At 47.5% G+C, this 56602-nt stretch carries 55 protein-coding genes, 4 tRNA genes and 1 pseudogene (1 of these 60 cut by a window edge); 30 read left to right on the forward strand and 30 right to left on the reverse strand.

The features are described 5' to 3' along the window. Positions 1–535: 535 nt before the first annotated feature. Positions 536–1291 (reverse strand): hypothetical protein, encoded by a 756-nt coding sequence (locus HYX48_00860; GenBank protein ID MBI2742454.1) that lies wholly within the window; start codon positions 1289–1291, stop codon positions 536–538. Positions 1292–1495: 204 nt separating this feature from the next. Then, a complete protein-coding gene (locus HYX48_00865) occupies positions 1496–1840 on the reverse strand; it encodes a DNA topoisomerase III (GenBank protein MBI2742455.1) in 345 nt (114 codons plus the stop codon). 192 nt (positions 1841–2032) lie between these two features. Between HYX48_00865 and HYX48_00870 the strand changes: the two genes are divergently transcribed. After that, on the forward strand, positions 2033–2350 hold the full coding sequence (locus tag HYX48_00870) for a hypothetical protein (protein MBI2742456.1): 318 nt from the start codon (positions 2033–2035) through the stop codon (positions 2348–2350). On the opposite strand, the gene HYX48_00875 is transcribed toward HYX48_00870, so the two are convergent. Next, complete coding sequence (locus HYX48_00875; protein MBI2742457.1) at positions 2347–3330, reverse strand: hypothetical protein; 984 nt, start codon at positions 3328–3330, stop codon at positions 2347–2349. The genes HYX48_00870 and HYX48_00875 overlap by 4 nt on opposite strands. A gap of 224 nt (positions 3331–3554) precedes the next feature. Here HYX48_00875 and HYX48_00880 point away from each other — a divergent pair, with 224 nt between their 5' ends. Beyond that, positions 3555–4988: a DUF1254 domain-containing protein gene (locus tag HYX48_00880; protein MBI2742458.1), complete on the forward strand. Its 1434-nt coding sequence runs from the start codon at positions 3555–3557 to the stop codon at positions 4986–4988. A 55-nt stretch (positions 4989–5043) separates the two neighbouring features. On the opposite strand, the gene HYX48_00885 is transcribed toward HYX48_00880, so the two are convergent. Together HYX48_00885 and HYX48_00890 are read right to left on the reverse strand one after the other, a co-directional pair. Then, positions 5044–5925 carry a hypothetical protein gene (locus HYX48_00885; protein ID MBI2742459.1) on the reverse strand — a complete coding sequence of 294 codons (882 nt, stop codon included), beginning with the start codon at positions 5923–5925 and terminating at the stop codon, positions 5044–5046. Between the two features lie 135 nt (positions 5926–6060). After that, on the reverse strand, positions 6061–6792 hold the full coding sequence (locus tag HYX48_00890) for a hypothetical protein (protein MBI2742460.1): 732 nt from the start codon (positions 6790–6792) through the stop codon (positions 6061–6063). 66 nt (positions 6793–6858) lie between these two features. On the opposite strand from HYX48_00890, the gene HYX48_00895 reads away from it, so the two are divergent. Beyond that, positions 6859–8241, forward strand: coding sequence for an MFS transporter (locus HYX48_00895; GenBank protein MBI2742461.1), 1383 nt, complete (start codon positions 6859–6861; stop codon positions 8239–8241). Between the two features lie 197 nt (positions 8242–8438). On the opposite strand, the gene HYX48_00900 is transcribed toward HYX48_00895, so the two are convergent. Beyond that, positions 8439–9044 carry a hypothetical protein gene (locus HYX48_00900; protein MBI2742462.1) on the reverse strand — a complete coding sequence of 202 codons (606 nt, stop codon included), beginning with the start codon at positions 9042–9044 and terminating at the stop codon, positions 8439–8441. 169 nt (positions 9045–9213) lie between these two features. On the opposite strand from HYX48_00900, the gene HYX48_00905 reads away from it, so the two are divergent. The 4 genes from HYX48_00905 (at position 9214) to HYX48_00920 (ending at position 12035) form a co-directional block, all read left to right on the forward strand. Beyond that, a complete protein-coding gene (locus HYX48_00905) occupies positions 9214–9360 on the forward strand; it encodes a hypothetical protein (protein ID MBI2742463.1) in 147 nt (48 codons plus the stop codon). Positions 9361–9427: 67 nt separating this feature from the next. Next, positions 9428–10345, forward strand: coding sequence for a hypothetical protein (locus tag HYX48_00910; protein ID MBI2742464.1), 918 nt, complete (start codon positions 9428–9430; stop codon positions 10343–10345). 20 nt (positions 10346–10365) lie between these two features. Next, positions 10366–11142, forward strand: a complete 777-nt coding sequence (locus tag HYX48_00915; protein MBI2742465.1) for a hypothetical protein — start codon at positions 10366–10368, stop codon at positions 11140–11142. Then, positions 11142–12035 (forward strand): alpha-1,2-fucosyltransferase, encoded by an 894-nt coding sequence (locus HYX48_00920; GenBank protein ID MBI2742466.1) that lies wholly within the window; start codon positions 11142–11144, stop codon positions 12033–12035. Before HYX48_00915 ends, HYX48_00920 begins: the two co-directional genes overlap by 1 nt. Before the next feature lie 12 nt (positions 12036–12047). Here HYX48_00920 and HYX48_00925 read toward each other — a convergent pair whose 3' ends face one another. The 3 genes from HYX48_00925 to HYX48_00935 form a co-directional block, all read right to left on the reverse strand. Beyond that, positions 12048–13277, reverse strand: coding sequence for a hypothetical protein (locus HYX48_00925; protein ID MBI2742467.1), 1230 nt, complete (start codon positions 13275–13277; stop codon positions 12048–12050). 87 nt (positions 13278–13364) lie between these two features. Continuing rightward, the gene (locus tag HYX48_00930) at positions 13365–14426 is read right to left on the reverse strand and encodes a hypothetical protein (protein ID MBI2742468.1); all 1062 of its coding nucleotides are present in this window, start codon (positions 14424–14426) and stop codon (positions 13365–13367) included. Positions 14427–14439: 13 nt separating this feature from the next. Beyond that, positions 14440–15867, reverse strand: a complete 1428-nt coding sequence (locus tag HYX48_00935) for a hypothetical protein (protein ID MBI2742469.1) — start codon at positions 15865–15867, stop codon at positions 14440–14442. A gap of 176 nt (positions 15868–16043) precedes the next feature. Here HYX48_00935 and HYX48_00940 point away from each other — a divergent pair, with 176 nt between their 5' ends. After that, entirely contained in the window at positions 16044–16982 is a 939-nt protein-coding gene (locus HYX48_00940) for a hypothetical protein (protein MBI2742470.1), read from the forward strand. A 7-nt stretch (positions 16983–16989) separates the two neighbouring features. On the opposite strand, the gene HYX48_00945 is transcribed toward HYX48_00940, so the two are convergent. From HYX48_00945 to HYX48_00955, 3 genes are read right to left on the reverse strand one after another with little or no spacing between them, the layout of a single operon-like run. Next, on the reverse strand, positions 16990–17967 hold the full coding sequence (locus HYX48_00945; GenBank protein MBI2742471.1) for a PD40 domain-containing protein: 978 nt from the start codon (positions 17965–17967) through the stop codon (positions 16990–16992). A 31-nt stretch (positions 17968–17998) separates the two neighbouring features. After that, complete coding sequence (locus tag HYX48_00950) at positions 17999–19072, reverse strand: hypothetical protein (protein ID MBI2742472.1); 1074 nt, start codon at positions 19070–19072, stop codon at positions 17999–18001. 3 nt (positions 19073–19075) lie between these two features. Beyond that, positions 19076–19954: an alpha/beta hydrolase gene (locus HYX48_00955; protein MBI2742473.1), complete on the reverse strand. Its 879-nt coding sequence runs from the start codon at positions 19952–19954 to the stop codon at positions 19076–19078. A 269-nt stretch (positions 19955–20223) separates the two neighbouring features. On the opposite strand from HYX48_00955, the gene HYX48_00960 reads away from it, so the two are divergent. Continuing rightward, positions 20224–20760 carry an NAD(P)H-dependent oxidoreductase gene (locus HYX48_00960; protein MBI2742474.1) on the forward strand — a complete coding sequence of 179 codons (537 nt, stop codon included), beginning with the start codon at positions 20224–20226 and terminating at the stop codon, positions 20758–20760. A 90-nt stretch (positions 20761–20850) separates the two neighbouring features. On the opposite strand, the gene HYX48_00965 is transcribed toward HYX48_00960, so the two are convergent. Next, a complete protein-coding gene (locus HYX48_00965; GenBank protein MBI2742475.1) occupies positions 20851–21636 on the reverse strand; it encodes a hypothetical protein in 786 nt (261 codons plus the stop codon). Positions 21637–21935: 299 nt separating this feature from the next. Between HYX48_00965 and HYX48_00970 the strand changes: the two genes are divergently transcribed. The 7 genes from HYX48_00970 (at position 21936) to HYX48_01000 (ending at position 28642) form a co-directional block, all read left to right on the forward strand. Continuing rightward, the gene (locus HYX48_00970; protein ID MBI2742476.1) at positions 21936–22439 is read left to right on the forward strand and encodes a hypothetical protein; all 504 of its coding nucleotides are present in this window, start codon (positions 21936–21938) and stop codon (positions 22437–22439) included. A 321-nt stretch (positions 22440–22760) separates the two neighbouring features. Continuing rightward, positions 22761–23978 (forward strand): BBP7 family outer membrane beta-barrel protein, encoded by a 1218-nt coding sequence (locus HYX48_00975; protein ID MBI2742477.1) that lies wholly within the window; start codon positions 22761–22763, stop codon positions 23976–23978. A 186-nt stretch (positions 23979–24164) separates the two neighbouring features. Next, the gene (locus HYX48_00980) at positions 24165–24989 is read left to right on the forward strand and encodes a hypothetical protein (GenBank protein MBI2742478.1); all 825 of its coding nucleotides are present in this window, start codon (positions 24165–24167) and stop codon (positions 24987–24989) included. A gap of 321 nt (positions 24990–25310) precedes the next feature. Next, positions 25311–26573, forward strand: coding sequence for a hypothetical protein (locus HYX48_00985; GenBank protein ID MBI2742479.1), 1263 nt, complete (start codon positions 25311–25313; stop codon positions 26571–26573). A 52-nt stretch (positions 26574–26625) separates the two neighbouring features. Next, a complete protein-coding gene (locus HYX48_00990; GenBank protein ID MBI2742480.1) occupies positions 26626–26784 on the forward strand; it encodes a hypothetical protein in 159 nt (52 codons plus the stop codon). Positions 26785–27200: 416 nt separating this feature from the next. Then, positions 27201–27509, forward strand: coding sequence for a helix-turn-helix domain-containing protein (locus HYX48_00995; GenBank protein MBI2742481.1), 309 nt, complete (start codon positions 27201–27203; stop codon positions 27507–27509). 227 nt (positions 27510–27736) lie between these two features. Next, positions 27737–28642, forward strand: a complete 906-nt coding sequence (locus HYX48_01000) for a hypothetical protein (GenBank protein ID MBI2742482.1) — start codon at positions 27737–27739, stop codon at positions 28640–28642. A gap of 22 nt (positions 28643–28664) precedes the next feature. On the opposite strand, the gene HYX48_01005 is transcribed toward HYX48_01000, so the two are convergent. From HYX48_01005 to HYX48_01020, 4 genes and pseudogenes are all read right to left on the reverse strand, one after another. Further along, on the reverse strand, positions 28665–29201 hold the full coding sequence (locus tag HYX48_01005; protein MBI2742483.1) for a hypothetical protein: 537 nt from the start codon (positions 29199–29201) through the stop codon (positions 28665–28667). 319 nt (positions 29202–29520) lie between these two features. Then, positions 29521–29602 (reverse strand) — tRNA-Tyr (locus HYX48_01010). A gap of 16 nt (positions 29603–29618) precedes the next feature. Beyond that, positions 29619–29691 (reverse strand) — tRNA-Thr (locus HYX48_01015). Between the two features lie 223 nt (positions 29692–29914). Beyond that, positions 29915–29983: pseudogene (locus tag HYX48_01020) on the reverse strand (SEC-C domain-containing protein). Positions 29984–30071: 88 nt separating this feature from the next. Between HYX48_01020 and HYX48_01025 the strand changes: the two are divergent. From HYX48_01025 to surE, 3 genes are all read left to right on the forward strand, one after another. Continuing rightward, on the forward strand, positions 30072–30845 hold the full coding sequence (locus tag HYX48_01025; protein ID MBI2742484.1) for a tRNA 2-thiocytidine biosynthesis protein TtcA: 774 nt from the start codon (positions 30072–30074) through the stop codon (positions 30843–30845). Between the two features lie 62 nt (positions 30846–30907). Beyond that, the gene (locus HYX48_01030; protein MBI2742485.1) at positions 30908–32323 is read left to right on the forward strand and encodes a sodium/proline symporter; all 1416 of its coding nucleotides are present in this window, start codon (positions 30908–30910) and stop codon (positions 32321–32323) included. 61 nt (positions 32324–32384) lie between these two features. Continuing rightward, complete coding sequence (surE, locus tag HYX48_01035) at positions 32385–33158, forward strand: 5'/3'-nucleotidase SurE (GenBank protein ID MBI2742486.1); 774 nt, start codon at positions 32385–32387, stop codon at positions 33156–33158. A 170-nt stretch (positions 33159–33328) separates the two neighbouring features. Here surE and HYX48_01040 read toward each other — a convergent pair whose 3' ends face one another. Then, positions 33329–33730 carry a hypothetical protein gene (locus tag HYX48_01040; protein MBI2742487.1) on the reverse strand — a complete coding sequence of 134 codons (402 nt, stop codon included), beginning with the start codon at positions 33728–33730 and terminating at the stop codon, positions 33329–33331. Positions 33731–33834: 104 nt separating this feature from the next. On the opposite strand from HYX48_01040, the gene HYX48_01045 reads away from it, so the two are divergent. From HYX48_01045 to HYX48_01060, 4 genes are all read left to right on the forward strand, one after another. Next, a tRNA-Val gene (locus HYX48_01045) sits at positions 33835–33907 on the forward strand. Positions 33908–33917: 10 nt separating this feature from the next. Further along, a tRNA-Asp gene (locus HYX48_01050) sits at positions 33918–33991 on the forward strand. A 112-nt stretch (positions 33992–34103) separates the two neighbouring features. Next, positions 34104–35009 carry a YitT family protein gene (locus tag HYX48_01055; protein MBI2742488.1) on the forward strand — a complete coding sequence of 302 codons (906 nt, stop codon included), beginning with the start codon at positions 34104–34106 and terminating at the stop codon, positions 35007–35009. A 60-nt stretch (positions 35010–35069) separates the two neighbouring features. Next, complete coding sequence (locus HYX48_01060; GenBank protein MBI2742489.1) at positions 35070–35762, forward strand: TIGR00730 family Rossman fold protein; 693 nt, start codon at positions 35070–35072, stop codon at positions 35760–35762. 145 nt (positions 35763–35907) lie between these two features. On the opposite strand, the gene HYX48_01065 is transcribed toward HYX48_01060, so the two are convergent. From HYX48_01065 to rpe, 11 genes are all read right to left on the reverse strand, one after another. Continuing rightward, the gene (locus HYX48_01065) at positions 35908–36288 is read right to left on the reverse strand and encodes a hypothetical protein (protein ID MBI2742490.1); all 381 of its coding nucleotides are present in this window, start codon (positions 36286–36288) and stop codon (positions 35908–35910) included. A 48-nt stretch (positions 36289–36336) separates the two neighbouring features. Beyond that, on the reverse strand, positions 36337–38367 hold the full coding sequence (locus HYX48_01070) for a hypothetical protein (protein MBI2742491.1): 2031 nt from the start codon (positions 38365–38367) through the stop codon (positions 36337–36339). A gap of 80 nt (positions 38368–38447) precedes the next feature. After that, entirely contained in the window at positions 38448–39329 is an 882-nt protein-coding gene (rfbA, locus tag HYX48_01075) for a glucose-1-phosphate thymidylyltransferase RfbA (protein MBI2742492.1), read from the reverse strand. Between the two features lie 2 nt (positions 39330–39331). Beyond that, positions 39332–39907, reverse strand: a complete 576-nt coding sequence (gene hpt, locus HYX48_01080) for a hypoxanthine phosphoribosyltransferase (protein MBI2742493.1) — start codon at positions 39905–39907, stop codon at positions 39332–39334. Further along, complete coding sequence (gene accC, locus HYX48_01085) at positions 39876–41243, reverse strand: acetyl-CoA carboxylase biotin carboxylase subunit (protein ID MBI2742494.1); 1368 nt, start codon at positions 41241–41243, stop codon at positions 39876–39878. The genes hpt and accC overlap by 32 nt, the downstream gene beginning before the upstream one ends. A gap of 15 nt (positions 41244–41258) precedes the next feature. Continuing rightward, positions 41259–41765, reverse strand: coding sequence for an acetyl-CoA carboxylase biotin carboxyl carrier protein (accB, locus tag HYX48_01090; GenBank protein MBI2742495.1), 507 nt, complete (start codon positions 41763–41765; stop codon positions 41259–41261). 3 nt (positions 41766–41768) lie between these two features. Continuing rightward, on the reverse strand, positions 41769–42326 hold the full coding sequence (locus tag HYX48_01095; protein MBI2742496.1) for an elongation factor P: 558 nt from the start codon (positions 42324–42326) through the stop codon (positions 41769–41771). 19 nt (positions 42327–42345) lie between these two features. Then, positions 42346–43023 carry an HAD family hydrolase gene (locus HYX48_01100; GenBank protein ID MBI2742497.1) on the reverse strand — a complete coding sequence of 226 codons (678 nt, stop codon included), beginning with the start codon at positions 43021–43023 and terminating at the stop codon, positions 42346–42348. After that, positions 43007–43969, reverse strand: coding sequence for a YvcK family protein (locus HYX48_01105; protein ID MBI2742498.1), 963 nt, complete (start codon positions 43967–43969; stop codon positions 43007–43009). Before HYX48_01105 ends, HYX48_01100 begins: the two co-directional genes overlap by 17 nt. Beyond that, positions 43966–44694 (reverse strand): hypothetical protein, encoded by a 729-nt coding sequence (locus HYX48_01110; protein MBI2742499.1) that lies wholly within the window; start codon positions 44692–44694, stop codon positions 43966–43968. Before HYX48_01110 ends, HYX48_01105 begins: the two co-directional genes overlap by 4 nt. A gap of 128 nt (positions 44695–44822) precedes the next feature. Beyond that, positions 44823–45524 (reverse strand): ribulose-phosphate 3-epimerase, encoded by a 702-nt coding sequence (gene rpe / locus HYX48_01115; protein ID MBI2742500.1) that lies wholly within the window; start codon positions 45522–45524, stop codon positions 44823–44825. A gap of 284 nt (positions 45525–45808) precedes the next feature. Between rpe and HYX48_01120 the strand changes: the two genes are divergently transcribed. The 4 genes from HYX48_01120 (at position 45809) to HYX48_01135 (ending at position 49620) form a co-directional block, all read left to right on the forward strand. After that, a complete protein-coding gene (locus tag HYX48_01120; protein MBI2742501.1) occupies positions 45809–46582 on the forward strand; it encodes a hypothetical protein in 774 nt (257 codons plus the stop codon). Positions 46583–46954: 372 nt separating this feature from the next. Further along, positions 46955–47770, forward strand: coding sequence for a hypothetical protein (locus HYX48_01125; protein ID MBI2742502.1), 816 nt, complete (start codon positions 46955–46957; stop codon positions 47768–47770). A gap of 31 nt (positions 47771–47801) precedes the next feature. After that, the gene (locus HYX48_01130) at positions 47802–48569 is read left to right on the forward strand and encodes a hypothetical protein (GenBank protein ID MBI2742503.1); all 768 of its coding nucleotides are present in this window, start codon (positions 47802–47804) and stop codon (positions 48567–48569) included. Positions 48570–48828: 259 nt separating this feature from the next. Beyond that, a complete protein-coding gene (locus HYX48_01135) occupies positions 48829–49620 on the forward strand; it encodes a hypothetical protein (GenBank protein MBI2742504.1) in 792 nt (263 codons plus the stop codon). Positions 49621–49642: 22 nt separating this feature from the next. Here the strand turns inward: HYX48_01135 and HYX48_01140 are convergent, their stop codons facing one another. Beyond that, complete coding sequence (locus HYX48_01140) at positions 49643–50395, reverse strand: aspartate kinase (protein MBI2742505.1); 753 nt, start codon at positions 50393–50395, stop codon at positions 49643–49645. A 338-nt stretch (positions 50396–50733) separates the two neighbouring features. On the opposite strand from HYX48_01140, the gene rpsA reads away from it, so the two are divergent. The 3 genes from rpsA to infB all read left to right on the forward strand — a co-directional run. After that, positions 50734–52476, forward strand: coding sequence for a 30S ribosomal protein S1 (gene rpsA, locus HYX48_01145; protein MBI2742506.1), 1743 nt, complete (start codon positions 50734–50736; stop codon positions 52474–52476). A gap of 134 nt (positions 52477–52610) precedes the next feature. Then, complete coding sequence (gene nusA, locus HYX48_01150; protein MBI2742507.1) at positions 52611–53888, forward strand: transcription termination/antitermination protein NusA; 1278 nt, start codon at positions 52611–52613, stop codon at positions 53886–53888. A gap of 41 nt (positions 53889–53929) precedes the next feature. Then, positions 53930–56602 carry the 5' portion of a translation initiation factor IF-2 gene (gene infB / locus HYX48_01155; GenBank protein ID MBI2742508.1) on the forward strand. 27 nt of this gene lie beyond the right edge of the window, so the window shows 2673 of its 2700 coding nt (coding positions 1–2673); its start codon is at positions 53930–53932; its stop codon lies off the right edge, out of view.

Here is a 56602-nt window from a genome sequence, read left to right on the forward strand (position 1 = left end):
CGGGGCCTCCCTGCGACCCTCTTGCGCTGCATCTCGCTTTGCCAAATCGCGTCCTCGGAGAAGGGGTGTACAGAGTACTACCCCGTTGGCGCGCTCGCCGCGCTCTCCTGCGGGTGCAATTTTGCTGTGCGATATGCATCGGTCGGCTGCTCGAGGCGCTCATCCCACCCCTGTCGGTGCGGGTCCCTTTCGCGTCCAGTCGCAGTGGTAGATAGAGAGACTGAAGACCTTTCTCTTCAAACCCTTTGCCTAGCCCTGCGACTGGACGCGAAAGGGACCCACGACGAAGGAAGTGGGATAAGCGCCTTGAGCAGCCAATCGCTCAGATCGCACAGCAAAACCGTAGCACAGAAAAGCCGGTCAGGCGTACAGGGTAGGGCAATGGCCCACTCTGTTTTCGAGCACACGGTTTGGCAAAGCGAGGTGAAGCGCAAGGTGGTCGCGGGAGGTGTGGCAGAGCGCACACCATCCGACATGTCTATTCTGGGCCTTTTACAAAGCTCAATCAAAAATTGTAAATTATTAGGAGAAGATATTAAGAGGTTTTGGACTCTTCTTTTTTAAAGAGGAGGGTGTGGTGTAGGAGCCGTGCTGCTTTGTCGAGGTGCATGTGACCGCAGAATTTCCCTGTATCGGGAGCGCGTCTCTCTCGTTTGGCGAGTGCAACTTCTGCATCGATCTTGCTATCAATCTTCTTGCTTCCCCGCGTAAAGCCGAGCTTTCTGTAGAATCCCTGTGATTGAAGGCCAGAATAGAGCATCACAAAGCCAGAGTAGTTACGCTCCCAACTCACCCGAGATGCGATCATCATTAAACTCGAGCCAGCCCCCCGAAATCCAGTCCCGCCTTCAACTGCACCATCGCCACTTAGATCGTCGACAAAAACAAGACCGTTAGAATTCTTTCCATAATCATCAATATAAGAGCCTGGGCAGACTCCCTGATTTGTACCAAGAGAAGGAGCCCAGAGCTCTCCATCTGCGCGCTTCCAATAGAAGTTGATCTTCATCGTTCCAAGCACTTTAGGTGCAGGCGAAGAATCGAGCCAGACTGTGTAGGTGTGCTTGCCCCACATCTCAATAAACCGAGTCACCCTTGCACGGCACTCTTTTGAACTCTCTTTTTCTATCAGAGTGCAGACTCCGGCATCCTCTTCTAAAAAGACCCTTCGTATGAGCCTCTTCAGCTCATCGTGTTTACCGCTCAAAAGTCTATAAAGATCGATATCAGTGGGCATGTTATAGCGCGCCCTCAACTCATATCTCAGAGAGGTCTTATCCAGATCAGGCATCACATAATCGCCTGCATATTCAGCAATTATATTTGAAATATCAACTGAAGAATGAACAAAATAAATAGACATATAAAATAATGTTTTTCATTAAATTATATCATATTTTCGAATTAATTTAACAAATCTTCTTATTAAAACAGATAGAGCCAAGGTGTCGCCACCTTGGCTCTATTTTTATAACAAGACTAGGGTCAGCTAAGACTACTTGATGTGCTTGCTGAGTAGGCCTGCCAACTTTAGCATGTCCACTGGTCTGCTGCCGATGACTTCAGCGAGCTTGCTATCAGGACAGATCATGCGTCTGTTCTTTGCGTCTTGTAGTTTTTTTGCTTTGATGTAAACCCAAAGCTTTTTTACTACTTGTGGACGAGTCATGCTCTTTCCACCAACAATTGATGCTAGTTCTGGTGATAGAGAATAAGTTGTCTGTGTTAAGCCAGACTTTCTCTTTCCACTCGATTTCTTCTTTGGTGCAGCTCTCTTTCTAGCAACTGTCTTTCTCTTAGCAGGTGCTCTCTTCTTTGCTGCTTTCTTCTTTTTTGCCATACATCCTCTTTCTACTTTAGGTTCCTAAAAAATTGACAACTGACTTTCAGATATTTTCCGTATCTACTAACAGTGGTGTAAGAACTTTGTCGAATTCATGCAAGAATATTTTTCATTTTTGTGAAAAAAGATTTTTGGTGGTATGCGTCCAGATTAGAAACTCTCTTTGAGAGAGTCAACAAAGGTAACTTTATGAAAACTAGAAATTTTTCGAAAATAGCGCTCCTCTGCATGGCAGGAAGCCTGCCTCTCTTATGCGCATGGCAGAGCAAGCCTGTGGATTATAAAAAATGTAGAGCCGATGGAAAGACCGACCAGCGCTGCCAGAAAGAAAATACCGAAGATAACATCTACACATTCGGCGCAGAGCTCAGCACAGCTGTTTATAAAGTCTTCAACGACTTTACTCAAGATCAGAAGCTGAAAGCAATGAGCTACGCTGACAATAACAAGATGAGCCCAGATAAGGCTGTCGGTAAAGTCGCTGCAGAAGTGGGTGCTGGTTATTAAAAAAAGGCATTAAGGGCCGCAACGCCCGAGATGAACTCAGCGGAATTTCTCCCTGCGAAAGAGAACCAGGGACCTACGATAATTCCCAGATTTTGGCTCCAGTTATATTCGATAGCTGGAGCTAAACTCCACTGCTCATTAGATGGAGCACGCATTTGCGCTGGGACTCCATGAGAGCTACCTACCCTTCCTGAGAAGCGATTCTTGTTAGTGTGTGCATAGAAGAGATCACACGCAAAGGCCCATCTCTGGGTGAAATTATACTGAACCGAGTAGTCGGCTGTGAAGATATTGCCCGGATAGACAAATCCTCGAGTGTTTCGCGCACCCCCGTAAGTATTTATCCCCTTCACATGAACCGCAGTGCCGATTAGGTAGTTAAGTGAAAGACGCGATTCGAGGAAGTGGATGCCAGAGGTATTCCAGATCTTTGCAAAGGTGAGTCCAACCCCCGGAAACCAAGAGCCCGCTCCATTTGCATCTGTCTTTTTTAGATGAGGATTAAGGTGCTGATACTTTCCAAAAGGGACGCTCGCTCTTAAAGCGAGCTTAGCAGACGGCCAGAGGCTGCCTTCCGGAGGGCGATAGAGCTGAAAGTTAAGCGCAATCGGCAGATCCCCTACATTCGTATCATGCCTTCCCTCTGTCTCATTATGAAAGGCCTGGGGATAGATCTGAAAACTAATATTTTTTGCCACACCCACAGCGATCTGCACCTGCAGCGTGGTCGAGTAGAAGTTGGGCAGCGATCTCGCTTTCCAGTGGTTGTCATACCTGCCTGGATAGACCGTGTAGTAGAGGTAGGGCTCTACGTTAACGTGGCCCGCTGGTGTTGTATATCCCGACGTCGAGATAAGCGGCCCTGTGAACCAAGGAGCTACCTTCTCAGGAAATGTGACATATTTTGTCGCTTCCTCATCTGCATGCAGAGAAAGAGATCCTGCAGCGAGCGTACATACAAACAGAAACTTTCGATTCATGCACTTCTGGAATAAAAATGGTTTTGTGCTATACACAAACAACTTGAAAAATTGGGAGTTTGACAAGGAGGCGTCTCAGATTTTTTGTTCGGAGTGAGTGACCATTGCCTAGAGGCAAGGCGCGAGTGAGAACGAAAAATATGAGGCATAGCCGACGCGGTCAAAAACCGATTCTTCATGTTGTTTGTGTATATCTGTTAGCAAAAAGAGGCATTGAAAAAAAGATGAAACTGCTCACAGTCGCTGCTTTATGTTGTCTGCTGCCCTTACATGCGGATATAAAATCTCCATCACCGCAAATCGAATCCATTGAAGAGTGGAGCTACTCTCTTGCGCTCCAAGCTGCAAGCTGGGGCTCTCCTCTTGTCACGATGTATGCGCTTCGCCACAACGATGCAGTAGGCCCCCATGCTAAGGCGGAGCCAAATTCGATCTGGCGTATGCAGGACATTTCGACTCCGACTCTCTCAAAAGAGGCTGGTTATGTCACTCCCAATGTGAATGTGATCTACGGGTTTGGGTTCATGGATCTGAGCCGCGAGCCAATCGTGCTCGAAGTGCCCAACTCGAATAACCGCTACTACATGGTGGAGATCGTCGACATGTGGACGAACGCCTTCGCCTACGTAGGAGGCAGAGCCACCGGTTACAAGGGTGGTAAATTCGTTCTTGTTGGCCCCAATTGGAAGGGACTCCTCCCCACAGGGTTAAAACGCATCGACTGCCCAACGCCGTGGGTACTGCTTCAGCCTCGCGTACACATCTACACAGATGGAAAGGTCGATCTTCCCGGTGCAAAAAGGACCCTCTTGGCGATAAAAACCATGGGCCTCGCCCAGTTTAAAGGGAGCTCTCCACCGCCTCCATTTAAACACAACTACCTAGCTCCGGAGCCAATCAATCCCGACCTTCCTGTGAGCGCTCTCGCGTACAAAGACCCCCTCCAATTCTGGGAGATTCTTAGTGATGCGATGAATGAGAACCCGCCGCCAAAAGATCAGATCACAGCTCTTCTACCCATGTTTGAGCCACTTGGAATTCAACTTGGAAGACGCTGGGACCGCACGAAAGTGGGACCCAAGGTTCTTGAAGCTATGAAAGAGGCCGCTGCAAAGATAGGCTCCATTCTAGAGACCCTTCCCGTTGGAGTGTCATATCAAGGCGCGCTTATCCCCGCTCCCACCATCGGCAACCCGGGCACCGACTACAAGACAAGGGCCATCATCGCGCGCATCGGCCTTACTGCCAATACCCCCTACGAGTCGGTCTACTGGATCTACACGATGGATAAGAACGAGAGCCCTCTAACGGGCGCTAAACAGTACACGATGACCTTCAAAGAGGGGCTCCCCTACTACGAGCCCGGATTCTGGTCGCTTACGATGTATGATGCAGCAAGCAACTACACCACTCCCAACCCCATTAACCGCTATATGCTGGGAAGCGACACCCACGATCTCAAAAAGAATGCAGACGGCTCTTTCACTATCTACATCCAGAATACAAGCCCCGGGAAGGAGAAGGAGTCCAACTGGCTCCCCTCGCCCCCAGGGCCCTTCTATCTCATTCCCCGTGCCTACGCGCCCAAACCCGAGACGATCGACATCTTAACGGATGTGACCTCTTGGCCCATCCCTGCAGTCGTGCCTGTGGAATAAAAAAGCCCATGCTTTAGGGCATGGGCTTTAGCGCTACCTAACCTTAGATAGATAACTACTGCTGTTGCATTGAGAGAGCAAGAACCTTAGCAAGCTCTTCATCTGAGCTCAAGCGAGAGAGTTGCGCTGGCATCATCGCTGCTGCCCGACTGTTATCAAACTCTGCATCAACATCTACTGGAAAATTAAAAGTTGGATCAGCATCCACTCCATCGCCATCTAAAGATAAATAACCCATCTCTTGCGCAAGAGAAACAGGAGCTGGAACAGGCTTTCCTGTACCGGCTGCAGCTGCTTTTGGAGCTTCTTTCGTCTCCTTGAACTCCTTAAATTCTGAAAGATCGAATTTAAAGGTGGTCTCGCTTCGTTTTGGTGCAATCGGCGCGAATGTCACCTTAGCTGGAGCTTTTGGAGCTGCATCAACTGTTGTAACCTTCACTCTTCGCGGCTCAAGACCAAGACCCGACTCGACTTTAGGAGCAACTTTTGCCGGAGCTTGCGTAGGAGCTTGTGCAGGAGCTTTAGGAGCTGCTCTCTTTGGAGCCGCAACTGGCGGCCTTGCATTTAGATCAACTATGCACTTAAAACCAGGAAAGAATCGGAAACAAAGATCGCGGATCACCTTCGCTTTAGTCAGCATGTTCATGGTTTTTGAGGTGAGGGTGTCGTGAAGAACCTTGTTGACCTCCTCCTTTTCCAAATATGCAACAAAAGAGCCATTGAAATAGGAGTCTGTGATCTCTGGTTTAATATATGGAGAGATCGTCTTATTAAATAGATTAAGCGCTTCTTCACTTCTACCGAGCCAGAGTGCTTTTAGCACCTCATTGGATTGAACACATACGTGTTCTATAGCAATAGTGCCCCTTGTGTAGTTATCAATTGCAACACCATCATTAGTAACATCTGAACCAATATATCGAGCTATGCCTGCCATAATTACCTCTTCTCCTTTTTATTATTAAAAAAAATTAGTTACAAGAGCAATTGTACAATAACATTATATTAAAATTCAATTTTTAATTTACATTATGTTAAAATCGTAAGTATATGATAATTAGATCGTTATAAATCAGAGAGATTTGAGGGCTAAAGCCTTGATCTCAGCCTTCCCTTTGCCGCCCGTAAAATGGTAGATAAGGGCCTCAGAATTGGGCCCAAAAATCCTCAGCCAGTTGTAGACTTGAGGCAGCTCAATTAGGGCGGGTTGGCTTAGGTAAATAACTCTAGAGAGCGCATGCTGATCGGTGGGATACTCTCCACCCCTCTCTATCGCCTCTTTTGCCCACTCTTGAAGAATCCTTGCCCCCTGCTTGAAAAGAACCACCCCTGCGTTGTAGCTAACTTCTTCTGGAAGGAGTATCCCCTTCACCTCTTCGTAGCTTTGCAAGAGATACGGCTCCCTCGCAAGGCCAATCTCCGCATCGTCCGTCAAAGCATGAAAAATCGGATCTACTGAGCCGTTAATCTGACAGTCGAGATCGATCCAGAGGCCTCTGGAAAACGGAGAGCTCAGAAGGGCAAGAGGCTTCTTAAACCAGGCGCCCCTGCACTTCCAGATCCAGGTCCCGTAGCAGCTCTCCCAAACCTCTCTCTTCGACTGCTCAACCCTCTCACTTCTAGCATGAGCCGGCAACACCAGACACTCTCCCCTCTCCCGGCACCAAGCTAGCGCCTCCTCCGACATCCCAAAATCCGCAAATGCAACAGGATACTTATTGTGCGCCGAGTAGTGCTCCCACCACCAGGGCAGCATCCACTCCTGCTCTTTGTCGCACCCAACAACTACTCCCCATCTATCCATATGCAAAAACCCGGTTTCCTTGACACGAATGGGTTCTTATCCTATCCCTAAAATAAAAGAGGGTCAATGATGATCAAGCAAGATCAGTTTCGTTATAAATGGTGGGCTCTTCTTGGAGTCTCCCTGCTCGCATTTACGGCTTTCCTCGATGCCACAATCGTCAATACTGCACTGCCATTCATTCAAACAGCATTGGGCGCGAATATATTACAGCTGCAGTGGATAGCAAATATCTTCACAATCATCTTAAGCATGACGATGATCACCATAGGAAAATTTGCCGATCTATGGGGCCGAAAAAGAGTGTTTTATTTTGGCGTTGTGATTTTTGGCATAGCAGCCTTGGGTGCAGGCTTAAGCACGACCGTGGAAACGCTGGTCTTTTTTCGTGGATTGCAGGCTCTAGGTGCTTCAACGGTTTTTATCGCATCTGCAGCTCTACTTTCAAGTGTATTTCCCGAAAGAGAGCGAGTAAGAGCAATTAGCATTTACGGTGGAGTTACAGGCTTTGGGCTTATGATCGGCCCCTTTCTCGGAGGAATTTTGATCGGTCTTCTGGGGTGGAGATGGGTATTCTGGATTAACCTTCCATTAATCGCAGCCGGGCTCATCGCCTGCTCTTTCAGTTTAAAAGATCATTCTCATGAGAAGCTTTCAGTAAAGATCGACTGGTGGGGCACAATTTCTCTAGTTTTTGGCCTTGGTGCCCTGATGTTCGGTATTATTGAAGGAGCGGAAACAAAATGGACTTCGATCTCTGCATGGGTCTTTCTTGTAACAGGAATAGGCGCTCTCATCGCCCTAATCATCCTCGATGAGTTTCGCAAGTACCCCCTTCTCGATCTACATATCTTCAAAGAGAATCTCATCACTCTTGCAGCTCTTAGTTGCGCGCTAGCTGGGGTAGTTTCTACTGTGTTTATGTTTTTCGATCCTCTCTATTTGCGCACCCTGCGTGGACTATCTCCCTTCTTCATAGGCGTTCTCATCGCTGTTATTCCCGCAGCTCAAGCTCTTATTTCTTTTATCTTTGATCGATTGCTCAAGCGTTTAGGTGTTGCCAACCTGCTTTTTATTTCAGTAGTAGCGGCTTTTTTAGCAGTGGCTCTGCATCGAGTGATCCAGCTCGACACTCCTATTCCCTTCTTGATTCTTCCCTTTTTTCTACTGGGAGTTAACTGGGGTTTAAGCAACGCCGCAATGATTACATCGGTTAATCAAGTCATTGCAACGCATAAAATCGGCGCAGCTCTGGGCACAATTGCAACTATTTGGAATATTGTGGGCTCCATCCTTCTTGCAACAAGCACCGCTGTCTTTCATTCTGTAGAGACACAAACATCCTTTCTATCTGCTTTTCATAGCATGATCGACTTCAATATCGCCTTTGCAGCCACTATCCTCGCAGGAACTATCTGGGTTCGCATAAAACTCAAAAAAACATTCTGAAAACAGATTTTGGACAACGCAAAGACGCCAAGTCGCGAAGACGCGGAGGATTTTTCAGAAAATATAAATCTTTTGCGTCTTCGCGACTTGGCGTCTTTGCGTTACGCTTTCTGACCGCAGAATTTTTAAGTATTAATGGACGACATCCTTTAGAAGGGGCTTCTAGCGCAAGGCTGCGCTAGAAGCAGGGAAGTAGTTTAGTTAGCGTTAACTGTGAAAGTTTTCGCGTCGCCAGACTTCAGATCGATTAGTACCAGATCGAAGGTCGACTTGTACTCATTTGCAGGGATGAAGAGGACCTTGTTAAAATGAGCATGCGGCTGGATCGTCTGATCCATCGCGGTCTTTGCAGAGAAGTCGCGGTCGAGCGCTTCGTTGGCTTGAGAGGACTTGATCCCGTCAACCACTGCAGGGATCGCCATTGGCCATAAGAATAGTGCGGCAGCACCATATCCAGCTGCTCTTCCCAAAGTCGAAGTGTGTACCTTTCTAGCTACCTCTTCAGATCTTGCACATGTAAGACCGACTCTGTCTGGCGAAAATGAGAAGCTCTTATCCGAGTCGTTCTGGATATAGAGTTGAACCGGCTGGTATCCCTTCTTAATCACATCTCTATCGAAATACTGCTTGCACTCCGCTTTTGTAAGCGTTTTAGCCGTGATAAGCAGGTCGCTACTCGCTTCAGGCGCCTGCGTACGGATGATCTGCGAAGAGAGACTGCTCAGCGGCGCTGCCTCATAACTTGCGCACCCACATAGAAGCACCAAAGGTAGGATTGTAAAAGCTAAAAAACTCCGTCTCATAAACATCTCCGTTGTAATTAAAAGAGACATTCTCATTTTCGAGCAAAATTAATGCAATTAAACTAAATTCTTTGATCAACAATCACGACCCTATCTTCTGATCTCTATTTGTTGCGAAAATTAATCTTTCTGGTATACGGAGATACTGATATTTTTCAGGAGTCATCCAATGGAAATTAAGAAGCGCAAAGGACCTGCTCTAAAAGCAAAAAAAAAGCCAAAAGAAGCCGAGATCTCTGATAAAGAATTCAACTCACTTGCAAAAAAAGTTATTGAGAACAATAAAAAAGCGTTAAAGAGGCTCGCCAACAAGTGACTAAGCTCCATTTTTCAATGGAAAATTTTGCATAGTTAACACACAATCCTGGCTTTTTTGAGATGTTATGAAAGCTAGGATCGTTCTTCTTCTGCTCGCTTCTCTCTGTTTCTCATTCCACTCATCCGATGAAGTCTATAAACAGATTAAGGATATTCGCCGTCCCACTCTTCAAGACTACTATCTGATTCAAGAGTATCTCTCTCACGGAGAAAGAGAGGGGCTCGAAAGACTGAAAGATACTGAACAGAGGCAGAGGAGCTTCAAGATTATTGGAGAGGCACTGCATGAGAAGCCTCTATCAGGACTCATTGCTGTTAATTCGAAGATTGAAGAGCGAGAGAACTGCCTGGTTCTCTACGCGTCATTTAATATGCACTACCCAGATGGATTAAGACGCTTGATCCAAATTGTAGAGAGGTCCGATTTCAAGGGTCATATTCTCTATCATTTCGGCGGCTGGCCCGATCTTGCCGGCGGCTCTCTTGTTCTAGCGCACGTGCCGCATGCATTCAAGGCCTGCTGTTTCAAAGAGGCGCAGCGGTTGGGATATAAACGAGTGTTGTGGTTAGACTCCTCTATCTTTCCTGTCGTAAGCTTGAATCTCATCTTCAAGATGATCCAAGAGAAAGGGTACTTTACAATTGGAAACTTCCACCAGGTGGGTCCCTATTGCAACGCGGACACGGCCGCTCATTTTGGATTCACACTCGAGGAGACCTACCACCTCCTCTCGTGTCAATCGGGATTTATTGGGGTTGATCTCACAACACCGCAGGGAAGAGAAGTTGTCGATCTATTCTATCGTGCAGCTCAAGACAAACACGGCTTCTTTTCGGCTAGATCCGATCAGACAGCTCTTTCGCTCATCCTGCATAAATTAAAACTTACAGATATTCCAGATCTGACTAAAGTTGTTCCGTTAAAAAGTTATGCAAGACGCGACACACTTTTCGTCGTCGATCGAGCTTTTGTACAGTACTAACCCGTGTAAGAGAAAAAACTATGCGTGCGATTTTATTTCTTCTAACCCTTCTTGCTCTTCCTTTGAATGCTCTTGAAATCAAGAGGGTCATCCTAGCCACAAATAATAACCCCGACTATATCGAATTCTGGCCGGTTGTGGCCCCGATGTGGAAGAAGATGGGCTTTACGCCAACCCTTGCGCTCATCGCATATGAAGGCTGCCCGATCGACACCTCAATTGGCGATGTCATCCGCTTCGATCCCATTCCTGGAGTATCAGAGGCGCTTCAGGCGCAAGTGGTGCGTCTGCTTCTTCCCGCCCTCTTTCCCGATGATGGCTGTATCATCTCCGATATCGACATGCTTCCCCTTTCTAAGACCTATTTTGTCGAAGGGGCTGCCTCATGCCCTGATGATACCTTCCTGGTCTACAGAAACAAGGCCCCAGGCTATGCGCACGGAGGTAAATACCCCATGTGCTATCTCGCAGGAAAAGGCCGCGTCTTTGGTTCTATCTTTGGAATTTCAACTTACGACCAGATTGGCGATATGATTCGTCTTTTGGCGCGAGCAAAACTAGGCTGGTACACCGATGAGCTCATGATCTACGCCCAAGCAAGAAAATGGGAAACAACCGGAGGAAAGATCCTCTGCTTAAATCATGGAGTTGGTCCAAGGCTCGATCGCATACACTGGAATATGGATTTCAAGAACCTCGATATCTCCAAATATATCGATTGCCACTGTCCAAGGCCCTACTCAGCCCACCGAGAGTCGATCGATCGCGTCGTTGAAGCTTTTTATAAAATGAAGTGATGTTTGGAAGGCTTTTTGTTCTATTTCTTGCAGGATACCTAGCTTCAGCAGAAGCTAAGCCCTTCGTGGAGGCCGAACTCAGAGGACAGCTTGGAAACAACATGTTTATCGTGGCCACCGCCTGCGCCGTGGCCTGGGATAATGGCGCCGACGCCTATTTTCCAGAGCTCAAGCTCAAATACGCCTACCAGTGGGAGAACCTCCCCTTAAATCTGGCTCACATCTTCTTTAGATGTAACCTTAATCCTCCACCCAGACGCGCCACCGCCTCGTGGCATCAGCGCACATTTGGCTACGAGCCGATCTTATTTCAACCCAACATGAAGATTCACGGGTATTTTCAAACAGAGAAGTACTTCGCTCACCAGCGCGCGCGCCTGCTAGACCTCTTCGCACCCCATCCCGATGACTTAAACTACATTGAGGCAAAGTACAAGTGGCTCTTAGAACACCCTCACACCGTTGGTGTCCAGCTCCGCGTGTATTACGAAGATCGTCATGGTGGAATGTTCATCCAATACGGAAAGGACTATCTCACAAAAGCGATGAGTCTCTTCCCAGAAGAGGCGCTATTTATTATCTTTAGTAACAACAAAGAGTTCGCAAAAGAGAACACGCCAGAAGAGCTAAAGGCGCGCGTTGTGTACATCGAAAACGAGCCCCACTACATCGACCTCTTCCTGCTCAGCTTATGTAAGCACAACATCATCACAAACTCCACCTTCGGCTGGTGGGGTGCCTGGCTCAACCAGAATCCCGACAAGATCGTCATCGCCCCCGCCCAGTGGCTCAGACCAGGCAGCCACCTCTCCACCAAAGACCTCATCCCCGATAGCTGGATCAAAGTAGACGCTAAGTGGGGTCCTCTGCAGGACCCCACTAGCTATCAGTAGTAAGAATTGATATTACACGCGGATTGTGGTGAATAGGCCTTCATGGTCGGAAAGGACTCCCTTTTTGAAGACCTCTGGATCGTAGCCAGTTTCAACAAGTGAGGCATTGAAGAGAAGTACTCCGGAACGCGCAGCATCCTGCGCCCACTCATTGTCACAGATAATCGTATGATCCAAGTTCAAAGGACCTGAGACCTGTTTTCCCATTAGCTCAGCGCAGAACTTGTCTCCTCCCCATGTTTTTTTGTCAGAGACACGAACAGGTTTTACGAAGTCGCTAGCCCAAGAAGAACGGGCATACTCTTCATCATTTAAATTTAGATCTCCAGTCGCAACTACGCACCTATCGCGCACAGCCTCCGCTTTAGCTTTAACAATGAGCATCTGCGCTAGGCGGCCTTTAACTTCTTCATCTGTGGGAAATGAGGGCGCTTCGGAGTGTTGAAGATGGGTCGCATGGATTTTTGCAAAACTCTTCCCTTGGCTTTCGACATCGAAAGAGAAGACCCCTTTTGCGGCGTTCTTCGTTCTCCCCACCAGAGTCTCTTGAGGAAATTGAGTGAATTCAGGGCTGCTGAGGCGGTACTTGCTAGCGATAAGAATCCCCGATGAGACGCCAACAGCCTTAGGTCCAATATTGAAGTAGAAGTGGTTGTATCCTCTCTCCTTCAGCTTTTCGGTGATGTAAGTTGCAGAGCTAAAATCAAACGTCTCATACAGACAATTCACGTCCGCATCTCTCGCGACAATTTTATCGATAATCTCATCTATTCTGAAAGACCAGTGCTCTACACCTCCATCTGAGATCGAGTAGCCCCCACCTACACAGCAGATGTTCCATGAGAGAAGAGAAAAGATGCGATCTTGAGGAAGGATCTTAGAATCTAGCTCCCCCTGAACATAGATAAAGGGACTTTTTTGAATCCAGGATCCAAAAAGCCTAAGACCAATTCCAGGTAGAGTAGTGAATACCGCCAGAGAAGCGCAGAGGAGCACCCCCACAAAAAGAACAACTTTTCTTGCGAGATTAACTAGCGCATCTGCCGCGGGATTGAGAGCATCTACTACGTCGATTCGACGATAGAGCTCATGGCTTCTGCACGCAGGATCTGTGAAGTAGGATGCGAGCTGAAAGCAGAAAGCTGCTGTGTCCTCAACAAAATCATCCACCGAATAGGCACGTGGCAGCAGGTTCGGCAGCTCAGCAGGTCTATCTGCAGTTCGGACTCCAGAAGCACTCATACCCTTCTCCTTTTAGAAGGGTCAATTATACATCCGAACGAAATTTATCTTGGGGTATTAAAAATTTTAATTATGTTGAATTCTAGCTCATTCCATTTCCACTGGGTAGATTGCCATCACACCCACAGGATATGGCAGGCGTAGAGAATCCTGGCATAGATTCTGCGTGATTGCCAGGCTCCTTCCATCCGGCGTAAAGGTGATCCCCTTCACACCCCCTTCTTGTGATAGCTGCTCTAGCAGAGCTATCGTCGACTCATCGTACATCTCGATAATTTCCAAACTTAGCTCTGGAGCGTTTGCATAAGGGAGCATCGAGCCCTCTGGCTCTCTCGTAAAGATGTGCACGTTCTTTCGGCCTTGCGAGCAGGATACTGCTAGAGAGTCATCCAGCGGGTTAAAAGAGAGCGAGTGGGGATAGCAAAAGCGCGTCTCTTTTCCATGCAAAATTTGTATTGGCCTATCTGAATACACTCCATGTGAACTGCTCTTCCTCTGATAAATGACCACGCAGTGCGCATCGTGAGAGGTCACTGCAAGCAGTTTGCCATCTCTTGAAAAGTCCAAACCATCCGGAATTTTTAAAATCGAGTTCCGAATCATCTGGTAAGGCTGTCTCTCATATCGATCCCCTTGATAGGAGTAGAAGGTCAGCGTATTCGAATGCATATTTGCTACTGCAATGATCTTCTCAACAGGAGAATACCGAACCGCGTCGGGATGGCCAATTCTGGAGCGCTTTCCTCCAATTGCTGCAATAGGAACTGAATCATAGCGATTTGTAGCGAGGTCTCTTTTATGGATCGTAATTGCATTGCCGTGCCTATTTGCTACAGCAAGGTGAGTTCCATCAGGAGAGAAGCTGAGATCATGAGGATAATTCAGCTGAGACTCTGGCCCTTCAATAGTAAAGGCGGGAGTTGTTTCATAAACTGCTCCCTCCTCACCAATACGCCTATAAAAAGTAATTGTGTCTGCGAGTGCGTTGGCAACCGCGACGTAGTCTCCTGAAGGTGTAAATGCCACCGCTTCTGGTCGATCTAGCCTCGAGGGGCCATCCGCTCGAATTACACTAGTTGGCGTGCTACCCACACTTAAACCAAAACAGTTTGACGCAACCAAAATGAGCGCAATGATCAGCCTGAACATAGGATCCTTCTATTTATTTTTGGGGAATAAGGGTCACAGAGAAAATATAGTTAGAGGGCTGAGTATCGACGTTCCCTGTTTCGCTGCATGTTTCTGCAGCGGAACTCGCGATCCCTCCAACAATGTATCCCAAAAGGATCGGTTTCGATCCCAATTTATCCAGCGCAATTACAGAATTTGGATAGAAAGGTAGGCCGGGAAGAGGAAGGAAAAAAGCTGAAGCGCCGAATAGAAGCACAGGGGAGCTTTGCGTCACTACATTTGAGCAGGTGATGGGAAAAGTAGGAGCTGGGCAGCTTCCAAATGTCGTTGGAATAGATGGATAGGTGGCGCTCATTAAATACTGCTGATAATTCCCTGATTTATCAATTTTTATTGCCGTTACGTCGTTTGTGAACCCCAAGCCGCTATCTTGGCATAAAGTGCCTCCGGGAGAGTAGAGACCTCCATTGATAGAATAGAGGAAGCTAATTCCTCCAAAGAACAGAGTGTACATATCCTTCGTCTTTTCAGAATACAACCCCACAGTTGGACACTCGTAATTGTTCATCCCTTGAGCAAAAGTGTTGGGATTGTTCGGATTGAGTGATCGTGAAGAGCCATCCCCTTGAATTTCGACAGGGATCGTCCACGCCCCAAAGTCATCCCCCGGGGTAAAGACTCCCCCAAAAGCCACGAGATACTGCTCAAGAGAGTTTCCAGCTTTTCTCAGCGCTGGAACAATATTCAAATCTCTTCGTCTGTAAATAGGATTTGGAATCGGCTGAGGATAGGGATATACCGCGAGATTTTTGCCCGTATCGATGATCTGGAAGGGACGAACCTGGTGAGTATAACTACCATTTGAAGTTGTGTTTACATAATTGCCATCAAAATTCTGTCCGAAGCCAAGAAGCAGAGGTTGATGGGGATTGGCTTGCCACATTACTCCACCTGTCACTTGCAATACGGGATGGGACACTTGACGCAGGCACTTGGCAGCACTTTTCGCCTTGGATTTTCTCTTAACCCACTTGATTAATTTAGGCAGATCGATAGCTGTTAGAACCGACTTGGTCTCTCTCTTTCCTGTTGCAGTATTGATACCATAACCCCCGACCATGTAGAGCGTATTTGATCCATCGCCTTGAAAAAACAGGGCATTGGTTACCGACAACTGATCGATCTGCTCCTGAGATAAGTGAGAGCCGGGGTCGTTAAGAGATCTAGAAACGGTTTGCCCTGTAGTCAGGTTCAGAACAAAAACTGTTGTGTTTTGAGACACAACAGGAAAAGTATCTCCTAAAAAGCCGTGCAGTCCATACGTCCTACCTCCCAAAAGAACATACTCATCTTCATACAGACCCGACACGTATGCTTGCAGTCCAACAGGCAGGGAAAAAGGAGCGCGCTCTATCTGAATTCGAAAAGGAAGAGAGTCTTCGGGAAGAGGATTTGTCACATATGAAGTTTGGTTCCCTCCAAAAAGGTTGCAGCACATTGCGACAAAAAAACAGAACGTCTTCCTCATCACCCCTCCGAAATCTGTAAAAAAAGATCCAAAAAGCAATGTAATTTGTACCAAAAAAAATGTTTGCAACCTATATTTTTTATTTCGCAAAACTCGTGTGGAGACTCATGCTAACGAAAATTCGCCTGCCATCTTACTGTCTACTTGCTTACCTCTTCACCTTCGATTGTTATGCTGATTCCGCTTCCGACCATCCCAAACCCGCTTCTTGTGAGACCCCGCTTTTTTATGAGTCGAGCTGCCCTCTCGAAGTCGACCTCTCTTTGGCGCTAGACGATTTCCGCAGCCTTCCTGAGGGAAGTTGGAATGGGAATTGGGGAGGCTATACTGCTGTTAATTTCAAAGCATTTCTCCCTAAGAACTTCTCGACACAGCTAGCTGGTAGCTTTGGTCTTTATGACTGGGCAGGAAGAGCCTATGCCCCATTCACTAATCCCAGCTCTCTACAACAGCAGGGATTCATTACCGTTGCTGCCTCGCGGCAGGTCGCTTGTTCAGGGATCAATGCCGGCATAGCTTACGACTGGTCGTTAAACAAGAACTTCGGCGTTTTTGCAGTCAACCCTCGTTTCGATCAGATCCGTGGACAGTTAGGCTATCTGATCCCAGGCGGCAATGAGATCGGGGTCTGGGCTACATATGGAATTCGGACCTCCCACAGAGAGTCGCAAGAGCTTCCCCTCAAGTTTAGAGGAATCAGCCAAGTGTACCTCTTCTGGTGCCACTATTTCAAAAGCAATGGGTATGGAATGATTTGGGCAGGGACGCCTTATAGACGAGGACTCATGTACGAATCTGGCCGCCCTGGCAACTTTACTGTCGGAGCTCAATTCTCCGTGCCGGTAACAAAACATCTCAGCATCGAAGGACACGGCGCCTACATGGGACCAAGAGGGTCTTCTGGTCTTATTCCTGCAAAAAATTACGCATCGAACATCAGCTTTGCCCTCACCTACTCGTTTGGTAAGCGGAGGACTCAGCAGTCGCCTTATATGACTCTTGCCAACAATAGTAATTTCCTTGTCGATACGAATCAGAATCTCTAAGAGGATGTTAGTCAAGTTCTGGAGGCAGTGAAAAGTCGGCTACAAATACCTGAGGGGCTCCCCCGCCTCGTTTTGAAGTCCAAGCGATTCGTTTTCCATCCGAACTAAAACTAGGCAACCCTTCAAAGGTGCTGGTATAGGTCAACCGATATTGACGCAGCGTGTCGATATCAATCAGATAGATCTGATACGCGTGATGCCCATGTTTAGAAGTTGTGTAAGCAATGATCTTGCCATTTGGATGCCAAAAAGGAGCCCAATTGACGTATGAATCCGATGTCAACTGCCTCTCTTCAGATCCATCGGGCCGAATGAGATAGAGCTGCAGCTTGTCTTTTTCCTGCCGATCTGCCCGAAATACAACCCAGTCGCCTTTCGGAGAGAAGAACGGACCTCCATTGTAGCACTCTCTTGTCTGCGTCAAATGGCGCACATTTGCCCCATCAGCATCGCAGATATAGAGATTCATGCTCCCGCTCTCGTTGCTCGCATAAACAATCTGCTTCTCATCTGGCGAATAGGCGCACTCTGCATGATATGCTGGGCCTCTTGTCAATGCCTTTAAAGAAGAGCCATCTAAATCGGCCTCGTAAATGTTCATGTAAGGAGTTAAATCCCAGGTATACTTGCCTGGCGATTTCTCAGGCTCCACCACTTCCAGGGCCTCATGGCTAGATGCAAATAGAATCTTCTTTCCATCCGGTCTGTAGAAACCGCACGTGCATGCTCCCTTTCCTGTGCTAACTCTCAAAGGAGTCTGAGATTCCAAATCCATCGTGTAGATCTGGTACTGCTTCTCCCCGGTTGGAACCGCTTGAAAAATGATCGATCTTCCATCAGGAGAAAAATAGGCCTCGCCCGCCTTTTCAAAACCCATCGAAGCAAACGTGACCTGCCGAATATTGCGAAGAGAGACCTCCTCTCCCGTGCAAGTCCCACAAAAGACCAGACTCGCAAAAATAAGAAGCAGCATTCTGAATTTCACAAACAATCTCTTATCTCCAAAAAACATCTCTTTAATTTCCCTGTATGTCATCATCCCACAATGGTCTGTAAAGCATAGCCCCATCAGCTATATTGACATCGATGATGCTCATTTCATGAATATTGAGACGTTCCATGAAACCAAGAACCAGAATGACATTCGAAACCTCTACAAAAGCAAAATTGCCGCCGCCAAGATCTTCATCACTTTTGTCAGTAAGATCTTTTATAACAGCGGCAAGATCTTCAACCGTAAATGGATTTTTACCATTTAGTCTCTGAATGATGCTTGTTCCAAAAACGCTACCGACGCCAATAATTTTTGTTGAAGCCTTGCTCGCTTTGTCTTTGAAAAATGGATTGATTTTGTCAGACAGATCTCCAGCGCATCTCTTCGCCGTAATGATCTCTTCTGCAGACATGGGGTTAGGGCTTTTGCGCTTATCAACACTTTGATGGTGAACGTCTTGTATTATGAGGTTCTTAAAAGCCCAAGATCCATCCTTGCTACAATCAATATGATAAGTTCCATCGGGATTCACTGTGATAAACTGTGTGCTTCCTCCTCCAATGTCCCAAACGATAAGATCTTCGGCCTTGGCATCCACCCTAGCAGCCGCTGCTTGAAAGGCCAGTTTCCCTTCATCATTTTGATCTGCAATATGGACTTTCACACCAGTGCTTTTTTGGATATCATCGGCCACCTGATGCCCATTTGCCGCATTGCGAAATGCTGATGTGGCAACTGCTACAACTCTATCCGCGCCAAACGATCTTGCTTTTGCAATAGCTTGCTCAAAAGCTCTATTACTCTCTTTGATAATTTCAGAACTTAGTATTCTATCCGAGCTTTGAGCTAAGCTCGCTTGATAAAAGACAGGATATTGTTCCGCATGCAATAGGTTGACAATCTTGTTATTTGCAAGATCGACTTGTGCAACTCTTAGCTTCGGCCCTGCCGAACCAACATCGATTGCGGCGCGGATAACACTTTCTGTCTCTACTTCAGGAAGATAAGCAGGATCTGGCAACCCTGCATGAATAGTACAGCTACAAAAAACCAAACTCAAAACTAAATGTTTCTGCCAATTGCTAGACAAGGACATCCCTCACTCCCCCTGCACTTTGCTTAAGAATTTTTCGATAGCAGAAGCGAGAAAAATGGGAGTCTCTTGCGTAGGAAAATGCCCCGACCCTTCGCAGCACTCCATCGTTGCGTTCGGGTACCACTTGAGAAAGGTCTGCTTCAGCATCTCTTCTACCCCCTCGAAATCCTTGTCGCAAAAAATCACGAGCATCGGAGTTTTTAGCCCTTTGACAGACTCGGAAAAGTCTGTCTCCGCAAACATGCGTAAATATCCCAGCCGCGCCTCTGGCTTAGAGCAGCTCCACCAGGAGCGGGCCATGTTGCGCGCCACCCAATCCGAATAGCGGCGTCCTGTTGAGAGATGACAGCCCTCCATTGCAAATGCCTCATTCGTAGAAGCAGCTGCAGATAAAAATCCCATCACCTCAGTTGGAGGATGGCTGCCGCAAGCAGGCACCGGAGTAATCGCAACAACACTCTTGATGCGCGAGGAAGCTTTCACCACGATCTTTTGTGCGATCATCCCCGACATCGAGTGGCCCACCACATGAAACTCCTGCCACCCGAGCGCATCAGCAAGCTCGAGAACATCAGAAGCAGCTTCTTCAGCAGAGAAGGAGCCCGCTCTCTCTTTCGAGAGCCCATAGCCGCGCAAGTCGACCATCGCATAGGTAAACTTTTCCGTATTCAGATAGGGAGTCATCGGATCAAAACTGCTCGAGTCGCAAAACCAGTTGTGAAGAAGAACGACCCTCTCCTTTCCAGATCCAATCAGACGATGGCCCAGTAGCTGCATATCACTCTTCTCCTTAGTTTTAATCGGATGTAAACCAGCAGTTAAAACATAGCATCCAGCTAGTGCAATAACACTCAGAAATCCTATCCATTTTGCTCGACGCATCTCCATCCACCTACTTTAAAGAGGTGCAGAATAGGAAAAAGGACAATTTTTTTCAGTCTTTTAAATCCATTTTGAGCAGCGCTCTGATCTGTACTGCATATTGCGGTAATATTACCTAAAATAACGGTAGAAAAATTCACAACGTCTTCCTTTGACCGCACGAAGAGAGGTCCATGGAACGCGCGTGCTTTGCTTCATCCCAATAAAAAATAGGCCAAAATAGAGCGACATGTTATGTGCATTAGTGGAACGTGTAACAAGACAATAAAATGATTAAACTTCTCGCGATCTCAGGAAGCCTTCGGCGATTTTCTTCCAACACAGCTCTTCTACGAGCCGCGTCTACTTTAGCTCCAGCAAACGTCAAAATATCAATGTATGAAGATCTTGGAAGCCTACTTCTTTTTAATCCTGATCTCGAAGGGTTTGAACCACCATCAGTTATAGATTTTCGTTCTAAGCTGCGGATGGCTGATGGTGTATTGATTGCAAGTCCTGAATATGCACATGGAATAACTGGCGCGCTGAAAAATGCTTTAGACTGGGTGGTTGGCAGCGGAGAATTTGCACAGAAACCTGTTGCGCTTCTAAATGCATCATTTCGAGCAGTACATGCACAGGAGTCGTTAAGAGAAATACTAAAAACAATGGATGCAGACATCGTGCCTGAAGCATCAAAAACTATTCCTCTTCCCAACAATAAATTTGGTGAAAAGGATATTATTGGACATACAGCACTTTCAAGTGCGCTGCGCCTGGCGGTTGAGGCGTTAGTTTGCTCTATCAAAAAAAACAACTCATTCTAAATCAGACTGCTCCCTGCTCCGCCCTCAATAAAAAAAACCCACCAGCGGTGGGTTTTTAGTAGCAGTCTTGGATTGTTTGTAGATGCACTTTTAAAAAAAGCTGCAGATCCAAGCGATAAGATCAGAAAAAGCTGAACACACTGAAGACCAGAGCCAAGAGAGCGTAGACTGGTCGTCGCTCGCGTTACTCTCTGGAGGACGTGGGTCGGGTTTAACTACTAGAGGGGGCAGCGGCTGCCGATTATCGACCATTGCGATTTCACTGGTAAGTTCAAAGACCGCGTCTGTACCAGAAACAATGCGTACAACGAAATCTCTGATCTCAGGTGGGTTGTCGGGGGTAATTGGACAAGTGGGACATGTTAGAGCGTAAGGGCCGACATGATGAGGCGCATGCGCAGCTGCGTAAGCATCCACCATTGGTTTTACAAAAGGACCGCTTAAACGCAAACTGTTCTCACCAACATAACGCTGAAAGACGGAAATGAGCCCAGAGATGTCTCGAATCGGACAGCTTCCTCCCCCCATAGTTTCTACTTCTCCATCAGCATGTCCTCTTAAGCGAAGAGCGAGACCTACACGTCCTCGGATGTCTTTGAACCTTGCAGCAGAGCAGCGCTCTCCGCCTTCACCTGGACGCTCTGGCATGTGAGGAGTGCGTAGAAAGTCGATGTAATCGTTATCGGGCTTATCAAGCAGACTGATTTCAGGTAGACGCCAAAGCGAGATATTTTTTTGACGGAAGGCCTGAACAATCTCCTGAGGGAACCCCTCTTGGATACAAACCGCATCTTCTGCTGCAGCATCTTGCTCAAGAGTGCGTCCAACGAAAGCAGGAACCTGGCTGCCGCGTTCTAGATCAACTATCATCGCCATAAAAAAACCTATTTTATCTATAAAAAGTCCTATGATTATACAAGCTTTATTAATTCCAAACAATCGTATATTTATAATTTTAATTTTACAAACAGATGCAAGAGACAAAATAACACGGAGAGTTCGAAAAAAAGCCGTTGGCCTCATTTCACAACTATTGATTGGAAGAAATAAAAAAAATATTCTAAAAGATTATCATGTAGATTATCAGCTTATTTAAATAAATAACTATATTGATTTTATTAAAATCATAATATATAATTATTACAATCTTTAAACTTTAAAAAACAAAGGTTGTTATGACAAGCACAGCTGTTTCTTCTATTTCTAAATTTTCTCCCACTCTTCCAATAGATGCGGAAATTGAAATTGCCTCTTATTTAGCCGATAAAGAGCAAGCCGTATACGCCCGTGTATGCAAACGCACAAAAGAAGCTGTATATGTACGGTTTCTGCCTCTTCATCTTGCAGCTCGGTCTCTTATTAATGCCATATCCCAATCCACTTCTGTCACTGTTACCATATCTATGCGCCCTCAACCTCCATTTCCATTCTATTTACAAGATGCCTCCCCGGCAATAAATCAAGAAAGACTTCACAATTACTACCTATGGAGCGAAGAAGCCAAAAGGAACAAAAGAGCCTGTGTGAAAATCGTATTGAAGGCGCTTCAACCTGAAAACGTCCAAACCACTCCAGCATACGTGGGTTATTCATCAGAGACATACGAGTTTGGGAATGTTGAGATTATGCTTGGAACTGCTCAGAGGATTTCATTAGGAATCAAGAAACTGACTTCATAGACGAACCTATCCCACTATTTCAAACTGATGATTTTTTAGAACGGCCCCTCGCCGCAATCTCGGTCCTGAAGAGCCGAGATTGCGGCGAGGGGCCGTTCAAATCCCTAACGGGACTTCCATCCTTCACAATTCAGATTTCATCCTTTAAAAACGAGGCTCGGCGCCCCTCATGCGTGCGATTTCGTATCCCGTCATTCAGCCCGGTTCGCGCGCGTTGTAGGCCTCATTTCATAACTATTGATTGGGAGAAATCAAAAAATTATTTAAGCTGCTGCTTTGGATATGAAAACAATTCGCTCCTTATTGCCTCTAGCGCTTTCTATGTTCGCTCCTCTTGCGGGGGTAGATAAATCTCTGCCAGTGTGGATCGAAGGCGAATATCTCTTGTGGGCGATTAAAAAGAATCCCCTGCCAGTGCCACTTGTCACACAAGGATCGCTTTCCGATCCCATCGATGGAGCCTTGGGACAGCCAGGCACAAAAATAAAGCTCGGCAGACAGCGCATCGATATGGGTTGGATGAGTGGCTTTCAAGTGACAGCAGGCTCGTGGTTAAACACTTCGCAGCAGATCGGCATCGAAACGAGTTATTTTCTTTTGCCCCGCACGACCCAAGAAAAATCCTTGCGCACCTCTGGCGAATTAGGATCTCCCTCCTATGCAGTTCCGATCTTTGATGTCACAGGATTATGGGGCCTAAACGGCGTGCCAGGCGAAAGCGTTTATCTGCTGCCAGGTCCGTTTGAGGATACGCCAGGTTTTTTCGGAGATTTTAACTTGAAAATTTCAAGTCAACTCCAAGGTGCGCAGCTCAATGGCATCTACACGATTGTCAAGAGACCCTCGTTCCAATTAAACACCATCACAGGATTCCGCTGGCTACAGCTGAAAGAGCAGCTCAAGTTTCAGGCGTCAACACACGCTGCTGCTGACGCCCCCTTTGGATTTTCATTTGCAAACACCAAAGATAGATTCAAAACAGAAAATAACTTTTACGGTGGCCAGCTCGGAATAAGCACAGGATATGCCACCCGCTATTTAGACCTGAAAGGAGCTTTGCAAGTAGGGCTCGGAGCAGTCTGCGAGGCCATCCATATCCAGGGCTCTTCGCGCACATCGGACGGCAATTTGTTTTATAAAACAAAAAATACAGCTAATGAAACACTCACGGGCGGGATTTTTGCGCAAAAGACCAACATCGGCACTCACCACAGACAAGCCTTTGCCGCTGTTGTCGATGCAAGCATACAAGCGAATTTAAAAGTCTCGCGGCATCTTGAGTTTGGCGCAGGCTACTCATTTCTTTGGATCAGCGCCTTAGCACGTCCTGGTAAACAGATCGACCGCAAGATCAACCCCACCCTGACAGCCCTTGCTGAAGCCTCCAGAGAAACCGTAGGCACCCAACAAGCTCCCACTCCCTTTGGAATGCCAGGCCCCGCCCAGCCACCACAAGGGCCAAAAAGACCCAAGTTCTCAGTAAAAAATTCCGATTTCTGGGCTCAAGGCCTCACCGTGGGCGTAACCGCCAGATTCTAACAAGCTCCGCTTGATAATCCGACCGACTGAATCTACTCCCCCATTGATCGCGTTCAATGGCATGGATCACAGTCTAAAAAATAATTTTATTAACCATCCACAAAAAAACCAAGACAAACCCGGAAGCTCTCGACTTCCGGGTAGCTTCCGGGTTATCTTCCAGGTACTTATTTAGAATAACATGCCATGAACAAAACTCATAACTCAGCAAACACCAGCTCTATCCGGCCCACTTATCTCGCAATCCTCGAAGCTGAAAATTCAGTCCTATTGCTAACACATGAGAAATACGGAAAAGGCTTCAACATTTTCGCAGAAGCGATCGATGTCCTCTTATCTCTCTCTTACGTTCAATGTACAGTTCCAAAAGATCAGCAATCTAATGAATACCAGTTCCACGTACACATTCGCCATTTCTATTACGGGATTCCCAATTCACTGAGGAGCTGTATTGTTCTTGCCGAGCGCGGTCACTACGACGACGCCTTCAATTGTTTAAGATCGGTCTTAGAGGGTTTAGTTAAATATAAATACCTGCTCAAAAACAAAGATAAAATTATTGCTTATGAAACAGACGGAAAAGATGCTGCTGGGAAAAAGGTGAGAATCAGCAGGGCTTTTGAGGAATCCTGCGGACCTGGCGTTCAGGAAAAAGCTTACCGACTAGGTTCACAATTTGAACATAAGAACTTTGCCGCAGGTCTACCCCTTCTTCGAGCGCTTCTCAACAAAGAGCAAAAATACTCTCTTGTTCCCGTTTTCCAACAACAATTGTGCGAAGGCGCAATCAACTATCTTACCTATTTATTTTTTGGTTTTTTAAATTTAGCCGAGCATTTTTTCTCGTTTCAATGGCCAGCAGAAAATGAAAAGCTGCTTTTTGAGAATATGAAAAAGCGATTTGCCAAAATCATTTTAGCTCGACGTGCACAATTCCCTGCTTCGCTCGAATGGAGTTCTGCAATGGATAAAGTAGTTTGCGTCAATGCATCAGAGCTCGAAATCGTGTAGCTGCATTTGATAAGGTTTGTACCTGCATTTCTTCATTTGAGCGCAAGCTTCGTTAAATATAAGACCCTCGCGCAGTGACTCTCCCTTCGGTGTCTGTACTCGAGCATTAAGGCAGATGCTATCAATAAAATAATTATCTAAGTTGATCCCAACGATAGATGGAAGCACGACTTTCGTTCAAAGAATCTCTTATAGAACGAGATAGAGAAAATATTAAAAAAGACTAATTTTAATTTATTTTTATTTAATTTAAATTAACTGTATAATTCTTTTATTTATCCTATTTGATTATAATACGCGCAATTAAATCGGAGAAATTATATGTCATCTCAAGCAAATGAATTAAGGATTTCAGAACCAGTATATTATCACCGCGAGTACACGAATGACCTTGGAGCAGCTTCTGGTGCAGATTCCTGGCTGGACTCGGGCAAGCGTGCTGGTGCAATAGCTCTTCCTTTTCTCGGTCTTTACAAGCCCCTTGGCCTTCCTATTTCGCTTACCATGGGCGGTCTCCGCACTTGGAGTTGTGCTACTCACTTAATTGATAGGATCACAGAAGGTGATACAGGTGGAATTGCGTATGGGCTACTTCAAACAATGATAGCTGTGGTTGCTTTAGCTGGAACGATGTTTGCTCATCCTATGGGCATGTTTATATCCACAGGTCATGATGTCGTCATCGATGGCATCCAGCTGATTCAATATCTGTACCAAGCTGAGCTACAAAAGGCTCTCGAAAGCTGGCTTAGTGTTACTAACAACGTCCTTTATCTTGTTCTCTTTCTTGATGGAGGGTTAGAGATCGCCGTTGCCTCTTTTGCTATGCAAACTCTAGTAGGACTGTATCGTTCGCTAGACGAATTTATTAAAGGAAATTGGCAAGAAGGTACAGGCCACTTAGTTATGGGGCTGATCCGAGGTAATCAGTTGGCTGGACAAGTTAAAGTATTGCAGATGAAATGGGAACTGCAAGATTTAGTCAAAAAAATGAACACATCTGAGTCCAACAACTATAAAGCCTACGGGTTTTCTGCTTCATTATCTAAGAATATGGCTCTATCAAAAAATACGTCTGCTCAAGATCTGATTGCTGTAACAGAAAAATATCAAAAATATAAATTTCCAAAAGGATTTGAAGATTGGAATAAGATATCTCCTCCGGTAAAAGCCTGTGTAGTTGGGGACAAGGAAGCAATATTAATCTTCCTTAAACATGGATACGATCTGAACCTTACTATTCCTACGTGTAACGCTCCAATACTAGAATTTGCCTGTTACGCTTGGGGCAACAAGTACATGGGATTGGAAAATGTAAACAAAATAGACATGTTCAATTTTCTAATTTCTTATGGAGCTGATATCAACAAATGTCATGAAGGGTTAAAATTTGCAATTCTTGAATTTCGTTATGAAACAAATGCGATTGGGGCACTGAAACTGGCCATTCAAAAAGGTGCTTGTCTCAAGGGAAAACTAAGTTATACGTTATACGCATTATCTCTCCCTCACTTTTATGATTCAGCCGCCTATTTCAGGCAAGTAGCGGAATTACTTGTGGAGTCTGGAGCAAAACTAGATTGATTCTCACAATGAATGAAGCGGCACATATTATATCACTTCTTCTTTGCCGAACATGCGCTTGTTCATCTTTGCCACAACATCGGACCGCTTCTTCCTTCGCAATCCACACAAAGAGTTTATCCAGCATCTTCAGAAAGCTGCAATCTCCATGAAAAACCCACAAGGTAAGTCGAGGCCGAAAGCCAAAAAAGGCATCACCCAGGAAAGATGAGTTTTCCAGTAGCATTTGCGCCTATAACTCCACCACATAAGATAGATACTGGTAGGTAGTGATATAAGTATGCTGCTGTTAATCAAGATCATGCAGCCAGTTAACCAAGGAGATGCTTCGTCAAATCTACCTGCGGTAACACAAATGGTTGCGAATAACATGGGATATAGCAGAGCAAGATAAGTTAGCGTCCAAAAAACTGCGCACCATTTAGCTAAAGTCCTACTAAGATCTAGCGACATGAGTCCTCCGTCGAGCCATCGCTTGGTATTTTTTAATTATTGAGAGAATGACCTATTATTCTGCTCGCACCTCTATTGAGCCAGTTTAATTTGACCGAGTGCGTAAAAATTGCGAATTTTATAGCTTGAAAACGTACCACTATAATGGTACTCTTGAGCAAAAGAGAACTTATTATGAAGAAGAAAACTAAGTCCACCTATGAGAAAATCATAGAGAATAAAAAACAAAAACGGCTTCTCAACAGAGAATACAGAGAACTTCTTATATCAGAGCTGCTCCTTGCAGCTATGAAGGAAGATCACCTCTCCGTTAGAAAACTAGCTGCGGAAGCTGAAGTATCCCCCACGATTATTCAAAGCTTAAAATCGGGAAAAAAAACAAATATCACCATCGAGACCTTATCCAGAATCCTAGAAGTGATCGACTACCAGATTATTTTAGCTCCGAAAAGCGGCTCAGGAAAACAGCTTAGAATGGCTTAAAAACACGCTGCATCCCTATGGAAAATCTAAAAACCTATCTAAAATGCAGCTTCCGCAGAACAAAACGCTTTTTTTCAGTTTTTTAAATTGTGATCTATGAGTGTGAGGAAAGCATGAAAGATGAATTGTAAAGGATGTATGGTTGCTTCAAGATCTTATTTCCGATATAAAACATGAATCCAATAACACTTAGCGTATGTTGCACACAAAATAAATTGATATAAAGAATGATTAAACAGCCGGCTTTAAACACAACCGTTGTCTCAGCCTACAATTACGAATGGCAACCCGTTGATTTTAAGAGCTTCCTGACCGAGTGCCACCACATCCAAAGCACTCTAAACGAAGCCTGCCTCTTCAGAGGACATCGCAAAGCCGATCGGATCCTAGACTCAACGTTTGCAAGAAGCCTTAAACTCAAATTAGGCCTACCTGAAACTCATCGATATCCTGAAGAAACATTGAGCGACATCAAGATGCAACACGCCCTTGCAAAACTATGGTTACAAAAAGTAGACGGAATTCAGCTAAATCCTGATCTTGTAAAAATGGAGTCTCAAGGGATTGATCCCTACTTTGAATATCACAGGCACCATCAACACAATCGCGATGATCCTAATATCATGGATATCGACCCAAAAGGGACCAATTTTCTTGACTTCTCTTATGACTGGAAAGTTGGCCTCTATTTTGCTAACGAGAAACGAGAAGACATCGATGAGGGCGCACTTTTTATCGTTCGTCAGACAATGCTTAAGAAGGCACTATTAACAAATCCGTTCTATCACATCATCGAGGCTTTGCGCAATGCACTTAATCAATATCCGCAGTATCCCTATGACGGATGGCCACTCTTAGTGTGCCCAGAAGAACAATTGAGGAATCCTCTAGATCCAAAACCCACAAGACAGAACGCCGTCTACATCGCTCAGATGGACTTCAGATTTGATGTCGGCTTGTCTTGGATGGATCGACATTTTCTCACCGGTGACCAGATCTTCATGAAGTTGATTTTACCTGCAGGTACGCAGCAAGAAGTTACCGATTATCTATCGGCTCATGGCATTACCCGCAACTATCTTTTTCCATCAACTATCTTCGACAAACTACCTGCGCCTGCGATGATCAGTTAAATAACCAGCTTCTGCCTCTCTGTTATACATTGGCTATTATCATTTGAAGGAAGCTTCGATAAATGGTATCAATCTGCGCTTCATCATAGAAAGTCTCTCCATCTTCTGTATCCGACGGAGTGATGCCTAAAAAGAGAGGGTCCTGTTCAACTAATCGAACGGGTATTGCAGTATCGTGTTCACCAACGTAGGAAATTTCATATTGCTGTCGAATGCTGAAGCACTCAAAACAGCCCAAAAAGGCTGCAAAATAATGTCTGCATGCAATGAAAAATTGAGTGATTAAGTTGGCCGCTTCTATTTGGCCATCTGCAAGCTCATACAACTCGCGAACTCTTCCTGCTAAGAAATTTGCAACAACGTAGTCCATCGCAAGATTTTTGTTCTTATCTTGATAATTTCTATAGACTGCATCAGCCAACTCATTGAGATCAGTCTCCAGCGCGCCTCTTGGCCCAGATACTGCAACGCATGGACTCCCCCAAAAGCTGTAAGACACTTGAATATTGGCTTGGCTTAGAACTCTTGCCAAGTCCGCTGCTGTCATTGCATTAGCCATTCTTATCTCTTTGATTCATTTGATCATTTATCAATTTAAGACCAAGCCTTACACGGATCGAGACATGGGCAGTTCAAGCGGAACCGTCAGCGAAGTCTTAAAAATTAGGGCGGCGCAAAGCGCACGCACTCCAGGGATTTCGCTTCGCTCAATCAAAGACAGATTGGGATTGGTCAGACCCCCTCGCGGCGCATACGCGTCCCGCCGGGTCGGCGGTCTCGAGCCTGTAGGCCCTTCAACTCGAGTCTGAACGCAAGGCAAACTGTTGCCTTGCTCCGCCCCAATAAAAAAACCCACCAGGGGTGGGTTTAATTTTTATTGGGGGCGGTCAGACTCGAACTGACGGACTCCGAAGAGGAGGGATTTACAGTCCCTTGCAATTGCCACTATGCGACACCCCCAGACGAGAGAAAGAGATGCTGGCGAAAGGAATTGAACCCTCAACCATCCGATTACAAATCGGGCGCTCTGCCAATTGAGCTACGCCAGCAAAAAGAGAGTCAGTTTATAACAAAGGAAATCTTTCCGCTCAACAAATTTTAAAGAGGAGTGTCTGTTGTGTCGGGGTGATCTTTGGGAGGCGCTGGGGGTTTGGGTGGAACCATGCGCTGGAAGAAGCCGGTGGAGATCTTTGCAGCTTTATCGGTATCCCCGAGCTTGCCTTGATCCTTCTGAATAAGCTGGGCATCAAATTTTTTATGGCGAACTTTCTCTTCGCAGCATTTTTTGAATTTCTTGCCTGAGCCGCAAGGACAAGGATCATTTCTTCCGACTTTTTCCATTTATCCCTCTTAAAGATTGATCCAATGTATCTTAGAAAATATAATTCTGTGAAATTTTAAGCGAAAAAAGAGATGAAGTCAAAAACAAATGGTTCTTACAAATAGCAAAAAACTCTTGATAGCTCCTCTTCCTATTGCGACTCCTCCGTGGACGGGTTTAGGCAGAAGGCTTGAGAGCATGTGCCGCAAGGCGCTTTATGAGTTCTCCCTTCTGAAAGATGCGAAGAAGGTAGCCCTGGCATTAAGTGGAGGGAAGGATAGCTTAACTCTTCTCTTTCTTCTGAAGGCGATCTCTGGACGAGGTGTTCCAGATCTGGACCTGCATGCGATTCACGTACAGGGGGAGTTCTCCTGCGGGGCGTCGATGAAGGAAGACTATCTAAAAAATGTTTGCGAAAAGCTGGAAATTGGGTTTAGCGTCTGCACCTCTGAGCAGAAGAGGGAGAAGCTCGAGTGCTACAGCTGCTCAAGGGAGCGTAGAAGGCTGATTTTTGAGGAGGCGAAGCGCGTGGGAGCAACAACGATCGCTTTTGGCCACCATCGCGACGATAGCAATCAGACACTTCTAATGAATCTTTTACACAAGGCGGAGTTTGCTGGGCTCCTGCCTAAAGTGCCGATGCACGACTATGGGGTAACGATCATTCGTCCTCTGATCTACATCTCAGAGGAGGAGATCAAAGAGTTTGCAAGCATGTATGGATTTACTCGGCTTGTCTGCCAGTGCCCAGTGGGGCAGAACTCGATGCGCCGCAAGACCGCGGACCTGATTAAAGAGCTGGCGGGGCTCTTTCCAAATGTGGATGAAAATCTGGCTCAGGCGGCCTTAAATTATGGCTCAAACAAGGCCTCTTTTCCATAGCTTGTAATAAGCGGGTAAGTTTAGAATATCCCAGTATATTTTATTAATTTCGGACTGATTCGATGGGCACGCAGTTTTTTGAGCTCTCGGCGATCTTCATCTATCTCGGCGTTCTGCTGGCCATCGGCTTTTTATCGCACAGAAAGCAGCAGTCGGCTGCAGATTTCATTATTGGCAGCAGGTCGCTTAACTACTGGCTAACAGCTCTTGCAGCGCACGCGAGCGACATGAGTAGCTGGATGTTCATGGGCTATCCTGCGGCGATCTTTTTAGGCGGCTATCTCGGCGGATGGACTGCTGTGGGTCTCATCCTCTTCATGTTTCTAAACTGGCAGCTAGTTGCTCCCAAAATCCGCGTGGCAACAGAGCAGTTTAGCAGTTTAACCTTCTCCTCTTTTTTTGAGAGTAGGCTTGCAGACACCTCTGGAAGAATACGCCTCTTTACTGCGCTGATGTCCCTCTTTTTCTACACGATCTACATCTCTGCGGGATTCGTCGGTCTGGGAATTTTGATCAACACCCTCTTTGGCATTCCTTACGACATCGGCATCCTGATTGGAGTTCTAATCGTGGTTCCCTACGTCTTTATCGGGGGATACGTGACGCTTGCTTGGCTTGATCTCTTTCAAGGGATATTCCTCATGCTCGTAATTCTTTTCGTCCCCTTCTACCTACTTCCTAAGGTGGGTGGTTTTGAGGCGATTTCGCAAGCGATCTCTTCTCGAAATCTGATGAACACGATGTTTCCCGAGTTTTCGGTAAAAGGTTATCTCAACATTCTTTTCATGATTGGTGGTTGGGGTCTGGGCTATTTTGGTCAGCCTCACATTGTGACCAAGTTCATGGGGATTAAGCGTGTTGAGGAGATGTCCAAGTCGAAGTATATCGGCATGAGCTGGATGACTATTTCGCTGGCTGCAGCAACATTTGTAGGTCTTGTATCGATCGCCTACTTTGCTCAAGGCATTAAAGATCCAGAGCAGGTATTTATTCTGATGGTAAATCAGAGCTTCCACCCGATGCTTGTGGGATTTTTCCTCTGTGCAATTCTGGCTGCAACCATTAATGCAACGAGCTCCCAGGTTCTGGTGCTTAGCTCGACGTTGACAGAGGACTTTTACAAGCGCATCTTCCGTAAAACCGCCACCTCGAAAGAGCTGCTGCTAGTTTCCCGTCTGGGAGTAATCCTGGTTGCTATCTTCTCTTTTTGCATCGCCTTTGCCAAAGTCAGCTCGATCTACTCTCTTGTACAGTACGCCTGGTCGGGCCTTGGAGCATCTTTTGGTCCGCTCCTGCTGCTCTGTCTCTATTCTAAAAAAGTGACTAAAGAGGGCGCTTGGGCGGGTATTCTGGTAGGAGGGTTTGTTTCGGCGATCTGGCCCTCATTCTCTTCAGTTCCTCCTCTGATTCCAGGCTTCTTCGCCAGCTTTATTTCCATAATTTTTGTCTCGTCTCTCTTCTCAAAATTAAAAAAATAACTTATGGTCGGGAATTACGCGGCAAGCAGAAGATCACACCCAATTTACGCAGGATAATTTCATGCAAAAAAAACCTCGCATCTTAATCACCAATGACGATGGCATTGATGCTCCTGGAATTAAACACCTCTGGGCAGCTCTTGTGGATCATTATGAAGTGATCATTGTCGCTCCAAGCTCTGAGAAGTCGGGAACAGGTCTTAGCATCACGATGAGAGATCCGCTTCACATTCAAGAGGCGAATTGGGGAGAGAAGACGCGCGCATGGAGAATCTCTGGAACCCCTGCTGATTGCGTTCGCATTGGAATGAGCCTTCTGCTGGATGTACGCCCCACTCTTATCGTTTCAGGCATTAACCGCGGCTCCAACTCGGGCAGAAATGTGCTCTACAGCGGAACCGTTGGAGGAGCAATCGAAGGAGTTCTTCGCAATGTTCCGAGCATCGCCTTCTCGTGCGAAGAGTATTACAAGCCCGACTTCGCCGCTGCACAGAAGTATGTGCTTCCCATCGTTCGCTATGTGCTTGAAAACTCCCTCCCTGAAGGAACTCTCCTGAATGTCAACTTCCCCACTACTTCGGACATTCAAGGCGTAAAGCTAGCTAAGCAGGGCCGCGGCTTCTGGATCGAAAACCCCGAGCAGCGTTTTCACCCTGAAGGCACGCTCTACTGCTGGCTCGGCGGCAAGTGGCACCATCAGGAAGAGGATGAAGATAGCGATGTCGCTCTTCTGAAAAAGGGCTTCGTGGCTGCAGTTCCGATCCACGTGCACCAGCTCACAGACCACAAAGCGTTTGACTCACATCGCGAGAACTTTGAAAAGACGATGCTTTAGAGGGTGTCTGCAAAGTCAGAAACTTTGATTTTTTAAGAGTTTTTGGCAGAATTTAAATTGTCTTTCGCAGGACATACTTGAGAAAGTAGGCTAAGAAAGACAATTTAAAGTCTGCCGAAAAGACTAAAAAAGCATGTTGTGCTGCCTTTGTAGACACCCTCTTAAGAGTGTTATTTTCTTTTTTGTTTGGGCACTAGTAAGATGAGAGCTTCTCTTTGGGCTTTCTCAATGAGCTCCCTTCCTCCCTCTAGCTGGCAGATTCTTGCAAGTTCATCCTTCAGACCCTCTGCGTACTCGTGCTCGTAGTAGGCAGGGTCGATCCCCGCCTCTCCGGGATGGGCAGCTTGGTACTCTTTCGCTTCAATGATCAGCTTAGCCAGAGTGTTAAACTGCTCGGTTAGACGAGGAAGCGCCTTGTTCAGCTCTTCTCTCGTATGAACCTTCTGGAGATCGAGCACGATGACCCTACAGAGCGCCTCCCCCTGGAACTGGTAGTCCTCGAGAGAGTTGGGCGAACAGCCCGCTACGATCAAAACCAGAAGAAAAATATAAATATTTTTTAAACGTTTCATATCCGAAAAATTAAGCCACTCCTTCGAAAAAGTCAAAGAGAAGTGTTGAGGAAAAATCGTACAAAGATTAAATTCTACAACTTCGTTAACCAATTGATGGTTGTGGGCGCATAGCTCAGTTGGTAGAGCGCCTGTCTTACACACAGGTGGTCATAGGTTCGAGTCCTGTTGCGCCCATTTTGTCTCTGCGGGAGTAGTTCAATTGGTTAGAGCACCGCCCTGTCACGGCGGAAGTTGCGGGTTCGAGCCCCGTCTCCCGCGTTCTTTTTTGAACGCCTTCACCCTTCAATTTTCTCAGTCAATTAAAGTCGTAATTTTTTCTGTACATCCATCCTCTCAATCCGTATCTTTGCGTCTTTAGCCTAGGTACTATATGCCGATGTTCCGTCCAAAAACACGTACGAAGATCCACCACATGATGTCCTTCTTCTGGATCATGGTTGGAGCTTTTCTCGCAGCAATGTCTATCCGCATCTTCTTACTGCCCAACCAGCTGATCGACGGCGGGATTGTGGGCGTGGCGCTAATCTTGGCGCGTCTTTTTGGCGACAACTACCTATCCTACTTCCTCATCCTGCTCAATATCCCCTTTCTCCACCTCGCATACACCTACATCCGCAGGACATTTGTTATCCACATGCTCGTTGCCGTGCTCTTCTTTGCCGGCTTCCTATTCGTCCTGGAGTATGCTCCTCACTTCATCGGAGATCCGATAGAAGTAATCGTGATTGGCGGTGCGATTTTGGGAATCGGGGTGGGTCTGATCATCCGACACGGCGGCTGCTTAGACGGCACGGAGATTCTTGCAATCCTCATCAACCGCAAGAAGGGATTTACAGTAGGCCAAGTAGTTCTCTTCATCAACGTCTTCATCTTCGGCGCATACGGATGGATCTTTCAGGATTGGCACATCGCCATCCGCTCGCTAATCACATACATCGTTGCCTTCAAAATGATCGACCTAGTGATCGTGGGTCTAGACGAGCTCAAATCGGTTCTCATCATCTCTTCCAAGCCGAAACAGCTGGGCGAGGTGATCACAAAGGAGCTTGGTCTCGGCTTAACGATCATGCACGGACGAGGAGGCTTTTCTGGAGAGTCTCGAGAGATTCTATTTATCATTGTAGAGCGCCTCGATCTTGCGGAGCTTAAAGAGATTGTCTTAAGAGAGGATCCCGCAGCCTTCATGGCTATCGAGAACCTGCATGAGGTGGTCTATGGCAAGCAGGCTTACGTCCCTTATAAAAAGAAAGCCCGCGGCAAGCTCTTCGCCAAATAACTTGAGGTAGAGCACGCCTTCTGCTACAAGACGATCTAAGTGTCCCTTGTGAGGAGTGCAATGAGTTCAACTTCTGGAAAAGATCCCTCTCCCCTACCCGCCTATGATGTGATCGATGCGTGGCGCGTCTTTCGCATTCTTTCGGAGCTCGTAGAGGGCTTCGAATCGATGGTCTCTATTGGCCCATCGGTCTCCTTCTTCGGCTCATCAAAAATCCGCGAAGACAACCCCTACTACAAGATAGCAGCCGAGCTTGCGAGCAAGATCGCCAAAAAAGGCTTTGCAGTGATCACTGGAGGCGGCGCGGGTGCAATGCAGGCGGCAAATCAGGGAGCAAGACAAGAGAAGGGAAAATCGTGCGGCCTGTGTATCGACCTGCCGGACGAAGAGGAGCCCAATGCATTCATCGACCGCAAGTACCTACTCCGCTTCCGCTATTTTTTTGTGCGCAAGGTGATGTTTGTACGCTATGCGCAGGCTTTTGTTGTCATGCCTGGCGGCTTCGGCACAATTGATGAGCTCTTCGAAGCTCTGATGCTTATCCAAACAAAGAGAATTAAGCCCTTCCCTGTTTATCTAGTGGGAAAAGATTACTGGTCTGGACTCATCCAGTGGATGAACGCCACGGCAGTTAAAATGGGCACGATAACCCCCGAAGAGATGAATCTACTCATCGTCACAGACGATCTAGACGAGATCGTCTCCGGCATTGAAGCCCACTACCAAAAAAAGAAGATCCTCGAAAACTTCTAACCCTACAACTTCAGAAAAAAGATCTTCTGCATTTTTTTTAAAGCTAGGCATGTCGGATGGTGTGCGCTTCACCACACCTCCCTTGGGCCACCTTGCGCTGCATGCGAAAGAAGGGGATCGGGCACCGGCACGGGCACGCACACGTTCACGAAAGAAAGACGGAGAGGAGAATCGGACACTCTCTTCTCTTTTCCCCTCTTCCGTGTCCCATCTCTTTCCCTCTTTCGTGAACGTGCCCGTGTGCGTGCCCGCGCCCGATCTTCTCTCCCTTCTCTTTAACTACAACTGCGACTGGACGCGAAAGGGACCCGCGCTGGCAAGCGAGGGATGAGCGCCTCGAGCAGCCCGCCGATGCATATCGCACAGCAAAATTGCACCCGCAGGAGAGCGCGGCCAGCGCGCCAACGGGGTAGTACTCTGTACACCCCTTCTCCGAGGACGCGATTTGGCAAAGCGAGATGCAGCGCAAGAGGGTCGCAGGGAGGCCCCGAGAGAAAGCGAAGCTTTCTCCTGGCCTACCCGACATGTCTCTCTAGCACTTCAAACTGAGAGACATTAGAAAGATATTCTGCGCCTAGTAGTCGAAGCGGGCTTGGACTGTGAGGCCTTGGAGGACTAGGTCGCCCTGTTCCATGTAGTTGGGGAGAGCGAGAGATTGCCACTGGTTCCACCAGTACTCCATCTCATAGGCAGCGCTCAGGTTGATGTGGCGGTTTTTGCAGAAGCATCTATCCCAGTCTGCTCCAAGTCGCAGTTGCAGATTTGGACGAACGCGGCTAGCATCGCCTTCGGTGGAGGCGTGATTTAGATCGCCAAACATATCCACAAAATCTCCCTTCGCCTTCACATTGCGTTTTCCAAAGAGAATCGAAGCGTAGAGGTCTCCGAAAACACCCCACTCTGCTCCCCAACGAGTCTCAAGTCCTAAGCGAGGACCCATTGCAAAAAAGTCGACCTTCTCAACTTCTCTTGTGATCATGTCTGGTGAGCTGAGATTCTCCGAATAGCGGACAGTGAGGTTCTGATCGATTGAAGCGCCTCTGAGTCCGATGACAGGTCTGATGTTCAGATTAGGGCTGAGAAATAGGTTGCGTCCAATCTCTAAATCAAGAGTGTTATATCTAAATTTAAGATGCGCTTTTGCATGAGAAGAAGACTCATCATTCTCAAAAACGCTGACAACCTCTTCTTCTTCGCCGCTCACACGGTTTGTGATGGTAGCAGGAAGCCATGTCCAGTTCAGGTAGATATCCCATCCATCGTAGGGCAGGTTATAACCTATCCCAGCTTTAAAGCCAGAATTCCAGGAAGACTCCATCTCTTTTAAAGTGCGCTTGCTGGAGCCGCTCACAACTACTAGTTTCTCTGCAAAAAGAGTTCCATCCTGATTCACCTGCCAGAAAATGTAGTCTCCGGTGATAAATGGGCCGTGAACCTTATCGTTGCAGCCACGAGCAGATGGAGTGATCTCAACATGCTCTGCTCGAGCAGCTGCAGGAGCAGGAGCCGCTGCTACAATGACAGGAGCTTCTCTCTTCTTTTCTACTTTTACTTTTGGAGGTTTTACCTTTGCAACAGAGGCATCATCTTCGATTTTGCCATATTCTGCAGAAGAGATACCCCAGCCTCTTTTTGGGCCGATCTCATTTCCGACTTTATAAACAGGTAGGCTATCGTCAGAAGCGAAGATAGGCTCTTCTTGGGTCCTAACAAGCCGAGGAGATCTTAATACTGTAGCATCTTCTAAAAGCTGAGCATACTCTGCAGAGCAGATCCCCGTTCCTCTTCTTCCTGCAATCTCATTCCCAACTCTGTAAGCAAGAGCCTCATGGTGGGAGATCGACTCAGGTGCATCTTCAAGAATTTGCCCGTATTCTCCAGAGCAGACTCCTCTTCCTCTTCTTCCGAAGATCCCGTTTCCAATTGTATAAGCAAAAGCTTCATGGTGAGAGATCGACGCTGGTGCGTCTTCTAAAATCTGTCCATACTCTCCGGAACAGATCCCAGTCCCTCTTCTTCCTGCGATCTCGCGGCCAGCGGCGTAAGCAGAAGTCTCATGGTGAGAGATCGATGCTGGTGCGTCTTCTAGAATCTGTCCATATTCTCCGGAACAGATCCCAGTCCCTCTTCTTCCTGCGATCTCGTGGCCAGCGGCGTAAGCAGAAGTCTCATGACGCGAGATCGACTCGGGTGCCTCTTCTAAAATCTGTCCATACTCTCCAGAACAGATCCCAGTCCCTCTTCTACCTGCGATCTCGTGGCCAACTCTGTAACCGAAAGTCTCGGGGTATGAGACCGACTCTGGGGCATCTTCTAAGATCACGGCATATTCCGCGGAGCAGATCCCCGTTCCTCTTCTTCCTGAAATCCCATTTCTAACTCTATTAAAAGAGACATCGCGATTCAAGGAGGGTGAGCGCTCATGGTGAAATCGAACGCTTCTAGGAGAGACCGATGCGCGGTCAGCATCTAGGAGTTGCCCATACTCAGCAGAGCAGACGCCTCTACCTCTTCTAACACCTACCTCTTTTGCTCCTGCAAGAGGAATGCCGATGATAGAGAAGAGAGCGAGCGTGCAGCCCATCCACTTGTATTGCGACTCCATGAGATTCTCCTATTTTTCACTTTGTATGACGTATGGAGAAATGATGATCGATGAGTGAAGGGGTTTTTTACAACAGGAATTTAATAGACAGAAGATGGAGAGCGGCAGACAGAATCAAGATATGCGCCATATTCGCTAGCCGAAAAACTGCGAGCGAGCTGCTTTAGCTCATCCGTTGAGATGTAGCCCATCTGGTGAGCAATCTCTTCAATGCAGGCGATTTTAATCCCTTGTCTCTCTTGAATAGCCTGCACATAAGCCGAAGCTTTTTGCAGAGCATCTGGTGTGCCTGTGTCTAGCCAAGCAAATCCTCTGCCGAGAAGGCGGAGATGAAGAGTTCCTCGTGCGAGGTAGGCTAGGTTGATATCGGTGATCTCGAGCTCTCCACGCTTGGAGGGCTTTAGCTGCTTTGCGATTTCGATGACATCGTTGTCATAGAAGTAGAGGCCTGTAACCGCATATCTTGACCGCGGATCTCTCGGCTTCTCTTCAATCTTAGTAACGCGGAACTTCTCATCGAACTCGACAACTCCATAGCGCTCAGGATCTTTCACCTCATAACCAAAGATCACCGCTCCATTCTCAAGCTGGGTGCAGAGCTGGACAAGTTTCGGGAGATCGTGCCCATAGAAGATGTTATCACCTAGGACCAGAGCGACTGTGTCATCTCCAATGAAGGGAGCTCCGATGATAAACGCTTGGGCGATGCCTTCGGGTTCGCTCTGTTCTGCATAGGAAATTTGAAGCCCGAGATGAGATCCATCTTTGAATAAGTGTTGAAAGCGAGGGAGGTCCTGCGCCGTAGAGATGATGAGGATTTCGCGTATCCCCGCCATCATGAGCACTGACAGAGGATAGTAGATGAGGGGTTTATCGTAGACAGGGAGGAGCTGCTTGCAAGTGGAGAGAGTGAGCGGGTGCAGCCTCGTCCCCTTCCCTCCTGCTAAGATGATTCCTTTCATCCTTACTTTCCTTCCATCACCATGGCGTAGACTCCAGGAAGTCCGCGGTAATACTCTTTATAATCCAGGCCGTAGCCGACGACAAAGCGGTTCTCAATCTCAAAAAGAGCATAGTCGGGCCGGTAGTCTGTCTTATGCGGTACATTTTTTGAGAGAAGAACAAGCGACTTTATTGTTTCGGGATTCTGCTCTTTTAAGCGTTTTACAGCTTCTGAGAGCGTAACTCCCGAGTCGAAGATGTCATCGACAAGCAGGACGTGTTTACCTGCCACATTAACCTTCTCTAGTCCGAAAAAGGAGAGAGCTCCTCTTTCAGTTCCCTTCTGGCCATAACTTGAAGTCTGGATAAACTCTAGCGAGCACGGGCTGTGGAGGTGCCTGATCAGGTCTGCCACAAGGCAGATGGCTCCTTTCATGATCATGACAATAGTGACCTCTCTCCCATTGAAGTCGGCATCCAGCTGAGCTGCCACTTCGCTGATCTTTTCCACGATGTTCTGCTCCGAGATGAGCAGCTCAAGATGAGAAAGATTCATATCTAAAAACTTAATCTGCCTGCAGAGTAAAGTTGCATCCATCTAATACTAATTGGTCAATGTAGTTAATAAAGTAGTCATGATTTAAAAAACGTTTGTCTTCAAACATAAAGAGATGGAAAGGAATCGTCGAGTGGACGCCTCCGATATGAAACTCTCTGAGCGCGCGTTTTGCAACGGCAATCGCCTCTGCTCGGTCTTTTCCCTTAACGATGAGCTTGGCGATCATCGAGTCGTAGTTTGGAGGAATGCGGTAGCCGGAGTAGCAAGCGCTATCGATTCTGACGTGCGGTCCACCAGGAGCGATGAAATATTCAAGCTGTCCTGGGGAAGGAGCGAAGTTGCTCGCGGGATTCTCCGCGTTGATCCGGCACTGAATGACGTGGCCAGTAAAGGTCACATCCTTCTGCTTGATTTTCAGCTTCTCGCCCATTGCAACTTTAATCTGTTCGCGGATGAGATCGACCCCTGTAAGCTCTTCGGTAACCGTGTGCTCCACCTGAATGCGCGTGTTCACTTCCATGAAGTAGAAGTGGCCTTTATTATCGAGCAGGAATTCAACAGTCCCTACAGAGTGGTAGTTAGCAGCCTTTGCAATTGCAACAGCGGCCTCACCCATCTTCTTTCTTAGTGCAGCATTGACAACTGGGCTTGGAGCCTCTTCGATTAGCTTCTGCCTACGTCTCTGAATCGAGCAGTCGCGCTCTCCGAGATAGATGCTATTGCCGTGCTTATCAGCTAGGATCTGGACTTCGATGTGGCGAGGGTCGACAACCATCTTTTCTAAGTAGACGTCAGGATTATTAAAGCTCGCTCCGGCTTCTGCCCGGGCAGCTGAAAACTGTCGTACAAAATCGTCCGAGTCGTGCGCGATGCGGATTCCCTTTCCACCGCCGCCGGCTGTCGCCTTGATGAATACCGGAAAACCAATCTTGCGCGCTTCTTTAAGAGCCTCTTGAACATCTTCGATGACGCCTTCCGATCCAGGGATCACAGGGCACTTTACGCTCTTAGCAGTCGCCTTGGCGCGAGCTTTATCCCCTAAAAGAGCAATCGTCTGGTGAGAGGGTCCGATAAAATTCAGGCCACAGCTTTCGCAGATAGAGGCAAAGTTGGCATTCTCAGCCAGAAAGCCGTATCCGGGATGGATCGCATCCGCTCCGGTTACTTCACAGGCAGAGAGAATATTTGAGATCTTTAAGTAGGATTTTTGTGACGGCGCCTCTCCGATACAGATCGCCTCGTCGGCGTATAGAACGTGAAGAGCCTCAGCGTCAGCTTGCGAATAAACGGCTACGGTTTGCAAACCCAGGTCGTGGCAGGCGCGGATAACGCGAACTGCGATCTCTCCCCTGTTTGCAATAAGAACTTTTTTCATAGTTTTTGGATGATATTAAACGATCCGGAAGAGTTTTGTTCCAAACTCTACAGGGTGCGCGTTATCGACTAGGACTTCGGCCACTGTGCCGCTCATTCCCGCCTTTACTTCATTCATCACTTTCATCGCTTCGATAATGCAGAGAACTGTGTTCTCATCGACGCGGTCGCCCACTTTAACAAAGGCAGGATCATCGGGAGATGGAGCGTTGTAAAAAGTTCCAACCATTGGAGAGAGAACGCACTTGCCCTTCTCTTCCTTAGCAGGAGCAGCCTCGTGCTGGCCATCTCTAGTTGGCAGTGAGGAAGCTGGGGGTCTTGGGTGGTGCTCTTCTTTATGGTGGTGAAGATGCGGAGCCGAGTAGAAAGGCGAGTAAGCAGGAGCAGGAGGAGCCTGGACCACAGCGTGATCATCTTGACGCTCTAGCTGCAGCTCAAAACCCGTCTTCTCTTTGATTAGTAACTTTTTAAGTCCGGCGCGCTCCATAGCGGCCATGAGTTCTTTAATCTGTTTTAATTCCACGACTTAGACCCTCTGGATATACTCGTTAGTGTGACAGTCGACTTTTATGATGTCTCCCGTCTCGACAAACATGGGGACCTCGATTTTAGCACCGGTCTCCAAAATAGCTGTCTTTGTAGCATTTGCAACGGCGGCAGCCGACTCGCTAGGCTCTGTTTTTACCACCATCAGCTCCAAGAACTGAGGCAGCTCGACGGAGAAGATCGCATCTCCGTAGAACATCGCTCTGATGTCGGTTCCCTCTTTCAGATAGTGAACCTTATCGCCAATTACATTTGTAGGAACAAGAACCTGTTCAAGATTTCCGACATCGAGAAAGAGGTAGTCTTTTCCTTCCGTGTAGAGAAACTCGAGACGTCTTTCGACGAGAGAGACCTCATCTACCTGAATGTTCAGTTTAAAGTTCTTTTCAATCAGCTCATCGCTAATCAGATTTTTGAGCTTAGTCTTGATGAAAGGGACACCCTTGGCAACCGTAACCTTAACGGCGGATTCGACTCGATAGATCTTTCCATCGACGTTCAGAATCATCCCAGGCGTGATCTGGTTGCTTGTGGTAATGCTTTTTTTTGCTTCTATATTATTTACGTTTGACATTTGTCTTGATGATGTCCTTCATCTCACTAAGTCGCGATATGGTAAAATCCACATCGCTCTTCGGTTCGCAGCTGTTAAGCCCGCGTCCGCGTTTAATATGCACTGTTTTAAAGCCCAGCTCTTTAGCTGGTGTAAGATCGATGTGGATGCGGTCTCCACACACGATCACTTCAGAAGAAAGAAAGCCTAGTTCTCCAGCAATTTTCTGGTAATGAAACTTTTTATTCCGTTCTTCTAAAACGACGATTCTACTAAAAAGTGAGAGATCAATACCAGCTTTTTTCAACTTGGCAAGCTGGGTCTCCTGCTTGCCGATGGTCACAATAGCAAGAGTATGCAACAGATTGAACTCCGTGAGGAGCTCCTCTGCACCCTCAACGAGATCGACCGGCATGTCGATCTTGAGATTCTCGTAGATCTCTTTGAGGCCGACCTCCAAATATTTCTCATCGGCTCCACAACTCTCTAGAAACTCTTTAAGTGTCTCTTCTGCAGAGAGTTTAGTTCTGTCGATCCGCTTCAGAGAGGCCTCAGCCTCTTCGATCTTTTCCACAAAAAGACCCGCTGCGCACATGCGATGGAGCGCATCCACCAGCTTCACCGGTGTGATGCATCCTGAGGTGTCGATTAATGTGTCGTCAAGATCAAAGATGATTAACAATTTTCATCAACTGTTGTGAGAGTTTTTTTGAATCGTGGCGGATCAAGCTGCGCTTCAGAAGATCCTGCTTCGCTCCCGCCTTTAACGCTCCGAGCAGCGGCGCCAGAATAATTCTATCGTCTTTCAGATCGTTTTCTACGAGGTCTCCCTCTTCGGCATACACCTCAATGAGCTCTTGAGGAGGAGTCTGACTGTTCACCAGGATGTGATCGAAGATATCGCTGCCGATATAGCGAGTGAGCTCGTCCAGGTAGCTGCTCACCTTAAAGCCGGTGGTCTGTCCTTTGCGGTTCATCAAGTTAACGATGAAGACCTTTTTAGCCTGCGACTGTTTTAGAATATCGCTGATTCCATCAACGAGCAGGTTTGGAATAAGAGAGGTATGCAGCCCGCCAGGACCTATAACCACTAAATCTGCATTCAGAATCTCAGAAATTGCGTGCGGGTTCGCCTTCGGATGCGGCTCGAGGTAGATGCTCTTATATCCCTGATCGATCTCCTGAGAGAGGTAGATCTCCTTCTCCCCTTCTAAAACCCTACGGTCATTTAAGATCATCTTGAGTCGCACCTGGTGGGTAGTGACAGGAATCACCTTCCCCTTAATGGCGAGAATCTTGCCCACCTCATCGACCGCCTTCTCAAAACTCCCCGTTACCTTTTCAAGCGCGGATAGAAAGAGGTTTCCAAAGCTATGGCCACCAAGCCCCCCATTCTCAAACCGGTAGTTCATCAAACTGCGCATGAGGCGCGAGGAGTTGGAGAGAGCCACGAGACACTGGCGCACATCGCCCGGAGGAAGAACCCCCAGCTCATCGCGCAGTATCCCCGTGCTTCCCCCATCGTCCGCCATCGAAACGATAGCGCTGATATCCACATTGCAGTTTTTGAGGCCGTCCAGAACAGTGAAATTTCCTGTTCCTCCACCGATTACAACTATTTTTTTCATCTAAACTCCGTTACGGTCACAACCGGTAGAGTGGGGTTAAAGTAGAGCGAACAGAAGCTCAGATTTGAAACCGTGCGCACAAGAAACTCGGTTTTCGACAGGAGAAGAGAGTCGACTAGCGCCTGCTCTCCTAGCTCATACTGATTCTTTTTTTCAAAATGCACGGCCTTACCATCCGTTGATCTTCGAGCCTTAATATAGAGAACGCGCCCTTTAAACTCCGCAGAGATCTCATCCAGAAACTGCTGCTCATCTGTCGCAACGAAGAGTTTATACTGATCTGAAGGAAGTTTTGCAATGGACAAACGGATCTCATTGAAAACAGAGTCGAAAGAGACCCTTTTCGCCTCCCTCTTCTTATCCGTTCCGCGGAAGTGGACTCCAATTACATGATAACCTTTAAAGTTCTCCTCCACATACTCCTCGATCTTCCGAGAGATCTCCGGCCGAAGCTGTATGTACTTCTGGATAAGCTCATACCCTCGCTCTCTGGACATGCGTCGAAAAGCAGTTTTATGAAATCTGTGGATCTTCCGGTGGCTTGCGACTACAGGATTCTCCATCTCTCCAAACTGGACCGGATTGAAGTAGTAGCCCCACCAGTTACTCCCCTTTTGAGGGTCGTAGTAGAGCCCCTGATCTCCAAAATTGATGCGCACTCCAGACCAGGCGCTCTCCTCGTAGGCATTGAAACAGCCCAGCACCGTGAGAAAGACGCTGAACATCCCCGACTCCTCCCCTGGAGAGTGGAGAATGAGAGACTCGCGATCTGTATTTAAACACTTAGAAAAACAGGGAGTTGAAAATAGAGAGCTCAAACAGAAGAGAGAAAGGAGGAAACGGGATCGAAAACTCACCCTCTCAGCCCCTGAATCGCTCGTTTCATGTCTGGCGCTTTAAACAGGTAGTTGCCCGACACCAGGACGTCTGCTCCCGCCTCGATGCACTGCTTGCCCGTCTCGGCATTAATGCCCCCATCTACTTGAATAGAGAAGGGAGGAAGAAGATCTTTTTCTGAAGAGACCACTCCCCCTTTGCGGATGCTGAGATCGTCGCAGATCTTTCGAGTAAAGCTAACTTTTTCAAGAACCTCGGGCATAAAAGCCTGCCCGCCAAAGCCCGGATTAACCGTCATCAGCAGAATGAGGTCGCACTTATCCAGAAATTTGACGATTAAACTTTCAGAGGTGTCGGGATTAAACGCCAGTCCCGCTTGAACGTTGCATTTGCGGATGTAGTTCAATGTCTCTTCGATCTCTTCTGACGCCTCGAAATGGAAGGTGATTCGATCTGCACCGGCTTCCACAAAACGTTCGATGTAGTCGAAGGGATTATAAATCATCATGTGCACGTCTAGAAAGAGATCCGTTGAGCGATTTACCGCCGCAACGGCTCTAGGCCCCAGCGTCAGGTTGGGAACAAAGTGACCATCCATGATGTCGAGGTGTAGAGCATCTGCTCCTGCATCTTCTACCCTCTTGGCTTCGTCCGCCAGGCGGCCAAAGTCCGCCGAGAGAAGAGAGGGAACGATCTGAACAGGCCACTTCTTTGCCATCTGCTAAAATCCTCTTTTAAAAGGTCGCAGTATAACAAATTCTGCCAAACTAAAACAAGAAAACTTGAGAGAAAAGAGGAGAAGGAGATCGGGCACGGGCACTCACACGGGCTCGTTTACGAAAGAAAGAATAGATGGTTAAACTCTCCTCCTCTTTCGTGAACGTGTGCGTGCCCGTGCCGGCGCCCGATCTTTCCCCTCGCTCCCAACATTAAAAATTTTAGTTTGCCATGAGATATGTGAGAAATGTTAAAATCTCTCCTTCAAACATATAGGAGATCCACATGACTAAGCCCGTAGGTCCACTTTCTGGCAGTTCACCCGCAGCTATGGGCAGCAAAGCAGCGCCAGAAAAACCCCCAAGACTCCCAAGATCCGACTCGCAGGACAGTATTTCTTCCTCTCATCCTCATGTAGAGCCCTCCTGCCTTGAATATGCACTCCAATGCGGCATGCAGCTCTTATCTTACCTCGGGCGGCTTGCGCTCTCGCTTTGGGATCTTCTTGCAGATGCCTGCAGCAGTGAATCTGTCGTAGTGAAAGAACTTCCTCCTAGCAGACCTACTTGTGTTGCATGGAAAGATATTGATGCAGAATGTACTCAATTGGCAACAGGCCTCTCTATACTCGAGCAGATGACTACTCCATGTAAGGTCTATTTTCTAATACAGAGCCCAGAAGAAGTAGTTTGTTCTGATGGTAGCCGTTGCGAGTTTAAGTTCGATGTCGTCTGCAGTGCTCATATGCCAATTTCCTCCTGGAAATCTGAGATAAGTCGTTGCATAGGTGCACAGGGCGATGATTTTGTGAGATACAATTTCAGACCTTACGGAACACCTTTAAGTGAGGTCAATATAGTTCTCATAGCAAGCCGCCAGATGGAAAATGGAGAGTGGGACATTAACTTCTCTACCAGAAGAAGGACCCCAACAGAAAGATCTAGTTCCGATGAAACTATAAAAGGGTGCTCTCTTGAAGGTGTGAAAATTTTATTTGAAACCACCCCAGGCCTCACTCCTGATATGCGCGAAAAAGCCCTCCACAAGAGAGCTCCCTGATCGAGCGGAAGCGAGATCCCTGGACTGCGGCGCTCTGCGCCGCCCTAATTCAAGAGTAAAAAACAGGATCCGCTTCGCTAGCAGGATCGCCACCTAGCCAGGGGCTAGGGGCGGCAGGATTTTCCGGATTTCCCCATCCTGCCGGCGAGGCGAGCGCCGATCCTGCTAGCGAAGCGGATCTTGTTATTTTTTTCTTTAAAATCTTCGGCACGTACTCCTGACGAGACGTCGCCAGGTCGACGTCGAGAAAAGCGGCGCCGAGTCGCCGCACTCCAAAAAAGAGCCTCGAAGTAGGTGTATTAAATAATTTAGTTTGCCATGAGATATGTGAAAAATGTTAAAATCTCTCCTTCAAACATATAGGAGATTCACATGACTACCTCTTTACCTCCAGTTCACGGTCAGAAGCCAGCAGCTATTGCTGCTGATGGCAAATCTATCGATACGAAAGGCTCCGGCTCGAGAGCGCCTCAGCCAGACACGCTAACTCCTCATCCGGATCATGAAACGGGAGCCTCATGCTTTGGATACATCGAAGCGTGCTGCTGCAATATTTTTACTTATATCGCTGGTCTTGCGATCTCTGCATACGACTGGATCTGCGAAATGTGCGGCTGCGCACCTGCCAAAGAAGTGTCAGACCCTTATGCTGATCTCACCCTAGAGCAGCTTACTGCGAAGAGATGGAGTCGCATTGACGCTATAGTTGACGAATGGGAGACAGGTAAAGTTTTTGACCAACTTCTTAGAGGAATGCCGCTTCCTTGCAAACTTTGTACACTTGTAAGACTTACTAAGCATGAATTTCAGAACCATTCTGCGCCACACATGTTCCATCATACCTTTTCTAGTTCGGAAGAAATTCGGACGTGCGATTTCAACTTAAAAGACACATTTTCTAGCAATAAGGCATCACTCGAAGGAGCACTTACCACACTTAAAAAGGCTTCTGGGGATAGAGAGATTGGCGGAGCTCTATTAGCTGTCATAGTAAGCCACAAGCTTGGCAATGGGAAGTGGCAAGTCAACTACGCAGCAAAGATGATTGATGCAAATGGAAAAACAACCCTTAACCAATCTTTTATTTCTCACGCAGAAGGCGATGAATTTGTCCTTGACGATCTCTTATTTAAATCACTTGGGATTCCCAAGAGGAACGAGGCCACAGTCCAAGTTGCCCTGCATTAGAAAACAACTTAAACAGAATTAGGAGATACACATGTCTAATCACATAGATCCACTTTCTGGCGCTTCATCAGCTGCTTTTGTTGCCGCTTCTGAAAGCAAAAGAGCGCATCCAAAGCGTGCAGGTTCACGCGAGCCTCAGCCAGACACTCTACGCCCTCATCCGGACCATGAAGCGGAAGCCTCATGCTTTGGATACATTGAAGAGTGCTGCTGCAATATATTTCTCTACTTTGCAGGGCTTGCGATTTCGGCATACGACTGGATCTGCGAGTCTCTCTCGGGAAAAAATGCTTTTGAGAAAGAGTTTGATGATCTGGCCAAAAATCTCCCCTTCCTTGAAGAGATGCCCTTCCCTTGCAAAATCTTCATCGTAGCTAATCCTCAATTGGGCGGTGGGCCTCTGGTCGCGACTTGGCTTCTTAATAGCCGAGATGGCTGCGCAGAGAACCTTCGCGAGGTCTATAGTCGTTTAAAGGCAAAAGCAGGCGAAGATGGCGACATGGGACACCTAGACTTAAGGGTTTCTGCTTGCCACCAGAGAGAAGACACCTCTCGAGTCTTCTCCTACTCACGCAAAATAATATCTGCTAAAGGCATAGGGGCCAATCCTGAAAACGTCTTTCTACCGAATACTGGAAAAGGTGATGTCATCAGGTTTTTCGAACGTTTATCCTACCTCCCCAAAGAGACGATCGCTCAGGCTGTCCATGATAGACCCTCCGGGGCGCAGGTAGTTCTCGATCGAGTGATTACACCTCATGACAGCGGAAAACCCATCTACCTTTCTACCTTAAGGTAAACTGAGCTACAACGCGGCGTGCGACCTTATTTTTTAAGAGTAAAAAAACAGGATCCGCTTCGCTAGAAGGATCTTCCGGATTTTCCGATCCTGCCCATCCTGTTAAATAAAATTTTAACAAATTAGGGCGGCGCAGAGCGCCGCAGTCCAGGGATCTCGCTGCGCTCAATCAAAGAAAGAGATGTATTAAATAATTTAGTTTGCCATGAGATATGTGAAAAATGTTAAAATCTCTCCTTCAAACATATAGGAGATCCACATGTCTACCCCTTTAAGTCCAGTTCACGGTCAGAAGCCAGCAGCTATTGCTGCTGATGGCAAATCTATCGATGCGAAGGGCTCTAGCTGCCCAAGCTCGCCTCAGCCAGACACTCTACGCCCTCATCCGGATCATGAAGCGGAAGCCTCATGCTTTGGATACATTGAAGAGTGCTGCTGCGGCATCTTTACCTACATCGCTGGGCTTGCAATCTCTGCGTATGAGTGGGTCTGCAGTGCGATCGCTGGGAAGAGCGCGATTGAGAGCGAGTTTGATGATCTGGCCAAAAATCTCCCCTTCCTTCAAAACATGGGCGTTCCCTGCAAAATTTTCATCGCAGCTAAATCCTCCCTGAACGACGAGCCCCTGGTCGTATCCTGGCTTCTTACTGGTCGAGATGGCCGAGCCATCTGCGCGGAGAATCTCCGCGAGGTCTATACTCGTTTACTGGAGGAAAAAGGAGATGAGCGTGGCTCTCTCGGAGATTTCCATCTAGCTCTTACCGCTTGCCACCAGAAAGAAGACGGCTCTTTTACCTTCTACTACTCAGACAAAAAAATATCTGCAAGCGGAATAGCCTCTGATCGTCTAGACAACTTTTTGAGAAATACAACAGAATCTGATGCAGCTTGGTATTTTCAATACATGCGCCCCCTCGCTCAGTGGATGATCCCTCATGCTATTCATAAGAGACCTTCTGATGCGCAGGTAGTTCTCGATCGAGTGATCACACCTCATGACAGCGGAAAGCCCGTCTATTTGAGTGAAAGAACGCCTTCCTCTTCGGCTTAGGGATAAAGGTCTTAGAGGCTATCTATTCAGCTTCAAACTGGGCTGCGGTACGAGCCCCTGCCGCGTTCTGGATCATGGTCCCCTCTGTAAAACTATTAAATGAGAGGACGTGGAGCGGGAGGCTGTTCTTCTGAGCGAGAAGAATGGCTCTTTCATGCAGCACTTTTGCCCCCTTCTGGACGATCTCGAGCGCCTCCGGGTAGCTGAGTGTGGAGAAGAGCTGGGCCTCAGGATTCTTCTTGGGATCCTCTGAACAGATCCCCTGGACATCCTTATAAAATTCAACCTTTTCAGCGCCAAGGGCGATCGCAAGCGCTACAGCTGAGGTGTCGGAGCCCCCTCTTCCGAGGGTTGTGATCTCCCCCTCTCTACTCACCCCCTGAAAGCCGGCGACGATGACGATCTTTCCTGTCGAGAGGTGGGGAAGGAGCCTAAACGGGCGCACCTCGATGATCTTGGCATCGTTGTGCTGAGAGCTGGTGATGATGCCCGACTGGCTGCCGGTGAAGGAGATCGCCTCCTTATTTTTGGCGGAAAGGGCCATGGCCAGAAGAGAGATGCTGATCCTCTCTCCGACAGAGATGAGCATGTCGAGCTCTCGTCTGGGAGGGGTAGGATTCACTTTTTTGGCGAGTGCGATGAGCTGATCGGTACTATCTCCCATTGCGCTGACGACGACGACGATGCTGGAGTAGGAGTGGGAGCGACTTAAAATTAGGTCAGCTATTTTCGAGAAGTGCTCAGCTGTAGCAACGGCCGCTCCTCCAAATTTCATCACAAGAGTTTTCATAGAAATTTTTTTACCAAAAAAATTAGTCACCTAAGAGAATTTATTAAAACTTCATGGAAGATGCAATGGGTAATTTCAGAGTCACTCGTTGGCCTGCTTTTTAAGTATGTTCTGCGAAGTGACTTTGAACTCTGTGAAAAAATCCTTCAAAAATCATCACTTTAGAATATTGGGATAGGTTCTTGCTTTTATAACTAATCTTTTGTTAAGATTCCCCGGTGAATGTATTCTGTCTCTCTTTCGACGAATTCTCCCCCTAACGACATTCGACGGAATCGCGATTGGCAGATGAATTTTTATAAACCCTAGGAGAAACCTTTAACATGTCCAAAAACTCACAATACGACTGGAACACAAGCAATATCATCGATGATGTTGAATTCCACGAAGAAGATGCAAAACAGTTCAAAAAGCTACTAGATCGAAAAGAAGAGAGCGCAAGCGAAGGCTCTGTTTCTTCAATGAGTTCTGGGCAGATCTTAAAAGGTAGAATCGTCGAGCTTACAAAAGACTTCGTCGTCGTCGACGTAGGTCTGAAGTCTGAAGGTCTCGTGCCGATGAATGAGTTTATCGATCCGGCTGAGATCGTTCTTGGAAATGAAGTTGAAGTGCTTCTCGATCAGGCTGAAGGCTCTGACGGTCAGATCGTCCTCTCTCGCGAAAAAGCGCGCAGATTAAGACAGTGGGAGCATATCGTCCACCACTGCACAGAGGGCTCTATCGTTAAAGGTAAGGTCATGCGCAAGGTTAAAGGCGGCCTGATGGTTGACATCGGCATGGAAGCCTTCCTACCTGGCTCGCAGATCGACAACAAGCGCATCAAGAATCTCGATGAGTATGTCGACCAAGTATTTGATTTCAAAATCCTCAAAATCAATACAGAGCGCAAAAACATCGTCGTTTCACGCAGAGAGCTTCTCGAAGAAGAGCGCATCTCTCGTAAAGCTGAGATGCTCGAGAACATCAACGAAGGCGAAGTCCGCATCGGCGTAGTGAAGAACATCACCGACTTCGGCGTCTTCTTGGATCTCGATGGCATCGACGGCCTCCTCCACATCACAGACATGACATGGAAGAGAATCAAGCACCCATCTGAGATGGTCCACCTCGGTCAAGAGCTGGAAGTGATGATTCTCCACATCGACAGAGAGAAGGGAAGAGTGGCTCTCGGCATGAAGCAGAAAGAGTCCAATCCTTGGGAAGAGATCGAACAGCGCTATCCTCCTGGCACACGCGTTCGCGGCAAGATCGTCAACCTAGTTCCTTACGGCGCGTTCATTGAGATCGAGCCAGGGATCGAAGGGCTGATCCACGTCTCCGAGATGTCTTGGGTGAAAAACGTCTCCGATCCTACAGAAGTTGTAAAGAAGGGCGACGAAGTAGAAGCTCTTGTTCTCTCTGTACAGAAAGAAGAAGGCAAGATCTCTCTCGGCATTAAACAGACAGAGAAGAACCCTTGGGAAGATGTCGACCAGAAATACCCGATCGGCAGCAGCGTTCAAGTCGAGATCCGGAATCTCACTAACTATGGCGCTTTTGTTGAGCTCGAGCCTGGAATCGATGGCCTTATCCACATTTCAGATCTAAGCTGGATCAAAAAGGTTTCTCACCCTTCTGAAGTCTTCAAAAAAGGTGATAAAGTTGATGCAGTGATTCTCTCTGTTGATAAAGAGAGCAAGAAGATCACTTTAGGTGTGAAACAACTCAGCCAGAATCCTTGGGAGAGCATCGAAAGGACTATGCCTGTTGGCTCCCTCGTAAAAGGCGTTGTAACAAAGATCACAGCATTTGGCGCTTTCGTCGAGCTGGATAACGGGATTGAGGCTCTTGTGCACGTCACAGAGATCTCCGATCAGCCGTTCGGCAAAGTCGAAGAGGTGATCCAGAAAGGTGCTGAAGTCACAGCGAAGGTGATCAAACTGGATCCTGAGCACAAGAAGATTGCGCTCTCGATTAAAGAGTATCTCGTCGACAAGAACGAGTTCAGCCGCGATGACATTGTCGTCGGTGCTGCTAAGCCTCGCGCTAAAAAGAAGAAGAAAACCGAAGAAGAGAAATCAGAGTAGGTTTCAAATAAAACTTGAGGAAGCTTAAAGCTTCCTCACTATCCAAAAACTTAAGGGGGCGCTGAAAAGCGTCCTCTGCCTCACAAAGGTGCAAATTGCAGCTTAAGAGGATAGGGAGAAAGTTGGGTTAAAGAATGAATAAAGATCTCGTCGCAATCTTTGAGTATTTAGAAAGAGAAAAAGGAATAAAAAGAGATGTCATCATCTCTGCTATTGAAGAGTCTCTTCGTGCTGCTGCACGTAAAAGCATAAAAGGGCACATCAATGTCTCCGTACAGATCAATTCTAAGACGGGAAATATCGATGTCATCGCTCAGAAAGAGGTCGTTGACAAGGTCACGATTCCCGAAGAGGAGATCACTCTCGAAGATGCAAAAGTTTTAAACCCAGATGCTGAGATTGGTCAGTGGGTTGACATCACAATCACTCCGCAGGACTTTGGAAGAGTTGCAGCGCAGACAGCGCGTCAAGTCATCTCCCAAAAGCTGCGCGGCGCTGAAAGAGATGTGATCTACGAAGAGTACCGCCATAGAGTCCATGAGATCGTCTCTGGTTCTGTGAAGAGGGTCATTCGTGGAGCAACTCTCATCGTCGACCTAGGCAAGGTTGAGGCTGTGATGCCCGACCGCTTCTATCCGAAGACTGAGAAGTATAACGTGGGCGATAGAGTGCAAGCACTTCTTTGGGAAGTGCGCGATACCGAGAGTGGCGGCGCAGAGGTTATCCTCTCCAGAAGCCATCCAGAGTTTGCGATGCAGCTCTTCGTTCAAGAGGTTCCCGAGCTTAATGATGGCACAATCGTCATCGAGCGCATTGTGCGAGATGCGGGCTATCGCACGAAGCTAGCTGTCCGCTCACTCGATCCTAAAGTGGATCCAGTAGGGGCGTGTGTTGGCGTTCGTGGAACTCGCGTGAAGAACATCATCCGCGAATTGAACAACGAAAAGATCGATATCTTCCCCTTTGCAGACGATCCTGTTCAGCTGCTTCAGAACGCGCTCAACCCTATTGAGATCAAGAAGATCAACGTCAGCGAAGATGGATCTGTCATCTCGATTGTAGTAGAAGATGAGAACTATCCTAATGTTCTCGGAAAGCGCGGCATGAATGCTCGTCTCAATGGCCAGCTGGTCGGAGTAGAGCTGGAAGTCCAGAAGATGAGCGAATACCAGAGAGCGATGACAATTGAGCGAGCTGAACTCGCTGCAATGGAAGATCCTACTCTGGATGAGCCGCTTAAAGTTGAAGGAATCAGTTCAATGATCGTACAGAGTCTTGTCGGAGCAGGTTTCGATACGCGCCGTAAACTTCTCGTGGCTACGCCGCAGGAGCTCGCTGCCGCATCTGAGATTAGCGTAGACATGGCCGATAAGATTTTAGAACAAATACGTAAAAAAGTCGGACGCTCGTAAGTGCGAGCAGAGTAGCTTTTTAAACAGTGAGGAGAGGACCGTTGGCCAAAAACCTAAAGCTTAACATCAAAAATGCGCAACTTGCAGAAGCCTTGAATCTGGGTAAGGCCAAAAAGCCCGCTGCCCCGAAGAAAAAGGAAGTTGAGCCAGTGGCGCCTCCTCCTGCTCCTCCTATTGAAGAGCAGCCTCGCAAAGAAGAGATCGTAGCTCAAGAGAGAGCGGCTCCTGAAGTGAAGCCTGAACCTCCTAAAAAAGAGCCGGCAAAAGCTGCTAAAGAGCCTCTAGAAGAAATAGATGACAGGCCTCCTCCTCCACCGCGAGAAGAGAAGCCGGTGAAACTGGGCCCTGTAGAGCCTAGAGAGAGACAGCCCTACGTGCCTCGTCAGAGTAGCGGAGACGAGAGACCTGCATTTAGACGCCCCTCACCATCCTATCCTTCTCAAGGCGCAGCTCCTGGTGGAGGAAGACCTCCCTATCAGCCTCGTCCACCTTTTCGTCCCTCTTATCCTCCACGTCCAGGAGCACCATCTGGCGGAGGCTACCCTCCACGCACAGGTGGCCCCTCTACTGGCGGCTATCCTCCTCGCACTGGTGGTCCATCTGGTGGCTACCCTCCACGCACAGGCGGTCCATCTACCGGCTATCCTCCACGTACTGGAGGGGGCTATCCTCCTCGCACTGGTGGTCCTGGAGGCTATGGAGCACCGAGACGACCTACTGCACCGACCGAAGCCCCTAAAGCTCTTCCCTCAAAACGAGAAGACAAGGGCCCTGGCGGCGCACCGCGAAAAGCCGGCTTTAAAGAGTTCCGCGATGTAAAACCTCAAAAACGCACTGGCGAAGGTCAAAGGTTTGACTCGAGAGACAGACAAGGTCTGCGCGACTCTGAAGATGAGACCTGGCGCAAGAAGAGACCATCTCACAAGATGCGTCCTGGCGAGATCGAAGAGACGATCATCCGTCCAAAAGAGTTAAATGTCCGCATCCCAATTAGTGTGAAGGACCTCGCATCTGCTATGAAGTTAAAAGCTTCTCAGCTGCTTGCAAAACTTCTCATGCAGGGTGTCGTCCTAACTCTAAACGATATGCTCGACGATGAGACGACCGTTCAGCTTTTGGGCCACGAATTCGAGTGCGAAATCAAGATCGACAGAACAGAAGAAGAGCGCATACGCATCACCGACAAGACGATTAAGCAAGAGATCCTAGAGTCTACTCCTGCGTCTCTCGTTCTAAGACCTCCTGTTGTGACCTTCATGGGACACGTCGACCACGGCAAAACAAGCCTCATCGACAAGATCCGCTCGACAAATATCGCAGCAGGTGAAGCTGGCGCCATCACGCAGCACATCGGCGCGTTTAAGTGCCACACAGCCGTCGGCGACATCACGATTCTCGATACGCCTGGTCACGAGGCCTTTTCTGCGATGAGATCCCGCGGAGCAGATGTCACGGATATTATTGTTCTTGTGATTGCAGGTGATGAAGGAATGCGCGCTCAGACGCTAGAAGCGATTGAACAGGCGACAAAAGCTGCTGTTCCAATCCTTGTTGCGATCAACAAGTCGGACAAACCAAACTTCAATCCTGAAACTGTATACCGTCAACTCGCTGACAACAACCTGCTTCCTGAGCCTTGGGGTGGAACAACAATCACCGTAAACTGCTCTGCTCATACCGGCGCAGGGGTGAAAGAGCTCTTAGAGATGCTCGCCTTGCAGGCGGAGATCTTGGAGTTAAAAGCAAATCCTCACGCAAGAGCGCGAGGAGCTGTGATCGAATCTGAGATGCACAAGGGAATGGGGCCAGTGGCTACACTTCTGGTTAAAAACGGCACCCTGCGCATCGGAGATCCAGTTGTATTCGACCAGCACTGGGCACGCGTAAAGACGATGCAGGATGAGAGAGGCAAGGAGATGACAGAAGCCGGCCCCTCAACACCAGTAAAAATCACAGGCCTTTCCGGTCTTCCAGAAGCGGGCAGCGATTTCATCGTGGTTAAAAACGAGAAAGAAGCGCGAGACCTCTCCTACGAGAGAACGCTCGGCAAGAAGCATGCGACGATGTCGATTAGCAAGCGCGCTCCGATCGAATCGTTCATGGAGCAGACTGGCGGCAAACTGGTGAAAAAGACACTTAGCCTTATTCTGCGCGCCGACGTACAAGGCTCTCTGGATGCGCTCAAGAATTCGATTGCTAAGATTCTCTCTAAAAAAGTGGATATCAACGTGATCTCTGCAGATGTTGGAGAGATCTCTGAATCTGATATCGAGCTTGCAGCGGCTTCAAAAGCTCCTATCATCGGCTTCCACACTAAGATTGCAAGCCATGCGGATAGGATGATCAAAGAGTTGAAAGTTGTAGTTAAAACGCACGATGTGATCTATCACGCAGTCGATGACATCAAAGAGATCATGCTCGCTCTTCTGGATAAGATCCCACAAGAGAACGACACGGGATCCGCTGAGGTGAAAACGACCTTCAAAGCTTCACAGCTGGGCGTTATCGCAGGCTGCCAAGTTCTCGATGGAACGATCAAGCGCAATAACCACATCCGCGTCATCCGCGATAAAGAGGTGGTATGGAAAGGGGCGATCTCCTCCCTACGCCGCGTGAAAGAAGATGTTCGCGAGGTGAGCAAGGGTTACGAGTGCGGAATCCTTCTGAATAATTATAACGATGTGAAGGTAGGCGACATTCTACAAGCCTACGAG

It is taken from the genome of Chlamydiales bacterium (assembly GCA_016185065.1).
Lineage (GTDB): Bacteria > Chlamydiota > Chlamydiia > Chlamydiales > Rhabdochlamydiaceae.

Excerpts from the sequence above, each read along its gene's own strand:
- HYX48_00860 (MBI2742454.1), bottom strand. The coding sequence starts at position 1,291 with ATGCCTGATCTGGATAAGACCTCTCTGAGATATGAGTTGAGGGCGCGC.
- HYX48_00865 (MBI2742455.1), bottom strand. The coding sequence starts at position 1,840 with ATGGCAAAAAAGAAGAAAGCAGCAAAGAAGAGAGCACCTGCTAAGAGA.
- HYX48_00870 (MBI2742456.1), top strand. The coding sequence starts at position 2,033 with ATGAAAACTAGAAATTTTTCGAAAATAGCGCTCCTCTGCATGGCAGGA.
- HYX48_00875 (MBI2742457.1), bottom strand. The coding sequence starts at position 3,330 with ATGAATCGAAAGTTTCTGTTTGTATGTACGCTCGCTGCAGGATCTCTT.
- HYX48_00880 (MBI2742458.1), top strand. The coding sequence starts at position 3,555 with ATGAAACTGCTCACAGTCGCTGCTTTATGTTGTCTGCTGCCCTTACAT.
- HYX48_00885 (MBI2742459.1), bottom strand. The coding sequence starts at position 5,925 with ATGGCAGGCATAGCTCGATATATTGGTTCAGATGTTACTAATGATGGT.
- HYX48_00890 (MBI2742460.1), bottom strand. The coding sequence starts at position 6,792 with ATGGATAGATGGGGAGTAGTTGTTGGGTGCGACAAAGAGCAGGAGTGG.
- HYX48_00895 (MBI2742461.1), top strand. The coding sequence starts at position 6,859 with ATGATGATCAAGCAAGATCAGTTTCGTTATAAATGGTGGGCTCTTCTT.
- HYX48_00900 (MBI2742462.1), bottom strand. The coding sequence starts at position 9,044 with ATGAGACGGAGTTTTTTAGCTTTTACAATCCTACCTTTGGTGCTTCTA.
- HYX48_00905 (MBI2742463.1), top strand. The coding sequence starts at position 9,214 with ATGGAAATTAAGAAGCGCAAAGGACCTGCTCTAAAAGCAAAAAAAAAG.
- HYX48_00910 (MBI2742464.1), top strand. The coding sequence starts at position 9,428 with ATGAAAGCTAGGATCGTTCTTCTTCTGCTCGCTTCTCTCTGTTTCTCA.
- HYX48_00915 (MBI2742465.1), top strand. The coding sequence starts at position 10,366 with ATGCGTGCGATTTTATTTCTTCTAACCCTTCTTGCTCTTCCTTTGAAT.
- HYX48_00920 (MBI2742466.1), top strand. The coding sequence starts at position 11,142 with ATGTTTGGAAGGCTTTTTGTTCTATTTCTTGCAGGATACCTAGCTTCA.
- HYX48_00925 (MBI2742467.1), bottom strand. The coding sequence starts at position 13,277 with ATGAGTGCTTCTGGAGTCCGAACTGCAGATAGACCTGCTGAGCTGCCG.
- HYX48_00930 (MBI2742468.1), bottom strand. The coding sequence starts at position 14,426 with ATGTTCAGGCTGATCATTGCGCTCATTTTGGTTGCGTCAAACTGTTTT.
- HYX48_00940 (MBI2742470.1), top strand. The coding sequence starts at position 16,044 with ATGCTAACGAAAATTCGCCTGCCATCTTACTGTCTACTTGCTTACCTC.
- HYX48_00950 (MBI2742472.1), bottom strand. The coding sequence starts at position 19,072 with ATGTCCTTGTCTAGCAATTGGCAGAAACATTTAGTTTTGAGTTTGGTT.
- HYX48_00955 (MBI2742473.1), bottom strand. The coding sequence starts at position 19,954 with ATGCGTCGAGCAAAATGGATAGGATTTCTGAGTGTTATTGCACTAGCT.
- HYX48_00960 (MBI2742474.1), top strand. The coding sequence starts at position 20,224 with ATGATTAAACTTCTCGCGATCTCAGGAAGCCTTCGGCGATTTTCTTCC.
- HYX48_00965 (MBI2742475.1), bottom strand. The coding sequence starts at position 21,636 with ATGGCGATGATAGTTGATCTAGAACGCGGCAGCCAGGTTCCTGCTTTC.
- HYX48_00970 (MBI2742476.1), top strand. The coding sequence starts at position 21,936 with ATGACAAGCACAGCTGTTTCTTCTATTTCTAAATTTTCTCCCACTCTT.
- HYX48_00975 (MBI2742477.1), top strand. The coding sequence starts at position 22,761 with ATGTTCGCTCCTCTTGCGGGGGTAGATAAATCTCTGCCAGTGTGGATC.
- HYX48_00980 (MBI2742478.1), top strand. The coding sequence starts at position 24,165 with ATGAACAAAACTCATAACTCAGCAAACACCAGCTCTATCCGGCCCACT.
- HYX48_00985 (MBI2742479.1), top strand. The coding sequence starts at position 25,311 with ATGTCATCTCAAGCAAATGAATTAAGGATTTCAGAACCAGTATATTAT.
- HYX48_00990 (MBI2742480.1), top strand. The coding sequence starts at position 26,626 with ATGCGCTTGTTCATCTTTGCCACAACATCGGACCGCTTCTTCCTTCGC.
- HYX48_00995 (MBI2742481.1), top strand. The coding sequence starts at position 27,201 with ATGAAGAAGAAAACTAAGTCCACCTATGAGAAAATCATAGAGAATAAA.
- HYX48_01000 (MBI2742482.1), top strand. The coding sequence starts at position 27,737 with ATGATTAAACAGCCGGCTTTAAACACAACCGTTGTCTCAGCCTACAAT.
- HYX48_01005 (MBI2742483.1), bottom strand. The coding sequence starts at position 29,201 with ATGGCTAATGCAATGACAGCAGCGGACTTGGCAAGAGTTCTAAGCCAA.
- HYX48_01025 (MBI2742484.1), top strand. The coding sequence starts at position 30,072 with ATGGTTCTTACAAATAGCAAAAAACTCTTGATAGCTCCTCTTCCTATT.
- HYX48_01030 (MBI2742485.1), top strand. The coding sequence starts at position 30,908 with ATGGGCACGCAGTTTTTTGAGCTCTCGGCGATCTTCATCTATCTCGGC.
- surE (MBI2742486.1), top strand. The coding sequence starts at position 32,385 with ATGCAAAAAAAACCTCGCATCTTAATCACCAATGACGATGGCATTGAT.
- HYX48_01040 (MBI2742487.1), bottom strand. The coding sequence starts at position 33,730 with ATGAAACGTTTAAAAAATATTTATATTTTTCTTCTGGTTTTGATCGTA.
- HYX48_01055 (MBI2742488.1), top strand. The coding sequence starts at position 34,104 with ATGCCGATGTTCCGTCCAAAAACACGTACGAAGATCCACCACATGATG.
- HYX48_01060 (MBI2742489.1), top strand. The coding sequence starts at position 35,070 with ATGAGTTCAACTTCTGGAAAAGATCCCTCTCCCCTACCCGCCTATGAT.
- HYX48_01065 (MBI2742490.1), bottom strand. The coding sequence starts at position 36,288 with ATGTCGGGTAGGCCAGGAGAAAGCTTCGCTTTCTCTCGGGGCCTCCCT.
- HYX48_01070 (MBI2742491.1), bottom strand. The coding sequence starts at position 38,367 with ATGGAGTCGCAATACAAGTGGATGGGCTGCACGCTCGCTCTCTTCTCT.
- rfbA (MBI2742492.1), bottom strand. The coding sequence starts at position 39,329 with ATGAAAGGAATCATCTTAGCAGGAGGGAAGGGGACGAGGCTGCACCCG.
- hpt (MBI2742493.1), bottom strand. The coding sequence starts at position 39,907 with ATGGATGCAACTTTACTCTGCAGGCAGATTAAGTTTTTAGATATGAAT.
- accC (MBI2742494.1), bottom strand. The coding sequence starts at position 41,243 with ATGAAAAAAGTTCTTATTGCAAACAGGGGAGAGATCGCAGTTCGCGTT.
- HYX48_01105 (MBI2742498.1), bottom strand. The coding sequence starts at position 43,969 with ATGAAAAAAATAGTTGTAATCGGTGGAGGAACAGGAAATTTCACTGTT.
- HYX48_01110 (MBI2742499.1), bottom strand. The coding sequence starts at position 44,694 with ATGTTCAGCGTCTTTCTCACGGTGCTGGGCTGTTTCAATGCCTACGAG.
- rpe (MBI2742500.1), bottom strand. The coding sequence starts at position 45,524 with ATGGCAAAGAAGTGGCCTGTTCAGATCGTTCCCTCTCTTCTCTCGGCG.
- HYX48_01120 (MBI2742501.1), top strand. The coding sequence starts at position 45,809 with ATGACTAAGCCCGTAGGTCCACTTTCTGGCAGTTCACCCGCAGCTATG.
- HYX48_01125 (MBI2742502.1), top strand. The coding sequence starts at position 46,955 with ATGACTACCTCTTTACCTCCAGTTCACGGTCAGAAGCCAGCAGCTATT.
- HYX48_01130 (MBI2742503.1), top strand. The coding sequence starts at position 47,802 with ATGTCTAATCACATAGATCCACTTTCTGGCGCTTCATCAGCTGCTTTT.
- HYX48_01135 (MBI2742504.1), top strand. The coding sequence starts at position 48,829 with ATGTCTACCCCTTTAAGTCCAGTTCACGGTCAGAAGCCAGCAGCTATT.
- HYX48_01140 (MBI2742505.1), bottom strand. The coding sequence starts at position 50,395 with ATGAAATTTGGAGGAGCGGCCGTTGCTACAGCTGAGCACTTCTCGAAA.
- rpsA (MBI2742506.1), top strand. The coding sequence starts at position 50,734 with ATGTCCAAAAACTCACAATACGACTGGAACACAAGCAATATCATCGAT.
- nusA (MBI2742507.1), top strand. The coding sequence starts at position 52,611 with ATGAATAAAGATCTCGTCGCAATCTTTGAGTATTTAGAAAGAGAAAAA.